Annotated in this window: 55 protein-coding genes and 1 pseudogene (1 of these 56 only partly in view); 37 read left to right on the top strand and 19 right to left on the bottom strand. The window is 52.3% G+C overall.

What is annotated here, in order from left to right:
• The 3 genes from K1Y77_RS16600 to hexR all read right to left on the bottom strand — a co-directional run.
• Positions 1-560, bottom strand: partial view of a TRAP transporter substrate-binding protein gene (locus tag K1Y77_RS16600; protein ID WP_030071499.1) — the 5' portion only. Its footprint begins 529 nt before the window's first position; only the first 560 of its 1,089 coding nucleotides appear in the window; its start codon is at positions 558-560; the stop codon falls past the left edge of the window.
• Between the two features lie 136 nt (positions 561-696).
• Entirely contained in the window at positions 697-2,895 is a 2,199-nt protein-coding gene (gene uvrD, locus K1Y77_RS16595; protein ID WP_264429629.1) for a DNA helicase II, read from the bottom strand.
• A 79-nt stretch (positions 2,896-2,974) separates the two neighbouring features.
• Positions 2,975-3,829 (bottom strand): transcriptional regulator HexR, encoded by an 855-nt coding sequence (gene hexR, locus K1Y77_RS16590; RefSeq protein ID WP_009723260.1) that lies wholly within the window; start codon positions 3,827-3,829, stop codon positions 2,975-2,977.
• 279 nt (positions 3,830-4,108) lie between these two features.
• Here hexR and K1Y77_RS16585 point away from each other — a divergent pair, with 279 nt between their 5' ends.
• The gene (locus tag K1Y77_RS16585) at positions 4,109-4,327 is read left to right on the top strand and encodes a PA3496 family putative envelope integrity protein (protein ID WP_030071494.1); all 219 of its coding nucleotides are present in this window, start codon (positions 4,109-4,111) and stop codon (positions 4,325-4,327) included.
• Between the two features lie 94 nt (positions 4,328-4,421).
• Here K1Y77_RS16585 and K1Y77_RS16580 read toward each other — a convergent pair whose 3' ends face one another.
• Together K1Y77_RS16580 and K1Y77_RS16575 are read right to left on the bottom strand one after the other, a co-directional pair.
• On the bottom strand, positions 4,422-5,765 hold the full coding sequence (locus K1Y77_RS16580) for a sodium-dependent transporter (RefSeq protein WP_030071493.1): 1,344 nt from the start codon (positions 5,763-5,765) through the stop codon (positions 4,422-4,424).
• A 153-nt stretch (positions 5,766-5,918) separates the two neighbouring features.
• Complete coding sequence (locus tag K1Y77_RS16575; protein WP_264431525.1) at positions 5,919-6,773, bottom strand: DUF72 domain-containing protein; 855 nt, start codon at positions 6,771-6,773, stop codon at positions 5,919-5,921.
• 242 nt (positions 6,774-7,015) lie between these two features.
• On the opposite strand from K1Y77_RS16575, the gene hglS reads away from it, so the two are divergent.
• Positions 7,016-8,383, top strand: a complete 1,368-nt coding sequence (hglS, locus tag K1Y77_RS16570) for a 2-oxoadipate dioxygenase/decarboxylase HglS (protein WP_264429628.1) — start codon at positions 7,016-7,018, stop codon at positions 8,381-8,383.
• A gap of 68 nt (positions 8,384-8,451) precedes the next feature.
• A complete protein-coding gene (aroQ, locus tag K1Y77_RS16565) occupies positions 8,452-8,898 on the top strand; it encodes a type II 3-dehydroquinate dehydratase (protein ID WP_264019110.1) in 447 nt (148 codons plus the stop codon).
• A gap of 110 nt (positions 8,899-9,008) precedes the next feature.
• Here the strand turns inward: aroQ and K1Y77_RS16560 are convergent, their stop codons facing one another.
• From K1Y77_RS16560 to hemC, 4 genes are read right to left on the bottom strand one after another with little or no spacing between them, the layout of a single operon-like run.
• Complete coding sequence (locus K1Y77_RS16560; RefSeq protein WP_264429627.1) at positions 9,009-10,274, bottom strand: heme biosynthesis HemY N-terminal domain-containing protein; 1,266 nt, start codon at positions 10,272-10,274, stop codon at positions 9,009-9,011.
• Positions 10,271-11,731 (bottom strand): uroporphyrinogen-III C-methyltransferase, encoded by a 1,461-nt coding sequence (locus K1Y77_RS16555; RefSeq protein WP_264429626.1) that lies wholly within the window; start codon positions 11,729-11,731, stop codon positions 10,271-10,273. The genes K1Y77_RS16560 and K1Y77_RS16555 overlap by 4 nt, the downstream gene beginning before the upstream one ends.
• Before the next feature lie 16 nt (positions 11,732-11,747).
• Positions 11,748-12,527: a uroporphyrinogen-III synthase gene (locus K1Y77_RS16550; RefSeq protein WP_264429625.1), complete on the bottom strand. Its 780-nt coding sequence runs from the start codon at positions 12,525-12,527 to the stop codon at positions 11,748-11,750.
• Positions 12,524-13,468: a hydroxymethylbilane synthase gene (gene hemC / locus K1Y77_RS16545; protein WP_030071478.1), complete on the bottom strand. Its 945-nt coding sequence runs from the start codon at positions 13,466-13,468 to the stop codon at positions 12,524-12,526. The genes K1Y77_RS16550 and hemC overlap by 4 nt, the downstream gene beginning before the upstream one ends.
• Positions 13,469-13,603: 135 nt before the next feature.
• Here hemC and K1Y77_RS16540 point away from each other — a divergent pair, with 135 nt between their 5' ends.
• The 8 genes from K1Y77_RS16540 (at position 13,604) to K1Y77_RS16505 (ending at position 22,153) form a co-directional block, all read left to right on the top strand.
• Positions 13,604-16,054 carry a sensor domain-containing protein gene (locus tag K1Y77_RS16540; RefSeq protein WP_264429624.1) on the top strand — a complete coding sequence of 817 codons (2,451 nt, stop codon included), beginning with the start codon at positions 13,604-13,606 and terminating at the stop codon, positions 16,052-16,054.
• Between the two features lie 95 nt (positions 16,055-16,149).
• Entirely contained in the window at positions 16,150-17,553 is a 1,404-nt protein-coding gene (gene argH, locus K1Y77_RS16535) for an argininosuccinate lyase (RefSeq protein WP_030071476.1), read from the top strand.
• The gene (lptM, locus tag K1Y77_RS16530; protein WP_084180399.1) at positions 17,550-17,681 is read left to right on the top strand and encodes an LPS translocon maturation chaperone LptM; all 132 of its coding nucleotides are present in this window, start codon (positions 17,550-17,552) and stop codon (positions 17,679-17,681) included. The genes argH and lptM overlap by 4 nt, the downstream gene beginning before the upstream one ends.
• On the top strand, positions 17,681-18,952 hold the full coding sequence (gene lysA / locus K1Y77_RS16525) for a diaminopimelate decarboxylase (RefSeq protein WP_030071475.1): 1,272 nt from the start codon (positions 17,681-17,683) through the stop codon (positions 18,950-18,952). The genes lptM and lysA overlap by 1 nt, the downstream gene beginning before the upstream one ends.
• Entirely contained in the window at positions 18,952-19,785 is an 834-nt protein-coding gene (gene dapF / locus K1Y77_RS16520; protein ID WP_030071474.1) for a diaminopimelate epimerase, read from the top strand. The genes lysA and dapF overlap by 1 nt, the downstream gene beginning before the upstream one ends.
• A gap of 16 nt (positions 19,786-19,801) precedes the next feature.
• Positions 19,802-20,512 (top strand): DUF484 family protein, encoded by a 711-nt coding sequence (locus K1Y77_RS16515; protein ID WP_264429622.1) that lies wholly within the window; start codon positions 19,802-19,804, stop codon positions 20,510-20,512.
• Complete coding sequence (locus K1Y77_RS16510) at positions 20,505-21,413, top strand: tyrosine recombinase XerC (protein WP_264019114.1); 909 nt, start codon at positions 20,505-20,507, stop codon at positions 21,411-21,413. Before K1Y77_RS16515 ends, K1Y77_RS16510 begins: the two co-directional genes overlap by 8 nt.
• A gap of 2 nt (positions 21,414-21,415) precedes the next feature.
• Positions 21,416-22,153: an HAD family hydrolase gene (locus tag K1Y77_RS16505; protein WP_030071467.1), complete on the top strand. Its 738-nt coding sequence runs from the start codon at positions 21,416-21,418 to the stop codon at positions 22,151-22,153.
• A gap of 110 nt (positions 22,154-22,263) precedes the next feature.
• On the opposite strand, the gene yihA is transcribed toward K1Y77_RS16505, so the two are convergent.
• On the bottom strand, positions 22,264-22,899 hold the full coding sequence (gene yihA, locus K1Y77_RS16500; RefSeq protein ID WP_030071466.1) for a ribosome biogenesis GTP-binding protein YihA/YsxC: 636 nt from the start codon (positions 22,897-22,899) through the stop codon (positions 22,264-22,266).
• A 310-nt stretch (positions 22,900-23,209) separates the two neighbouring features.
• Here yihA and K1Y77_RS16495 point away from each other — a divergent pair, with 310 nt between their 5' ends.
• The 10 genes from K1Y77_RS16495 to dtd all read left to right on the top strand — a co-directional run bounded on the left by K1Y77_RS16495 (position 23,210) and on the right by dtd (position 31,969).
• Positions 23,210-23,839 (top strand): c-type cytochrome, encoded by a 630-nt coding sequence (locus tag K1Y77_RS16495; protein ID WP_030071463.1) that lies wholly within the window; start codon positions 23,210-23,212, stop codon positions 23,837-23,839.
• A gap of 105 nt (positions 23,840-23,944) precedes the next feature.
• Positions 23,945-24,577 (top strand): thiol:disulfide interchange protein DsbA/DsbL, encoded by a 633-nt coding sequence (locus K1Y77_RS16490; protein WP_030071461.1) that lies wholly within the window; start codon positions 23,945-23,947, stop codon positions 24,575-24,577.
• Positions 24,578-24,615: 38 nt separating this feature from the next.
• Complete coding sequence (locus K1Y77_RS16485; RefSeq protein WP_232222354.1) at positions 24,616-25,410, top strand: endonuclease/exonuclease/phosphatase family protein; 795 nt, start codon at positions 24,616-24,618, stop codon at positions 25,408-25,410.
• Positions 25,411-25,509: 99 nt separating this feature from the next.
• Positions 25,510-26,070, top strand: coding sequence for a TRAP transporter small permease subunit (locus tag K1Y77_RS16480; protein ID WP_030071456.1), 561 nt, complete (start codon positions 25,510-25,512; stop codon positions 26,068-26,070).
• On the top strand, positions 26,070-27,473 hold the full coding sequence (locus K1Y77_RS16475) for a TRAP transporter large permease (RefSeq protein WP_030071455.1): 1,404 nt from the start codon (positions 26,070-26,072) through the stop codon (positions 27,471-27,473). Before K1Y77_RS16480 ends, K1Y77_RS16475 begins: the two co-directional genes overlap by 1 nt.
• Positions 27,474-27,656: 183 nt before the next feature.
• Entirely contained in the window at positions 27,657-28,766 is a 1,110-nt protein-coding gene (locus tag K1Y77_RS16470; RefSeq protein ID WP_030071453.1) for a TRAP transporter substrate-binding protein, read from the top strand.
• 199 nt (positions 28,767-28,965) lie between these two features.
• Positions 28,966-29,796, top strand: a complete 831-nt coding sequence (thiD, locus tag K1Y77_RS16465; protein ID WP_030071452.1) for a bifunctional hydroxymethylpyrimidine kinase/phosphomethylpyrimidine kinase — start codon at positions 28,966-28,968, stop codon at positions 29,794-29,796.
• A gap of 157 nt (positions 29,797-29,953) precedes the next feature.
• Positions 29,954-30,799: a universal stress protein gene (locus K1Y77_RS16460; RefSeq protein WP_030071449.1), complete on the top strand. Its 846-nt coding sequence runs from the start codon at positions 29,954-29,956 to the stop codon at positions 30,797-30,799.
• 71 nt (positions 30,800-30,870) lie between these two features.
• Entirely contained in the window at positions 30,871-31,452 is a 582-nt protein-coding gene (locus K1Y77_RS16455; RefSeq protein ID WP_264429618.1) for a chalcone isomerase family protein, read from the top strand.
• A gap of 79 nt (positions 31,453-31,531) precedes the next feature.
• Positions 31,532-31,969, top strand: a complete 438-nt coding sequence (gene dtd / locus K1Y77_RS16450) for a D-aminoacyl-tRNA deacylase (RefSeq protein ID WP_264429617.1) — start codon at positions 31,532-31,534, stop codon at positions 31,967-31,969.
• A 48-nt stretch (positions 31,970-32,017) separates the two neighbouring features.
• Here the strand turns inward: dtd and K1Y77_RS16445 are convergent, their stop codons facing one another.
• A complete protein-coding gene (locus K1Y77_RS16445) occupies positions 32,018-33,964 on the bottom strand; it encodes an ATP-binding cassette domain-containing protein (protein WP_264429615.1) in 1,947 nt (648 codons plus the stop codon).
• A gap of 29 nt (positions 33,965-33,993) precedes the next feature.
• On the opposite strand from K1Y77_RS16445, the gene K1Y77_RS16440 reads away from it, so the two are divergent.
• The 7 genes from K1Y77_RS16440 (at position 33,994) to K1Y77_RS16410 (ending at position 40,401) form a co-directional block, all read left to right on the top strand.
• Positions 33,994-34,566, top strand: a complete 573-nt coding sequence (locus K1Y77_RS16440; protein ID WP_030071444.1) for a TIGR02444 family protein — start codon at positions 33,994-33,996, stop codon at positions 34,564-34,566.
• Between the two features lie 268 nt (positions 34,567-34,834).
• Complete coding sequence (locus K1Y77_RS16435; protein WP_264429613.1) at positions 34,835-35,881, top strand: TRAP transporter substrate-binding protein; 1,047 nt, start codon at positions 34,835-34,837, stop codon at positions 35,879-35,881.
• 297 nt (positions 35,882-36,178) lie between these two features.
• Complete coding sequence (locus K1Y77_RS16430; protein WP_264429611.1) at positions 36,179-36,757, top strand: TRAP transporter small permease; 579 nt, start codon at positions 36,179-36,181, stop codon at positions 36,755-36,757.
• 28 nt (positions 36,758-36,785) lie between these two features.
• Entirely contained in the window at positions 36,786-38,069 is a 1,284-nt protein-coding gene (locus tag K1Y77_RS16425) for a TRAP transporter large permease (protein WP_030071438.1), read from the top strand.
• Between the two features lie 21 nt (positions 38,070-38,090).
• Positions 38,091-38,534: a universal stress protein gene (locus K1Y77_RS16420; protein ID WP_030071435.1), complete on the top strand. Its 444-nt coding sequence runs from the start codon at positions 38,091-38,093 to the stop codon at positions 38,532-38,534.
• Positions 38,535-38,670: 136 nt separating this feature from the next.
• Entirely contained in the window at positions 38,671-39,351 is a 681-nt protein-coding gene (locus K1Y77_RS16415) for an FKBP-type peptidyl-prolyl cis-trans isomerase (RefSeq protein WP_264019122.1), read from the top strand.
• Positions 39,352-40,401, top strand: coding sequence for a PHB depolymerase family esterase (locus K1Y77_RS16410; RefSeq protein ID WP_264429608.1), 1,050 nt, complete (start codon positions 39,352-39,354; stop codon positions 40,399-40,401).
• Between the two features lie 41 nt (positions 40,402-40,442).
• Here K1Y77_RS16410 and K1Y77_RS16405 read toward each other — a convergent pair whose 3' ends face one another.
• A complete protein-coding gene (locus K1Y77_RS16405; RefSeq protein WP_030071429.1) occupies positions 40,443-41,051 on the bottom strand; it encodes an SCO family protein in 609 nt (202 codons plus the stop codon).
• 5 nt (positions 41,052-41,056) lie between these two features.
• Positions 41,057-41,560: a hypothetical protein gene (locus K1Y77_RS16400; protein WP_030071427.1), complete on the bottom strand. Its 504-nt coding sequence runs from the start codon at positions 41,558-41,560 to the stop codon at positions 41,057-41,059.
• 106 nt (positions 41,561-41,666) lie between these two features.
• Here K1Y77_RS16400 and K1Y77_RS16395 point away from each other — a divergent pair, with 106 nt between their 5' ends.
• Entirely contained in the window at positions 41,667-42,581 is a 915-nt protein-coding gene (locus tag K1Y77_RS16395) for an AEC family transporter (protein ID WP_030071425.1), read from the top strand.
• 397 nt (positions 42,582-42,978) lie between these two features.
• Positions 42,979-43,974, top strand: coding sequence for a 2-hydroxyacid dehydrogenase (locus tag K1Y77_RS16390; protein ID WP_264429604.1), 996 nt, complete (start codon positions 42,979-42,981; stop codon positions 43,972-43,974).
• Positions 43,975-44,024: 50 nt separating this feature from the next.
• On the opposite strand, the gene trmB is transcribed toward K1Y77_RS16390, so the two are convergent.
• The 3 genes from trmB to thiS are packed head-to-tail and all read right to left on the bottom strand — an operon-like array spanning position 44,025 to position 45,854.
• Positions 44,025-44,783 (bottom strand): tRNA (guanosine(46)-N7)-methyltransferase TrmB, encoded by a 759-nt coding sequence (trmB, locus tag K1Y77_RS16385; protein ID WP_030071420.1) that lies wholly within the window; start codon positions 44,781-44,783, stop codon positions 44,025-44,027.
• 14 nt (positions 44,784-44,797) lie between these two features.
• On the bottom strand, positions 44,798-45,592 hold the full coding sequence (locus K1Y77_RS16380; RefSeq protein ID WP_030071418.1) for a thiazole synthase: 795 nt from the start codon (positions 45,590-45,592) through the stop codon (positions 44,798-44,800).
• Between the two features lie 40 nt (positions 45,593-45,632).
• Positions 45,633-45,854, bottom strand: coding sequence for a sulfur carrier protein ThiS (thiS, locus tag K1Y77_RS16375; RefSeq protein WP_264429601.1), 222 nt, complete (start codon positions 45,852-45,854; stop codon positions 45,633-45,635).
• A gap of 230 nt (positions 45,855-46,084) precedes the next feature.
• Here thiS and K1Y77_RS16370 point away from each other — a divergent pair, with 230 nt between their 5' ends.
• Positions 46,085-46,462 carry a DUF423 domain-containing protein gene (locus K1Y77_RS16370; RefSeq protein WP_030071411.1) on the top strand — a complete coding sequence of 126 codons (378 nt, stop codon included), beginning with the start codon at positions 46,085-46,087 and terminating at the stop codon, positions 46,460-46,462.
• On the opposite strand, the gene K1Y77_RS16365 is transcribed toward K1Y77_RS16370, so the two are convergent.
• On the bottom strand, positions 46,459-46,893 hold the full coding sequence (locus K1Y77_RS16365; RefSeq protein WP_264429599.1) for a PaaI family thioesterase: 435 nt from the start codon (positions 46,891-46,893) through the stop codon (positions 46,459-46,461). The genes K1Y77_RS16370 and K1Y77_RS16365 overlap by 4 nt on opposite strands.
• A gap of 68 nt (positions 46,894-46,961) precedes the next feature.
• Positions 46,962-49,136 (bottom strand): malate synthase G, encoded by a 2,175-nt coding sequence (locus tag K1Y77_RS16360; RefSeq protein WP_264429597.1) that lies wholly within the window; start codon positions 49,134-49,136, stop codon positions 46,962-46,964.
• A gap of 206 nt (positions 49,137-49,342) precedes the next feature.
• Here K1Y77_RS16360 and K1Y77_RS16355 point away from each other — a divergent pair, with 206 nt between their 5' ends.
• Positions 49,343-50,311, top strand: a complete 969-nt coding sequence (locus tag K1Y77_RS16355; RefSeq protein ID WP_030071404.1) for an alpha/beta hydrolase — start codon at positions 49,343-49,345, stop codon at positions 50,309-50,311.
• On the opposite strand, the pseudogene K1Y77_RS16350 reads toward K1Y77_RS16355, so the two are convergent.
• Positions 50,308-50,970 (bottom strand): annotated as a pseudogene (locus K1Y77_RS16350) (ATP-binding protein); the annotation flags it as partial. The gene K1Y77_RS16355 and the pseudogene K1Y77_RS16350 sit on opposite strands and share 4 nt — an antisense overlap.
• Before the next feature lie 141 nt (positions 50,971-51,111).
• On the opposite strand from K1Y77_RS16350, the gene K1Y77_RS16345 reads away from it, so the two are divergent.
• The 5 genes from K1Y77_RS16345 (at position 51,112) to K1Y77_RS16325 (ending at position 57,094) form a co-directional block, all read left to right on the top strand.
• Positions 51,112-51,789, top strand: a complete 678-nt coding sequence (locus K1Y77_RS16345) for a TnsA endonuclease N-terminal domain-containing protein (RefSeq protein ID WP_264429596.1) — start codon at positions 51,112-51,114, stop codon at positions 51,787-51,789.
• Positions 51,782-53,710 (top strand): Mu transposase C-terminal domain-containing protein, encoded by a 1,929-nt coding sequence (locus tag K1Y77_RS16340; RefSeq protein ID WP_264429594.1) that lies wholly within the window; start codon positions 51,782-51,784, stop codon positions 53,708-53,710. Before K1Y77_RS16345 ends, K1Y77_RS16340 begins: the two co-directional genes overlap by 8 nt.
• On the top strand, positions 53,707-54,591 hold the full coding sequence (locus K1Y77_RS16335) for a TniB family NTP-binding protein (protein ID WP_264429592.1): 885 nt from the start codon (positions 53,707-53,709) through the stop codon (positions 54,589-54,591). Before K1Y77_RS16340 ends, K1Y77_RS16335 begins: the two co-directional genes overlap by 4 nt.
• Complete coding sequence (locus K1Y77_RS16330) at positions 54,591-55,679, top strand: TniQ family protein (RefSeq protein WP_264429590.1); 1,089 nt, start codon at positions 54,591-54,593, stop codon at positions 55,677-55,679. Before K1Y77_RS16335 ends, K1Y77_RS16330 begins: the two co-directional genes overlap by 1 nt.
• Before the next feature lie 518 nt (positions 55,680-56,197).
• Entirely contained in the window at positions 56,198-57,094 is an 897-nt protein-coding gene (locus K1Y77_RS16325; RefSeq protein WP_264429589.1) for a hypothetical protein, read from the top strand.
• The last annotated feature ends 79 nt before the right edge of the window (positions 57,095-57,173 follow it).

Raw genomic sequence — 57,173 nt, 5'->3', positions numbered from 1 at the left:
TTCATGGCTTCGCCAGCAAGGCCCGGAAGACGCAGTTTCAGGCCCTGCATGTCATCTAGGGAGTTGATCTCTTTTTTAAACCAGCCGCCCATTTGTGTGCCGGTGTTGCCGACAGCAAAAGGCTTTAGGTTATGGTTGGCGTAAATTTCATCCCACAGTTCCTGACCGCCACCGTGATACAGCCATGCGTTCATTTCAGTGGTGTTCATACCGAACGGTACCGCGGTGAAAAACTGTGAGGCTGCGACCTTGCCGCGCCAGTAGTAGGACGCGGAATGTCCCATCTCGGCAGTACCAGCAGCGACTGCATCAAACACTTCAAGTGCAGGAACAAGTTCACCAGCGCCGTGTACGCGTATGCGCATGCGGCCATTGGAGAGTTGCTCAACTCGACGTGCGAAGTCATTGGCACCTGTACCAAGCGCGGGGAAGTTTTTCGGCCAGGAGGTGACCATGTCCCAAGTGTAGGTTTCGTTGGCGCTAGCGGTGGAAACAAAAGGCGCAGCAGCGACACCGGCGGCACCGAGGCCGGCGGTTTTGAGAAATTGACGGCGTTGCATGGCGGGCATAACTCCGAAATTATCTGATGTTTTTTTATTAACGCGCAGTGAGCGCAGTGTCCACTAGCCAGTATGCGCTAAGCAGGTTTTAATGGGCAAGTGCTCGCCTACAGCTTTACGCTTACGTTAACACCGATCAAAGTGGGGCGAGTTTGGCAAACCCTAGTACGAGCCATTTCACCCCTTCCCCTTCAAAGCTGACTTGAACCCGAGCGCGGGCTCCTTCGCCTTCTGCATTAAGAATAATGCCTTCGCCAAACACTGGGTGCATTACCCGCTGGCCAACATGCAGAGCAGGCAGATCGCCGTCGCTTTCAACACGCTGCTGCGTAAAACTTGAGCGTGAAGCGGTAACGGGACGCGAAATATGACCACGTAGGCGGACTTCTTCCAATAGATGGGGGGGAAGTTCACGTAGAAAACGCGATGGCCTGGGAAACACTTCTTTGCCGTGCAGACGGCGGGTTTCGGCATGGGTCAGGTAGAGCTTCTGCATTGCGCGGGTAACGCCGACATAGCAAAGTCGCCTTTCCTCTTCGAGTCGCCCTGGCTCTTCGATCGACATTTTATGAGGAAACAGGCCCTCTTCAACGCCGGCAATAAACACCACGGGGAACTCCAAGCCTTTGGCAGAGTGCAGTGTCATCAATTGCACACTGTCCTCAAACTCATCGGCTTCATGGTCGCCTGCATTAAGCGCCGCTTCAGAAAGAAATGCTTCCAGCGCCGCCATTCCTTCCCCCGCTTCAGGGGTTTCGAAGGCATCGCCATGGGTAAAGGCGCGAGCAGCGGTCACCAGTTCTTCCAAGTTTTCCACGCGCGCTTGCCCTTTTTCGCCGCGCTCGCTCTTGTGATGCTCGATAAGGCCAGTATGAGCGGTGACATGGTCGATAATTTCATGCAGTGGCAAGCCAGATGCATCGTTGTCTAATTGCTCAATGAGGTTGGCAAATGTCTGCACGGCGTTGGCTGCACGGCCTTTTAGCGTGCCGTCTTGGATGGCATCGTGCAGCGCCTGCCACAGTGAAACGCTTTGCTCTCGGGCGCGATGGCGCACAATTTCAACCGTGCGGGTGCCAATCCCGCGGGTGGGCACGTTAATCACGCGCTCCAGAGAGGCATCGTCATCACGATTAAGCAGTAGCCGCAGGTAGGCGAGGGCATTTTTGATCTCTAAACGTTCATAGAAGCGATGTCCTCCGTAAATACGGTAGGGCATCCCTTGGCGGATCAGCGTCTCTTCCAGTAAACGCGACTGAGCATTAGAGCGGTAAAGAATGGCAATATCGCGGCGATTAAACCCTTCATCGACCTTTTCTTTGATGGTATCGACGATATAGCGGGCTTCTTCTAAGTCGTTAAACCCGGCGTAGATAGAAATAGGGTCGCCTTCGACACCGTCAGTCCACAGGTTTTTGCCTAGCCGCTCACTGTTATGACTAATCAGCGTGTTAGCGGCCTCCAGAATCGCGCTAGTGGAGCGGTAGTTCTGCTCTAGGCGTACAGTGTGCGTATCAGGAAACTCCTCCTCAAAGCGGCGAATATTTTCCACTTTAGCACCGCGCCAACCGTAAATTGACTGGTCATCGTCACCGACAGCGGTCATCGGTGTTTGCTGCCCGGTGAGAAGCTTTAACCACGCATATTGCAGCGTATTAGTGTCCTGAAACTCGTCTACCAATACATGACCAAAGCGTTCGCGGTAATGGTTGAGAAGTGGCGGGTTGTCGCGCAACAGCTCAAGACTGCGCAGTAGTAGTTCGCCGAAGTCCACTAGGCCGCCGCGTTCGCAGGTAAATTGATAGCGCTCATATAGCTCGACCATCTGGCCAAGATAACCATCGCCGTCCACGTTTACTTGATGTGGGCGGAGCCCTTCCTCTTTGCAGCCAGAAATGAAGCCCTGCACCTGACGGGGCGGGAAGCGCTCATCATCGATGGAGTAATCTTTGAGCATTCGCTTTACCAGCCGTAACTGGTCATCGGAGTCGATGATTTGAAAGTGCTGTGGTAGCCGAGCATCCTGCCAGTGAGTGCGCAGCAAGCGGTGAGCGATAGAGTGAAAGGTGCCGACCCATACATGGCGCATGGAGATGCTCAGCAGCGCTTCCAGACGAGTGCGCATTTCCCGCGCGGCTTTGTTGGTAAACGTAACCGCCAACAAGGCATACGGTGAAAGCCCTTCAGCCTGCATTAGCCAAGCAATGCGATGAACCAGCACGCGGGTTTTACCGGACCCGGCTCCCGCCAGTACCAGTAAGTTGCCTTGGGGCGCGCTTACCGCTTCGCGCTGGGCAGGGTTAAGCTGATCAAGTATCGCCGTGACGTCGTCCATATAAGCCGCTGCCGGTTCGAAAAATGGGCGGCCAGTTTAGCACAGCCAGCGAACTGGCTGTGCATACAGTCGATAGGCACTACGACTCTTCGGGGTAACGCAGCGTATTCAGGCTCTTCTTGACGGCTTTCAGTTGTTCAGCAAGCTTTGGGCCACGCGTTTTGGCAACGCCAACGGCAAGGACGTCAATCAGTACCAAATGGGCGATTCGTGAGCTAAGCGGTGTGTAGATTTCGGTATCTTCATGCACGTCGATGTACAGCGGCAGGCTCACTTCGCTGGCCAGCGGCGAGTCACTCGGGCACAGGCCAATAACGGTGGCTCCTGCCTCACGCGCTAAGCGAACGCTAGCGACCAGCGCTTTGGTTCGGCCTGTTTGTGAGATGGCGACCACCACATCACCCTCTTTGAGCGTGACCGCCGACATGTTCTGCATATGAGGGTCGGCATAAGCTGAGGTCGATATTTGCAGGCGGAAGAACTTGTGTTGGGCATCGAAAGCCACGGCACCGGACGCCCCAAAGCCATAGAACTCGACGCGGTTTGCCATGGCAAGCGCATTGACGGCCCGTCCAAGGGCATCATTATCAAGACGGTCGCGTACCGATAAAAGCGTGCCCACCGTGGAGTCAAAAATACTGTGGGAAAACTCAGCAACCGAATCGCTATCGTTCATCGAGAACTGGGCAAACTGACTGCCACTGGCCAGCATTTGGGCAAGCTGGAGCTTAAAGTCTTGGAACCCGTTGCAGCCAAGCGCGCGACAGAAGCGCACGACGGTGGGCTCGCTGACTTTAGCCTCTGTTGCGAGGTCGACAATCCGCATGTGGATGACCTCGTCTGGGTTGCGCAGTACAAACCGCGCAACCTTTTGTTCGGAGCGACGAAAATGCTCCATGCGGCGTCTCATTTCATCGAACAGGGCGCGGCTCACGTTCAGCTCCTTAAATTCTCTTTAGTGCTTATGCAGGCATACTGATAACAGTATGCCTGAGTGTTCTCTGCAGCGTACGTTGCAGAGGGCACGATGCAGAAACAGTATAAATGCGATTTACTCATGCGTTTAAACGTCGTTAAGACATTTCAGCAGGATTCGTCATCATTTTGTCAAGTAGGTTATAGTAAGAAGTGAAGTGCCGCACTGCATCATTTGAAAAACAGTCGTCACGGATGCAGGTGGACGTAGGCATATTCACCTGGAGGAACGTCGATTATGAGAAATATCGAACGAATTACCTCGGTAAAAAGCGAACTGCTCGACATCTTTATGAGTATAGAAGTCGATGAACATGTTCAACGTCGGCGTAGTGCAGCCCAGCGCAGCCTGCGGGCGCGTCGGGGAATTGAACTGCATCGGGAGTTTCAGAAGTTATCGCGGGATATCGCTCCCTTGCCAGATGATGAAGAACAGCAAGAGAGCGAATTGCATTAATTAAAAAGCGCACTTAGGGATAAGCGGGCGGTGCATCAGATCCGCCCCGTTCACGCTTAGGGCGGTATCCTGCGTTACGGTCGTCAGCGAAGGCTTAAAGTAGCCCGGTGACAAACACAACAATAACCCCCGCGGGCGCTACGAAGCGTGCGATGACATTCCATACGCTAACGCCAGTGGATGAAAGCCCAAGCTCGGCTTCTACGCTGTCGCGCTTCAAACACCACGCAACAAACACAATGGCCCCTAAGCCGGTTAGTGGTAGTAGGATCTTGCTAGTAAACGTATCGAGTAGATCGAAAATATTGAGGCCGAAGAACAGTACCTCTGACCATACGTTAAACGACAACAATGCGGCAACGCCAAGCAGCCATACGCCAATCCCGCTCGCTAATGTGGCGGTGACACGAGACATTGGCGTACGTTCTTCGAGCATTTCTACCGTTGGCTCCAGCAATGAAATCGCTGATGTTAAGGCCGCAAAGGTCAGCAGCAAGAAGAACATCAAGCCCAAAATTGTACCACCTGCCATATTACCGAACGCCAATGGCAACGTGACAAAAATCAAGCCTGGACCTTCTCCAGCACTAAGGCCATTCGCAAACACAATGGGGAAGATTGCTAGCCCCGCCAGCAGTGCAATCACCGTGTCAAGAATGATCACCGTGCGTGCCGTGCTAATAAGGTTAACGTCTTCGCCAAGGTAAGAGCCGTAAGCCATCATGATGCCCATACCCAGCGATAGGGTGAAGAAGGCTTGGCCCATGGCAGCAAGTACGACACCACCATTCAGCGCACTCCAGTCAGGGCGGAACATAAACGCTAGCGCTTCACCAAAATAGCCGCTGGCTACGCCATAGCCCACTAGTATCAACATTAATACCACCAGGGCAGGCATTAGCAGCCGTGCTGCGCTTTCCAGGCCTTTAGTAACGCCTCGCGCCACAATCCCGATGACAAGCACCATAAAGGCGGTATGCCAAAGAAGTAGGGTAACCGGACTAGCCAGCATGCCGCCAAAAAGACCGCTAATTGCGTCAGCATCTTGGCCGTTAAACGTACCAATGACTGAACCTAGGGTGTAGTTCAGTGACCAGCCCCCAATGACACTGTAAAAAGACAAAATCAAAAAGGCTGCCAACACGCCGCTCACGCCAACTAATGCCCATGCTTTTGATTTACCGTGATCAGCAGCTAGGTCAGCCATGGTATTAATTGGGTTTTTCTGGCCACGACGGCCAATCATCCACTCAGCGACCAAAATGGGCAGGCCTACTAACGCCACGCACGCAAGGTAGACAAGCACGAAAGCTGCACCACCGCTGTCGCCCACCATATAAGAAAAGCGCCAAATGTTGCCAAGGCCAACGGCCGAACCAGCGGCCGCCAGCACAAACCCCATGCGCGATGACCACTGTGCATGTGCAAGTTTTGCCATGAAATCACCTGTTTAGTTAATTGTAATAAGGCGTTATTAGCCTAATGTGCCGATTTTCGGAAAATAGAAAGGTTCCAGCGTTATTTTCCGAAAGTACGCGCAATTTATCCGATCATGGTGGGGGTTGCCAGTCAGTTAGCCTAAAAAGACTGATCAAAACAGTTGGCTCTGCTTCTCACCAGCGAATGACGAAAGGGCGGGCAAAGTAACGCGGTGTTGCACTTCATGGTACAAACAGCGTGCTAGTTCTGGTGACGCGTGGTTATCGGCAGTATGCACAAATAAGAAAGGGGTTTTCCCCTGACTTATCCACAGGGCAAGCCGATCAATCCACGGCGTGAAATAGTCTGTATTAATTGTTTTGTCAATATGCCCAATGAAGCGAATGACTGGATAATTTGCTGTGGAAAGCACGTGTAGCGGGAGTTTCGGCTTTTCTTGCTGAGCATGCGCTAAGCCAGGATGGCCATTAGCAGGGGTTGAAAACACCGGACGAACATCAAGCATCACGCGGTTAGCTGAATAAGTTATTAACAAGCGGTTAAGGGCTTTTTCAGCATCGCCTTTGAGGAAAAAAGCGGGGTGGCGTACCTCCACTGCACACGGTAAGTGGGTCGGCCATTGTGCAAGGAGTGTTTCTAGCTGGGGCAGCTCCGAAGGGCTGAAATCGCGCGGTAGCTGAATCATGGTGGGGCCAAGACGATCATGCAGTGGCGCGAGTGCCTCTATAAACGCCCAGGCATTTTCGGGTTGGGTTAAACGCTGGTCATGGGTGATCGTGGCAGGCAGTTTAAAGCAGAAACGAAAATGGGGTGGAGTTTGCCGCGCCCACGCGGCCACTGTTTCTGGCTTTGGTGCGCCGCTATAAAACGTTGTGTTGCCCTCAACGCTTGAAAAAACCGCCGCATAGTCACTCAGCAGATCCGTTTTAGCGTGGCGTGGGTACAGGCTGCCCAACCAGTCTTGATTGGCCCACATGGGGAGACCAAGGTATAGCGGTGGCGTCATGACGGGGTTTTTCATGGGCGTTTAAGCTTCTTTTTTATCTTCATTTTGATCGTTAGTGTAACTCTATTTGGCAACTACCTGACGGAACGAGGGTGGCATAGCGCGTCATGAAAGGCGTTTAAATGAAGGTAAACGCGAAAATTATGAAATTTTTCTGATGCTGGCAGCGCTACTATGCCAACTAGCTCCTCGACAGTCATGTTCGCCATGTCTAAATGTGTTGCCAATCAATAGGACTGCCCATGTGTTCCGATTACGTTAGCTCTGATGATATTCGTGACCAGTTTTCGAAAGCGATGTCAGCGATGTATCAACAGGAAGTACCCCAATACGGCACGCTGCTTTCGCTGGTTGAAGTGGTGAATGATGACGCGCTCAGTCAGGATCCTGCGCTAGCGGATGCGTTAGCGGCCACAGGGGAGCTTTCACGTATTAACGTTGAACGTCATGGGGCGATTCGTGTGGGGCTACCGGAAGAACTTTCGTTGTTGCGACGGATGTTTGCGGTTATGGGCATGGTGCCAGTAGGCTACTACGATTTAGCCGCTGCGGGGGTGCCGGTTCACTCTACGGCCTTTCGGCCCGTCGATGATGAAGCACTGAAGCGTAACCCATTTCGGGTATTTACATCGTTACTGCGCCTTGAATTAATTGAAAACGCGGCGCTGCGAGAGCAGGCACGGGAAATTTTGCAGCGCCGTGAGATCGTTACGCCCCAAGCAGTCGCGCTAATAGAGCGCTGTGAACAGCAGGGCGGTTTAAGCACGAATGATGCTGACGCCTTTGTAGAGGCCGCCCTTACGACGTTTCGCTGGCATCACGATGCAACGGTGGATGTCGAGACCTACCACCGATTGCACAAAGAACACCGCCTGATCGCTGATGTGGTGTGCTTTCATGGGCCGCATATCAATCATTTAACGCCACGGACTCTGGATATTGATGAGGTACAACGTCGCATGCCGGACGTTGGAATTAATCCAAAAGCGGTGATTGAAGGCCCACCGCGTCGGGTGTGTCCTATTTTGCTACGCCAAACCAGTTTTAAAGCGCTCGAAGAAACCATCACCTTTGCTGATAATGCCCAAGGCCACCACACTGCCCGCTTTGGTGAAATTGAACAGCGTGGCGTTGCCTTGACCCATAAAGGCCGCGAGCTTTACGACCATTTACTGGCAGAATCACGGTCATTACCCGTGGCACCGGACAACGCGACTCATCAAGCGCAGCTGGCGGAGGTGTTTCAGGCATTTCCCGATGACGCCACCACGCTGCGGCGGGAGGCATTAGCGTTCTTTCATTACTACGCAGTGCCAGGTAAGCAGGTGGCTTTGCCAGATAACGTGGATGCCGCTGGGGTTGAGGTGTTAATTGAGCAGGGCGCACTGGTCTGTCAGCCGATGATCTATGAAGATTTTTTGCCTGTGAGTGCTGCTGGTATCTTCCAATCAAACCTGGGCGAACATCAGCGTGATGAGTACTCAAGCCATGCGAATCAGGCTCAGTTTGAGCAACACCTGGGGGCTGCGGTAATTGATGAGATTGCGCTCTATGCTCAGCGCCAGCAGGCATCTCTTGAGCAGGCGCTGGCAGTGTTACGAGGAAGGTGATAGAACGGGGCTTTAGCGTTATTTTTGCCGATGAATGTTAGGCCCAATACACCGTTCAGGAGAATGTCATGCGTCAGGGAAAAGTCTTGGTGCTTCATGGACCGAATCTCAATTTGCTGGGGAGTCGCCAGCCAGAGATCTATGGCTACGACACCTTAGAAGACGTAAATAATCTTCTGCGTGAAAAAGCAGTGATGGCAGGTTGTGATATTACATGCCTGCAAAGCAACCACGAAGGCGAGCTGATCGATGCTATCCATGCCGCGCGTCTTGATAGTACCCAGGCGATTATTATTAATCCGGCGGCTTATACCCATACCTCTGTCGCGATTCTTGACGCGCTGAATGCGTTTGATGGCAAAGTAATTGAAGTCCATTTATCCAATGTACATAAACGTGAAGCGTTTCGGCATCACTCCTATGTCTCTTTACGGGCTGATGGTGTGATTGCAGGCTTAGGGGTTCAAGGGTATTGCGCAGCACTGGAGGCAGTGCTGTTATCGTTGGCTAAATAGCCAGGAATGCTGGCGTACAATGCTATGCATATGAATGGACAGGTATCAACGCGTAAATATACAAAAGGGTGCTCAATGAGCACCCTTTTTGATTGTTGCTGTTTAGATTGTTACGCGCTTTTCTTAACGGACGTTTGGGGTTCGCTTTGCTTGCTGTCATTAGCATCGCTTGGCTGTGGGAGCGAAGGCAGTGACTTAGCGAGCATATCGACGCTGTGGCGGTAATAGAGCTGACTTTTGTTGTGCTCGCCAAGACTTGCATAGAGGCGTGCAAGTTCTGCACAAACTTCACCACTAGGACGTTGGCGCTGGCTAGCTTCAAAGTACTCCAGCGCTTTCTCCCATTTGCCAGTCCGCAGCGACAGCCGACCACAGGCCAGCAGGAGTTCGGGGTCGTTAGGACGCTCTTGCAACCACTTTTCCGCTTTTGCTAATTGGCGGGCGGCATCAACGTTGATTAAGCCATAACGTTTAACCAAGCGCGCATCCCAGTGGTTATCCAACGAATGGTTGAGCAAGCGCTCGGCAATCGGCTCTTCGTTGGCTTGTAAAAGCGCTTCGGTGTAAAGCACGATGAGTTCGGTATTGCCCCGTAGATAGTCCGGCATATCGGCCCAGAGGCCTCGCACGCGCTCAATGTTAGTGGGGTTTTTAGCCTCAAAAACAATCAGCTCGCGGTACGCTTTAAACTCCAGTTGTTCACGCTCTTGCTGGGTGATCAGTTTTTGTGCAGCTAGACGCGGTATTAAACGGCGTAGGCCTTCCCAGTCGTTAACGCTTAGGTGGACTTGCTTAAGAAGCTTGAGCACTTGAGGGTGGTTGGGCAGTTTCTTATCCAGCCGGCTCAGAATGGCCAGTGCCTCTTCAGGCTGCTGACGGTCAATCATCAGTTGAGCCTGCATTAGGCCGATGGCCGTGTCGGCTCCGTCAGTGGTGAGCTGTGCTTGATTCAAATGCTCCTGGGATTTTTCATGATGGCCTTGGTAATGCGCTGCCAGTGCCGCAGAAAGATAATTCACAAGAGGTGTGCTGGAATCGTCAGCCGCGCGTACCAACGTTTTCTCAGCTTTTTTCCAGCGGCCTTCAGTTAAAGCAACCAAACCGCGCACGGTGCGTTTCATCGCGCGACGGTTGCGGGCTCGGCTGTTCCAAGTGCGAAAGCGTCCGACTGGGCGAATAATGCCGGAGAGCAAACGTAGCGCAAAATGCAAAACAATAAACGCGCCTAGCAGCAGCACCAAGCCAAACCAGAATGACGTTTGTAGCGAGGTGTCACCAACGCGTATTAGCCAATAACCAGGCACTGACATCATCAGGTGCCCAAACAGTGCGCCGACCGCGAGACCGGCAACAATTAAGAGAATTAATTTTCTCATGCATCACCTCCACCTTGGCGACGCGACTCAAAACGGTTCTCAATGAAGCTTGCTAGCGCCTGTTGAGAAGCGCTGATATCCGGTAGCTCAGGTTGTACCTGGGTTTGCTTCAATTCTTGCAGGCGAGCAATAACGCTTTGCGTCTCTTCGCGTTCGGTGTCGTAGTAGCCGTTGAGCAGTTCCAGCGCCTTATCAATACTTGCTTCGTACAGTTCTTGCTCTTCTTTGAGCAGCGCCAGCTGGGACTGTTCAAGGATCAAGCGTAGGCTTTGACGCAGGTAGGACTCTTGCTCTGGAGTAATCAATGTTTCTAATGCCTCGTCATGCTGACGGATCACTACAAGATCTTTTAACTCTTCACCAAAGCGGGCCAACTGACGTTGGAAGGTGCCCGTGGGTGGCTGCTCAATACCAGAGGTAACGGCACGCTCCTCAATTTCTTGCGATAGGCGTAGGCCAGCGATACGCTCTTGTTGAGCGTTCAGCGCAAGATAGATGCCAGTGCGGTCAACTTGCGGCACGGCGTCAAGAGCAGCCAGTTCATTAGCAATTTCACGGCGTACTGGTGTTAACGCTGGATTGTCGGCATCGACTAAGCGCGCATCAGCAGTGCGCAGCAATGCAGCAGCGCCTTCAACATCACCTTCCAGCTGCAAGCGCTGGTTAGCTAGACGCAGCAGATAAGCGGCTTCGGCGTGTAACCAGTCGCGCTCGTCGGTCTCCTGCTCTTGAGAAAGCTGCGCCAGCACGTTGTCTAGTGTGTTGTTGACCTCACCACGATAACTATCCAGCTCGCTACGTAGTTCGCTCATCGTGTTTTCTAGCGCCTGGCTGCGTTCAGCTTCACTGCTTTCAATACGCGATGTTAGATCGTTCACTTCCTGCTGTGAGGCATTGTTTTGCGTTTGCTGGGCGAGCTCGTCAATACGCTGCTGCTGGTTATCCAAGCGCTGCCATCCTTGCCAAGCGACAAAACCAATGGCCAGAGCCAGGATAATCACCAGCACAATGGCGATACCACTGCCTTTGTTACCACCACCACTGTTGTTGCTAGCGTTGTTGGCAGTAGGTGGGACGTGCGCAGCATTTCCAGACGCATGACTGCCACTGTTTGTTGGCTTAGCGCCTGCCGTTTTGGCGCCTGCTGACGGTTTATCGTCTGCTGCTGGCTTTGTATCGGCCGCTTGTTTGGTATCAGCACTTGATTGGGTCGAAGCTTCACCATGGCTGGCATTCGTTGACACTGTGCTGGCGTGGGGAGTGCTGTTGCCTCCCTTGTTACGGCGACGCGAGCGGCTGTTTTTAGCAGCGTAAGAAGATGCTGCCGCATTGCCTGGCGTTGACGTCTCATTGCTTGGCGAAGCTGACGCGGAAGTGTCGCTCGGTTTAGCGTCGCTTTGAGATGCCTCGGCAGACGTGTTCTGTACGCCTTCCTGATCGTTTGGTTGTTTGCTCATCTGTCGCTAGCCCTTATTAAGTTCCTTGATCGACATCGGCACCCTTTGGGTTGCAGAACCGACTTAACGCCGCTGCCAATGCAGCGGGCGTTGCTCCCGACGCCACCTTGAGGTCACGAAAACCCAGTTTACCGGCCAGTTTAGCTAAACGGTGACTGGAAACGATTAGCGGTTGGTTCAACGCTGCGTGTTCACACCATTTTGCCAGATGTTCAAGCAGTTCGCTGCTCGTCACGATTAACGCTCGATAATCGCCGGTTAATAGACGTTGTTGCATGGCTGGTAGGGGCGCTTGATATACGCGCCGGTACACAGCAACACGGGTAACGTTGGCCCCCCGCGCACTCAGCGTCTCGGCTAATAATGTGCGGCCACCTTCTCCAGCTACCAGAAGTACACGCTGATGCGTGAGCGTTTGGAGTGAGGCAAGAGACAGCAGTGCCTCACTCGTGTCTTCTCCATGGCTAGGCGAAGGCATATGAACACGTACGCCTAGCTGTTCAAATAATACATTTGCCGTAGCTCGGCCTACGCTGTAGTAGTCGATGCCCACAGGAAGCTGTGGCCAATAGCGATCAAACGCTTCGCTTAAACAGTAAGCGGCGAAAGGACTGACCACCACTATTTTGTGGTACTGATCAATGTTTAACCATGTGCTTCGCAGGGCGGGATCTTCAGGCAGTGTTTCCAAACGCATGACATCAAGGTGCTCCACAAGAGCACCTTGAGCATGCAGCGTGGCTGTTAACGCCTCTCCGCGGTCACCAGGGCGACAGATCAGTACCGGTAGACTCATACGTTGCGGCCATACACCTCGGCTAAAATATCGCCGGCCCCTTGATCCAGCAGCTCTTCGGCGATACGGATGCCCAAGGCTTCAGGTTCATGGATAGAGCCACTGCCCTCAGCGCGTAGTACCTCGGTGCCTTCAGGGTTGCCGACTAGGCCACGTAGCCAAATAGTGTCGTTTGTCTTATCAAGTATGGCATGTCCTGCGATAGGTACTTGGCAGCCGCCTTCCAGGCGGGTGTTCATTGCACGTTCGGCACGCACACGAGTCGCTGTATCGGGATCATCCAGTGGGGCTAATAAGCCAATTAACTCTGGGTCATGCAGACGGCACTCGATGCCTAGCGCCCCTTGACCACAGGCGGGAAGGCAGATTTCAGGTGGAAGTGCCTGAGCAATGCGCGCATCAAGTCCCAGGCGCTTTAAGCCAGAGGTGGCGAGAATAATGGCATCGAAGTCGCCCGCATCTAATTTTGCCAAACGGGTCTGTACGTTACCGCGTAGGTTGAGGATTTGCAGATCAGGGCGTGCTTCTCGCATCTGCAAACCACGGCGCAAACTAGCAGTACCGATTCGAGCTCCCTCAGGTAGCTCGTCAATGCTGTTATAATGATTGGATACAAATGCATCGGTTGGGTCGGCACCTTCCAAAATAACGGAAAGTCCTAGCCCTTCAGGAAAATGCATAGGCACATCTTTCATTGAATGTACGGCAATATCGGCACGTCCATCGAGCATGGCATCTTCCAGCTCTTTGACAAAAAGACCTTTACCGCCAATTTTTGAAAGCGGTGTATCGAGAATCTTATCGCCTTTTGTGGAAAGTGCGATGAGTTCGACTTCCAAGCCGCTGTGTGCCGCCATTAAACGGTCGCGGACGTGTTCGGCCTGCCACATGGCTAACTGACTTTTACGCGTAGCGATGCGCAATTTAGTAATGGATGACACGTTATTCTCCCTTTGCCGCTGACACTGCGCGACGAACTATGATAAGTCTCATCATAAAGCACCCAGCCACACAGTAAAAATAACCGGTCAAATTTATGACGGCACTGTTTGGCCATTCACCCGTTAGGTGGCGCCATGCCCTTTGTTAATCCTCAAGGCAAGCTAGACCAATTCTTCCTGTTGTCACAAGACTTATTCATCTGTATTGATTTCGCAGGTATCTTACTCAACATCAACCCGATGTTTGAAAACTTGCTGGGTTATTCCGCCAGCGAATGGGTTGGTAAGCCATGTAGCAAGCTAGTAGACCATCGAGATATCCCGGTTATTGAAGAGGCGTTGTCGCGTCTCCAGTCCCACAAGAAAGTAGCTCCGTTTGACGTTCGAGCACTGACGGCAGAAGGAAAAGTGGTGTGGTTAGAAGTGACCGCCGCAGCGGGTGATCGTGTTATCTACGTGATCGCCCGCGATATTTCCCGCCGAAAAGCCGTTGAGAAACAGCTCATTCGTAATCAACGGCTGTTTCAAATTGCTGGCGAAACGGCGCTGATAGGGGGTTGGTACGTGGATATGGCCGAAGGGTTGCCCATTTGGTCGAATGAAGTGTGCCGTCTACATGGCGTCCCCGATGGTTTTAAGCCGACCATTGAAGAAGCGATGACCTTTTACGCGCCTAGCTCTCGGCCACGTATCCGTGAAGTGTTTAGTGCCTGTTGCGAGAGCGGAACCAGCTTTGATGAGGAACTAGAAATCGTTACTCGGCAAGCGGTAAGGCTGTGGGTGAGAGTGATTGGCAAAGCCGTACGTGATGAGTTGGGGCAGATTATTCAGGTTCAGGGATCAACCCAAAACATTACTGAGCGCAAGGCGACTGAACGACAGCTCACACTGCTGGAGCGTAGCGTTGAAGCAAGCACAAACGGCGTAATTATCGTTGATGCCCAGCGTCAAGATTTACCGATGGTTTATGTGAACGCAGCCTTCGAGCGGATTACGGGCTACTCCCGCACTAAGGCGTTAGGGCAAAATTGCCGGTTTCTTCAGGGTGAAGAAACGGATCCAGCTACCTTGGCTAAGCTGCGCAAAGGCATTTATGCCCAGCAAGACGTACATGTCGTTATACGTAACTACCGATGTAATGGAGTGCCGTTTTGGAATGACCTATATGTGTCTCCTGTACGAGATGCCGCTGGCCTTGTGACGCACTTTGTAGGCGTACAAAATGACATTACCGCGCAGCGTGAATATCAAGCTCAGCTTCGCCATAACGCCAGTCATGATGCATTAACCGGCCTACCTAACCGATTAATGCTTGATCAGCGGCTGTCGCAAGGTTGCCTGTTAGCCAAGCGTTATCGCCGATACATTGCCGTGCTATTTGTCGACCTGGATGATTTCAAGCCGATCAACGATACGCTAGGGCACGATGTAGGCGATCACATTTTAATTGAGGTCGCCAAGCGCCTGGAAGAAGAGCTGCGTCCCTGGGATACCGTGGCGCGTTTTGGTGGTGATGAATTTATCGTTTTGCTACCTGATTTGGCTCACGAACAAGATGTGTTGCAGGTAGTGGAACGACTGCTTGCGCGTCTTTCTGCGCCCTACTGGTATCGTGACAGCGAGTTGCGTATTACGGCGAGTATGGGCATTGCCACTGATGATGGAACGATTAGCGAGCCGCGCCAGCTAATACAGCAGGCTGATTTAGCGATGTATAAAGCCAAACGGCAAGGGCGCAATACTTATCAGTGGTACACCGATGAGTTAAATCGAAAAGTGACTAAGCGGGTTAATTTACGACACGCGTTACAACAGGCCATCGAACAGTCGCAGTTTGAGCTGCATTATCAGCCGCAAATACAGGGTGCTACTGGCCGGGTGACGGGGGTAGAGGCACTGATTCGCTGGTATCACCCCGAGCGTGGTTATATTTCCCCCGCCCAGTTTATTAGTCTGGCAGAAGACACTGGGCAGATCATGCCGATTAGTGAGTGGGTGCTGGAGAGGGCATGCCGTGATGCGGTCGAGCTGAATGCGCGCACAACGATGCCCGTTACAATGGCGGTTAATATTTCGCCGATGCAGTTTCAGCGTGCTGGCTTTTTGCTATCTATTCAGCGTGTGCTTGAGCAGACAGGCCTAGCGCCTGATTTATTAGAGTTAGAGCTTACCGAAGGCGTGCTAATGGACAGTACTGAGCACGCCATACAAACATTGCAGGATCTGCGCGCATTAGGTGTGCATATTGCTCTGGATGATTTCGGAACCGGTTTTTCAAGCCTTAGCTACCTAAAACGTTTACCGATCAACAAGCTTAAAATCGATCGTTCCTTTATTCGTGATGTCGTTAACGACACTCGGGACGCTGCCATTGTTGATGGTGTGGTGACCATGGCTGTTAAGCTGGGCCTGGAAGTTTTAATTGAAGGTGTGGAGACAGCTGCACAATATGCGTATCTCAATGCCCGTTATTGCGCGCATTTTCAAGGCTTCTACTTTGCCCGCCCGATGCCCATGTTAGCGATCAGTAGCTACTTAAATGAATCTCACCACCCCCGCAATGATGCTGAGCCGCACCCCATGTGAAAAACGACTAAAAAACGGCATGCCGCTGAGTGCGGCGACTCTGGTACACTTTCTTATAACGATTCCTTTAGTTTTGTCAGCAGGATATGCCTCCGATGAGCCAAGCTACGAACCAGTCTTGGGGCGGTCGCTTTAGCGAGCCCACCGATGCCTTTGTTGCACGCTTCACTGCGTCTGTGACTTTCGATCAGCGCCTAGCGCGTCAGGATATTCAGGGCTCGATTGCCCACGCCACTATGCTAGCGCGAGTCGGTGTACTAACCGATGATGAGCGCGACACCATTATCAATGGGCTCACCGAGATTCAGGGCGAAATTGAGCGTGGCGAGTTTAACTGGTCAATCCCGCTTGAAGACGTGCACATGAATATTGAAGCACGGTTGACGGATAAAATTGGTATTACCGGTAAAAAGCTACACACAGGCCGTTCACGTAACGACCAGGTGGCGACGGATATTCGCCTGTTTATGCGCGATGAGATCGATGTGATCGAAGCGGAGTTGGTTCGCCTGCGCGAAGGCATGATTGAGCTTGCCGATCGTGAAGCCGATACCATCATGCCCGGTTTCACCCACTTACAAACGGCGCAGCCGGTGACCTTTGGCCACCACCTATTGGCATGGCAAGAGATGTTAACCCGTGACCACGAGCGCCTGTTGGACTGCCGCAAGCGCGTCAATGTCATGCCCTTGGGCGCAGCGGCGCTGGCCGGCACCACGTATCCCATTGACCGCCATGTCACCGCCGAATTGCTAGGCTTTGATCGCCCCGCAGAAAACTCGCTGGACGCCGTGTCCGACCGAGACTTTGCGATCGAATTCACCAGCTTCGCCAGCATTTTGTTAATGCACCTGTCGCGGATGAGTGAAGAGCTGGTGCTGTGGACCAGCGCCCAGTTTGACTTTATCGACCTGCCTGACCGCTTCTGTACTGGCTCTTCTATTATGCCGCAGAAGAAAAACCCGGATGTGCCCGAACTGGTGCGTGGCAAAACCGGTCGAGTCTATGGCCACCTAATGGCGCTGCTTACGCTAATGAAGTCTCAGCCCCTGGCCTACAACAAAGACAATCAGGAAGATAAAGAGCCGCTGTTTGACGCCGTTGATACCGTGCGCGACTGCTTAAAAGCCTTTGCCGACATGGTGCCTGCTATTGAACCGAAAAAAGACAGCATGTATGAAGCAGCGCGTCGCGGATTCTCTACCGCCACGGACCTTGCTGATTACTTGGTTCGCAAAGGCGTCGCCTTCCGCGATGCCCATGAAATTGTCGGTCAATCGGTGGCTTACGGCTTGAAGACTAAGAAAGATCTGTCTGAAATGACCCTTGAAGAGTTGCAGCAGTTCTCTGCCACGATTGGGCAGGATGTGTTTGAGGTGCTCACATTAGAGGGTTCTGTTGCCGCCCGTAACCATATCGGTGGCACCGCGCCTGACCAGGTTCGCGCCGCTGCCAGCCGTGCTAGCGAGGCGTTAGCTGCGCTGAAAGGTGATGCATGAAGCGTGTGACTACCATCTTTAGTACGGTGCTGCTGGTCACGCTGTTATTAGTGGGCTGCGGCCAGAAAGGGCCGCTTTATATGCCTGACGAAGACACTCAGGGTTCGGCTGCCGAGCAGGAGGGGTAATGGATCACTTTAACTATCGTGATGGCGTGCTTTATGCCGAAGATGTCCCGCTTACTCAGGTCGCTGCTGATCTTGGTACGCCCTGTTATGTCTACTCAAAAGCAACGTTAGAGCGCCATTTTCGAGCCTATACCGAAGCCCTGGGTGGCCATCCTCATCTGATTTGTTATGCAGTGAAAGCCAATTCCAACTTGGCGGTGCTGGGTTTGCTCGCACGGTTAGGGGCTGGGTTTGATATTGTTTCGATCGGCGAGCTTGAGCGCGTACTGAAAGCGGGCGGCAACCCATCAAAAGTGGTGTTTTCAGGCGTGGCCAAGCAGCCGCATGAAATGGCCCGCGCGCTTGAGGTTGGCATTAAATGCTTTAACGTTGAATCCCGTCCCGAGCTTGAGCGGCTAAATGCTGTCGCAGCAGAGCTTGGCAAGGTGGCGCCGGTATCACTGCGGGTAAACCCGGATGTGGACGCTGGCACCCACCCGTACATTTCTACTGGGCTGAAAGATAACAAGTTTGGTATTCCAGTGGATGAGGCGCTAGATGTTTACAGCCTCGCCGCCAGTTTGCCTAATTTGCGCGTCACCGGGCTAGACTGCCATATCGGTTCTCAACTTACCGAAACTGCACCATTTCTAGATGCGCTAGAGCGGCTCTTGATGTTAATGGAGCGGCTGCGTGAGCGTGGTATTGAAATTGATCACTTGGATCTGGGTGGTGGGCTAGGTGTTCCCTATCGTGATGAAAAGCCACCCCAACCGTTTGATTATGCAAGCCAGCTGCTGGCGCGCCTGTCTCGCTGGGAGGGTGGTGAAGCGCTTACGTTGCTTTTTGAGCCAGGTCGCTCTATTGCGGCTAACGCGGGCTTAATGTTGACCCGTGTAGAGTTTTTAAAGCCCGGTGAAACCAAAAATTTCGCGATTGTTGATGCCGCTATGAATGACCTGATCCGTCCCGCGTTGTATCAGGCATGGCAAGCTATTGTGCCGGTGGATACCCGCCAGCAGCGCGAACGTGCGGTCTATGATGTTGTTGGTCCTGTCTGTGAAACTGGTGATTTTCTCGGTAAAGAGCGCGATCTAGCAATTGCTGAGGGCGATTTACTGGCCGTTCGATCAGCAGGCGCTTACGGCTTTGTGATGGCGTCGAATTACAATAGCCGTCCGCGCCCTCCTGAAGTGATGGTCGATGGCAGCAGCTACCATGTGGTGCGCGCACGGGAAAGCCTGGAAAGCCTGTGGGCCGGCGAAACACTTCTGCCGGAAGGGGGGCGCTGATGCTGTTGCACTTCACCAAAATGCATGGTCTGGGTAATGATTTTATGGTGGTGGACCTAGTTACTCAGCGGGCTCGCCTGCGTGATGAACAGATTCGCCAGCTGGCAGATCGGCGCTTTGGTATTGGTTTTGACCAATTACTGGTGGTTGAGCCACCCCGAGATCCGGAAATGGATTTTCGCTACCGCATTTTTAATGCCGATGGCAGTGAAGTTGAAAATTGCGGCAATGGGGCACGCTGTTTTGCTCGTTTTGTCCGTGATCAGCGCCTGACCCATAAGCATGAAATTCATGTGGAAACTGCCGGTGGGCCCTTGGTACTTAATGTTCAGCACGACGGTATGGTGCGTGTTGACATGGGCCGACCGCGCTTTAACCCCGCCACACTGCCGTTTGAAGCACCGGGTGATCAGCCGCTACACGCTGTCGATGTCGATGGTGACACGCTGGAACTAGGGGTTGTCTCAATGGGCAATCCCCATGCCGTGTTACAGGTGGAAAGTGTTGATAGTGCGCCCGTTGAGCATCTTGGGCCGCTGCTTGAGTCCCACCCTCGCTTTCCTAAGCGGGTTAACGTGGGCTTTATGCAGGTGGTGTCACCCAGCGAAATTCGTTTGCGAGTATATGAGCGCGGCAGTGGTGAGACGCTTGCCTGCGGTACCGGTGCCTGTGCTGCGGTGGCTAGCGGTATTCGGCAGGGGCTGTTGAAAAGTCCGGTGAATGTTCATTTGCCAGGAGGGCAGCTCAGTATTGAGTGGCCAGACCCTGAATCATCGCTGGTAATGGTGGGCCCTGCCACACGTGTTTTTGACGGGCGTGTCACGCTCAACTAATTCGAGGAGTACGGCGATGTCTCAAGCTCTTGAGCCGCGCAAAACGCTCGACCCTGATCAAGTGGCGTTTTGGCTGGCTCGCCATCCCGATTTTTTTGTTGGCCGTGAAGGCTTGCTGCAGCAGCTCAAGGTGCCGCATCCCCACATCGATGGGGCGGTATCGCTGCTAGAGCGTCTGGTGATTGACTTACGTCAACGTGCTGAAACAGCAGAGGGGCGGCTTGAGCATCTTCTGGAAACCGCGCGGCATAATGAAGCACAGTACCGTCGTCTGCGTGAGACGCTGCTCAGCTTGGTTGAAGCTGAAGATCGCGATACGTTGGCCCAAGCGCTGGCCATCCAATTAAGCGAGCACTTTCAAACCCCCGCTATGGCGCTATGGTGCCCATCTTCATTAAGTGACGATGAACCCACACCGCCCCAACCACCGCGGCATGTGTTAGATCAGCATGCCAGCGCACGTCTCGCCGCGCTGCTTGATGGGCGCACCAGTCGTTGTGTCAAGCTCAGCGTTAGCGATTGGAAATGCCTGTTGCCGCATACCAAAACACCCCGGCGGGCGGGTTCCTGCGCCATTTCGCGGCTTTCCGCAGGCGAGCAGCTGGGCTATTTACTTCTCGCAAGCCCCGACCCGGACTGTTACCGCGCCAGTATGGATACGTTATTTACCGAGTACTTGAGCGATATCGTGGCACGGCTACTGCTTCGCCTAGATCATCATGGGTAGCCCAGGCTCCTTAACGACGCAGGTCGACGTGTATTTACGTAAACTTGCTGCCCATGCAAGCCCTGCCACGGTGGCGGCGTATCGTCAGGATTTAAACGCTCTGCTGCGTTTTTCTGAGCAACGCGGTGTAACCGATGCAGAGACGTTAGACACTGCATTTCTGCGCGCCTTTTTAGGGGCCGAGCGAAGCCGCGGTCTTGCGCCGAGAAGCTTGGCCCGCCGCCGCGCTGCGCTATCACGTTTTGCTGACTATCTTGTGCAGCAGCACGTACTTGCCGACAACCCTGTGGGATTACTGCGTACGCCAAAGCAGCCAAGCCATTTACCAAGGCCGCTTGATGTTGATGCGCTATCACGTTTTTTAGATACGCCACACGATGGCACGCCGCTGGCAATACGTGACCAAGCAATGCTTGAGTTGTTTTACTCTAGCGGCCTACGGTTAGCGGAACTTGCTGCGCTGGATGTGAGTCACTTAAATGCCCATCATGTGAGAGTGGTGGGTAAGGGCAGTAAGCCTCGGCAAGTGCCCGTTGGTAAGCGAGCAGATCAAGCGATTACGGCGTGGTTGCTGTGTCGCTCTGAAATGGCGGCAACGGGTGAAATGGCGCTATTTGTCGGCCAGCGTGGGCAGCGCTTAGGGCATCGTGGTATTCAAAAACGGTTGGCGCAACTTTCTATTGTGCGGGGTTTGCCCGAACACCTTCATCCCCATCGATTGCGGCACTCGTTCGCAAGTCATTTATTGGAGTCCAGCCAAGACCTGCGGGCGGTTCAGGAGTTGCTGGGGCATGCTAATTTATCGACGACTCAAGTCTACACCCGCCTCGATTGGCAGCATTTAGCCGAAAGTTATGATGCGGCTCACCCCCGCGCTAAACGCCGCCCTACACGGAGTTAACCATGGCTTCGCTACAAGCGATTACGTTTGATCTTGATGATACGCTGTGGGACAACCAAGGCGTGATGTTAAAAACGGAAGAGGGCCACTATCGTTGGCTAATTGAAGCGCTGGCGGTGTGGCGCAAAACTCGCCATGAAGCGCCATTAGCGCTGAGTTACCAGCAGGGGCTGGCCGATTACCTAGAGCGCCGCCAAGAGTGGGCCAAGCGAGTGCCAGAACGGCGCGGTGATTTTACCTGGCTGCGATTGCGGGCGTTAGAAGCACAGTTGGAAGCCCAAGGCTTAACACGCAGTAGTGCATTGCTGTGGGCTGCCGCTGCTATGAATGAGTTTCATCGCCTGCGGGTTCAAGTAACGCCGCACGCTGAAGCCGCTGGGCTGTTATCCGCGTTGAGCGAGCGATACCAACTAGCGGCTATTACCAATGGCAATATTCATCTTAAACGTCAGCCGTTAGCAGCGTACTTCCCAGTCGCTATTGCAGCCGGGGAGTTATTGGCACCAAAACCAGATCCTAAGCCGTTTCTCACTGCCCTGGAGCGTCTTAACGTAGCGCCCCATCGCGCGATGCATGTAGGTGACTCCTGGCAAGAAGACGTAGTGCCTGCCCAGCAGCTGGGCATGCATGCCGCATGGATTGCCGCGCAAGGCGATCAAGCCTTGCCCGCACGTATTCACCGCATTGCCCACGTGAAAGAGCTGCCCGAACTAATCGAGTGGTTAGAACGACGCCCCTAATATAGCGGTTGCGGCGGATTTTAAGTAGCCAGGCTTGGTTGGCAAGATAATGTATCGTTAGCAAGGTTCAGCTTGTTTGGGAAAACTTGGCTTGTTCGGCAAACCTTGGTTTACTCAGGGGTATGCAGCCACTGGTCAAGTTTTTGTGAAAGTGTATCCACACCATCGCGTTTGAGCGACGAGAAAAGCTGAACTGAGACTAGGTCTTCCCACTCTTTAAGGCGAGAGCGGACTTTTTGCAGCGTGGCACTAGCAGGACCTTTTTTTAATTTATCGGACTTGGTGAGCAGAATATGCACGGGCATTTCGCGCTTGTCGGCATAGTTGAGCATCATTTGATCAAATTCGGTTAGCGGATGGCGCACGTCCATTAGCAGTACAAGACCGCGTAGGCTGAAGCGACCGCGTAGATAATCAGACAGGTGCTGCTGCCACTCAAGCTTCACGGCTTCCGGTACTTTGGCGTAGCCGTAGCCGGGTAAGTCGACTAAGCGGCGTGACTCGTCGTTCATGATGCTGAAAAAGTTGATTAGCTGAGTACGGCCCGGTGTACGTGAGGTACGGGCTAAGGCATTTTGTTGGGTAAGTGCATTAATCGCACTTGATTTACCCGCATTGGAGCGCCCGGCAAACGCTACTTCTGCGCCAGTATCATCTGGGCACAGGGCAAGTGTTGGTGCACTGATCATAAAGCGGGCAGTGGGGTAGTTCAGCCGGGCGATTGGGTTATCATTAGCAGTAGACATGGTGTTAATCCTGAAAAACAGACGTATAAGACGGCCCGTTTCACCACGTTAACGTGAGTAAATGACGGTACCGCGACGAATTACCCCAAAAGCAGACCTGGACTTGCATTCCCGCCGCTAGGGTGATTCGTTATAATGCAAGCGGTTTATAACTGCGACCTGGGGCGCTAGTGTACCATCGCGCTCTAGCCAGCAGCGACCAACACGACATGTTGTTCGTTTTGGCGGAGCTGACCCTGGTAAAGTGCTGAACCTGGGCAGCGCCCAGGGTGCGTACCAGTCAATAATCAAACGGCATAGTGGAATAGCAATGAGAAAGTTACTGGCAAGCCTGGCAATTACCATGGGTGCCGTTGGCACCGTACATGCTCAAACCGACCACCAAGCGGACGCGGATGCGGCGGCTGGTCGTGAAATGGCTCAAACCTGCGCGGCCTGCCATGGTCAGCAGGGTATTAGTCCATCGGGCGCTTTTCCCAACCTAGCAGGACAGCAAATGTCCTACCTAGCTAAGCAGATCATGGATATTCGCGACGGTAACCGCGTTGTCGCGCAAATGGCGGGGCTGGTTGACGATTACTCTGATCAAGACGCTTGGGACGTTGCTGCTCATTTCGCAGGACAAGATGCGAACCTTGGTCAGACCAGCGACGAAGATGCTGAGCTTTTAGCCCGAGGTGAAGAGTTGTACCGGGCAGGTGATATGACCAAAGGTATTCCTGCGTGCAGCGCTTGTCATACCCCCACGGGGGCTGGCATCGGTAGTGCGGTATATCCGGCACTTTCAGGCCAGCACGCAGAGTACACGGTGTCTACGTTGCAAGACTTTGCTTCCGGTGAGCGTGCCAACAGCCCGAATAACATCATGGGCGATATCGCTTCCAAAATGAGCGATAACGACATGGAGGCTGTAGCGAATTATCTATTAGGCTTGAACTAGTCGCTGCTAATCAAGGTGCCCTATCTCACTGGTAATTAAAGAGATGGGGAACCTCTGTATATGCTTAGCGGTCATAGTCTCGCTTATTCTTGGAGAATTTTTGCTATGTTGAAAACGTTAATGGTCGCGGTAGCTGGTTTAGGCCTTTCTGCCTCAGTGAGTGCCCAGGAGCTGGTGGAAGGACAGCACTACACGCTGCTTGAGTCGCCGGTAGCAACCCAGGTAGATGAGGGACAGATTGAAGTGACCGAAGCGTTTTGGTTTGGCTGCCCGCATTGTTATCGGCTGCAAGAACCAGTAAGCGAGTGGTACGCAACCCTTGAAGATGACGTTAGCGTTGTTCATATGCCTGCAACGATGGGTGGTGATTGGAATACCCACGCGACAGCGTTTTATGCGGCGGAATCACTGGGCATTGAAGAGCAACTGCACGCTGATTTCTTTGAAGCGATTCATGAAGATGGTCGCTCGCTGACTGACCCAGATGAAATCGCTGAATTTTTCTCTAATTACGGTGTAAGTGAAAAAGAAGCCAAGCAAGCATTGACGGCATTCGACGTTCGCAGTGAGGTCAATAAAGCAAATGGCCGCATGCGTGAAATGCGCCTGATGGGCGTGCCTGCCTTAGTTATTGATGGCCGCTACCTTGTGTCTCCCAGCACCGCCGGTAGCTTGGAGAATATGCCGCAAATTGCGGATGCGCTCGTTGAGCGTGTGCGTAATGAGCGCACACAATAACCGTGTTAGAGCAGGGGCACGCAGGGGGGCAAATAGGCTTGCCTGCGTCATCTCTGGCTGAACGTGGTCACCTTCGTCTGCTGACGTTTAATTTACAGGTGGGTATTCAAACGTCAGCGTATCACCATTATCTTACCCGTAGCTGGCAGCATGTACTGCCCCACCCACAACGTCTTAAGCGCTTAGCGCAAATGGGAAATGTGTTAGCGCCATTTGATGTGGTTGGGTTACAAGAGGTCGATGGTGGCAGCTTCCGTTCTGGCCGTGTTAACCAAGTTGAATACCTTGCTTCCCAGGCGCGATTTCCCCACTACTTTCAACAATTAAATCGTAATTTGGGGCAGTTTGCCCAGCATAGTAATGGGCTATTGTCGCGCATTGTGCCTAGCCATATCGAAGAGCATCGCTTGCCTGGGATGTTGCCAGGTCGTGGTGCTATTCATGCGCGCTATGGAGAAGGGCCAGATGCACTGCATATCTTTGTAGCTCATTTGGCGCTGAGTCACCGCGGACGGGTTCGTCAGCTTAATTATCTGAGTAACATTATCGAGCCGTTGCGTCATGTGGTGGTGATGGGGGATCTTAATTGTACGCCTGAGCAGCTTCATGCCCATGAACGTTTTAGTACGTCGTTGCCGCTTCACCCGGTTAAGCCACTGCTTAGCTACCCCTCCTGGCAACCTCGTCGTGCTCTAGATCATATTCTGCTGTCTCAAACCCTCGAAGCCGCCGATGTGCGCGTATTGGATCATTTGTTTTCAGACCATCTGCCGATTGCTGTGGATTTACCGCTACCTGCAGCTTGCCTGGCGGCAATTCGTCAAAGCGTTTAACGTTAGTTTACTTGGTGGTGTACAGGCGCTGCATTGTCTGCGTATATGCGCTATTGTCTGCCCCCTGACTCCACTAGCCGTTTTACGCGAGACACTTCCATGTCGGACACAACACAACTACCTGCGTTTATCGCTGCGCTGGACCGCATTTCGGAGTGGTTTGGACGTAGCCTTGCGTGGCTGATCATCATTATGATGTTGATTCAGTTCGCGATTGTACTGCTTCGTTATGTTTTCAGCGTTAACAGCATTTTTATGCAAGAACTGGTGATGTATATGCATGCCAGTGTCTTTATGCTCGCTGCGGCCTATACCTTTCGCCACGATGGTCATGTACGGGTTGATATTTTTTATCGTGGAATGACGCCCCGCCGCCAGGCGGTGGTTAATATTGTGGGCATTATCACTTTGTTAATGCCCGTGATGATTTTTATCATCGCTTCCAGCTTTGGTTACGTTGCTAACTCTTGGCGTATTATGGAGACCTCCTCAGACTACGGTGGCATTCCAGCTGTCTTTGCACTGAAAACGTTAATACCGCTCTTTGCTGCGCTGATGATCCTGCAAGGTGTCATTGAAGTGGTGCGCAATGGCTACGTATTTACTGGCCGGATATCCCCGTCTATTGGTGATGACAACCATCTTGAGGAGCGCGTTTGATGCTGGAATTTATGCCAATTATTTTATTTGCCTCCATCTGCATTGTGTTGATGTTTGGCTTTCCGGTGGCGCTTTCGTTAGCAGGTACCGCGCTGCTATTTGCAGGCATGGGATTAGGTTTAGAAGCCATAGGTATCGACGCTAACTTTGATAGTGGTTATCTCGCTGCGTTGCCCAATCGGCTTTACGGCATTATGACCAACCAAACGCTGCTGGCAGTGCCACTGTTTGTTTTAATGGGCGTCTTGCTTGAAAAGTCTAAAGTAGCTGAAACACTACTTGATGCCATGGCGCTGCTGTTTGGTGCTATGCGTGGCGGCTTGGGTATTTCGGTGACGTTGGTAGGAATGCTGATGGCGGCCTCCACCGGTATTGTAGGTGCGACGGTGGTTACCATGGGGCTTATGTCGCTACCCACTATGTTAAAGCGTGGTTATAGCACCTCACTGGCAACCGGTACTATTTGTGCAACTGGCACGTTAGGCCAGATTATTCCGCCTTCTATTGCGCTAGTCCTTTTGGGTGATGTGCTGTCCTCGGCTTATCAGCAGGCGCAGCTCTCTATGGGCATTTTTAGTCCTAAAACAGTCTCTGTAGGCGACTTATTTATGGGTGCCCTGGTGCCAGGGCTGATCCTGGTGGTGATGTATATGATTTATGTTGCCCTGGTGGCGCTATTTCGGCCGCACATGGCACCAGCCGCTAATCGTGAAGAGCTGATGGCAGAGCTTGGGCATACCTCAGGCCTGGGAATGCTACTGTTGAAAGGCTTAGTACCTCCCGTAGTGCTTATTGTGGCGGTACTTGGCTCGATTTTAAGTGGTTTTGCAACGCCTACTGAAGCATCGGCCGTTGGCGCCTTTGGTGCTTTGGTGTTAGCCCTTGCTTATCGTCAGTTGGATTGGGCAACGCTGAAAGACGTGCTGCGTTCAACTACCCATGTGACGACCATGGTGTTCATGATTTTGATCGGTGCTGCCCTGTTTTCGTTGGTCTTCCGGGCTTATGGTGGCGAGCATATGGTCACTGAACTGTTTGAAGGTATGCCCGGTGGGGTAGTGGGCGCGACCATTATTGTCATGCTAGTCATCTTCCTACTTGGCTTTATTCTCGACTTTATCGAAATCACCTTTGTGGTGGTGCCTATCGTTGGGCCGATTCTTCTGGCCATGGGGCTTGACCCGATTTGGTTGGGCATCATGATCGCTATTAATCTGCAAACATCGTTCTTAACCCCGCCATTTGGTTTTGCGCTGTTCTATTTACGTGGCGTGGCACCACCCTCGGTGCCTACTTCGGCGATTTACCGTGGGGTAATCCCGTTTATCTTGATGCAGCTTGCCATGTTACTGATGCTAACGTTTTTCCCGCAGCTCGCCACATGGCTGCCAGGGCTACTCTGACATACGCTGTTTTGATGAGTGCCGAGTTGAAAAATATCGTTACTATCAACGGCACAGAGTGGCAATCTTAAGTAAAGCCGCAAAGCTATAAATAGTCACGGCTTGTAACAGACCGCCTGGCCAATAGTGCTAGGCGGTAATCTCTCTACCCATAACAGTAAAAATAGAAATAAGAGGGTTCGTATGAAAGCCAAAGCTCTACCTGTCGCTATTGCGATGACAACTGCGCTATCCGCTAGCTTGCTGGTGGTTTCAAGTTTTGATAATCAGGCCCAGGCGCAAGAAAACTTTCGCTGGAAAATGGTCACCTCTTGGCCGAAAAACTTCCCAGGTGTAGGGCAGGGGCCTGAGCGGCTCTCGCAGTTGGTGGAAGAGATGTCCGATGGTCGCCTGACCATTGAAGTCTTTGGCGCTGGTCAGTTGGTGCCGGGGTTTGAAGTATTTGATGCTGTATCCGATGGTACCGCTGAACTTGGCCACTCGGCTTCTTATTACTGGAAAGGCAAAGCGCCCGCTGCGCAGTTCTTTGCTGCCGTACCGTTTGGCATGAACGCACAGGAAATGAATGCTTGGCTGCATTTTGGCGGCGGTATGGAGCTTTGGAACGAGTTGTATGATGACTTCGGTGTCGATGTGCTGGTGGCCGGTGCTTCTGGTGTACAAATGGGCGGTTGGTACAACAAGGAAATCAACTCGGTTGATGACCTTGATGGTTTGAAAATGCGTATGCCAGGGCTTGGTGGTGAAGTAATGAGCCGTATGGGCGTAGCGATAGTTAACATGCCGGGCGGTGAAATTTTCACCTCGCTACAGTCTGGCGCCATTGATGCAACCGAATGGATTGGCCCATATAACGACTTAGCCTTTGGCCTGCACCAAGCCGCTGATTATTACTATTACCCAGGTTGGCACGAGCCGACCGTAATGTTTGAAGCTATTGTGAACGAAGAAGCGATGGCTGAACTACCGGCAGATTTACAGGCCATTCTTACCACGGCCGTGCGCGATGTTAATGCTAATGTGCTAGACGAATACACCGCGCGTAATAACGATGCGCTAGTGACGTTGGTCAACGAGCATGACGTTGAGTTGCGCCGTATCCCTGATGATGTTCTTGCTCAAGCCCGTGAGCACTCTGCCGATGTCGTGGCAGAGCTGGCGGAGTCTAGCGAGCTGGCAACGCGTATCTATGAGTCGTACCAAGCGTTTCAGAATAAGGTAGAAGACTACCATGCGATTTCTGAACAGGCGTATTACAACGCGCGTAATCCCGAGGGGGATGCGAGGCAGTAAAGGCCTAGCAGTAAAGGCCTAATAGTGACATAAATATGCTATTGGCATTTTACGCTTGTTGAACATGCAATGGCCGCCTAAGGGCGGCCATTGTTTTATTTAAGCAGCCCTGTCTAAAAAGTCCTTGCTTAAGCAGTTCTTGTTTAGCTGCGCATTTGGGTATGCTAGAGAACTACTGAACCGTTAAGTAAGGAACCCCATGTCTATCGACTCCCGCCTTCGCAATGTACTCACCATCGCGGGTTCTGACCCTTCTGGTGGCGCAGGTATTCAAGCAGACCTAAAGACGTTTTCCGCTTTAGGTACTTATGGCACCAGTGTGGTGACAGCACTGACGGTGCAAAACACGTGTGGCGTGGCAGCGGTGTACCCTGTGTCGGCTCAGGTCATTCGTGAGCAGTTAGCGCACCTGTTAAATGACGTCGAATTAGAGGCGGTTAAAATTGGCATGGTCGCTAGCCGTGAAGTTGCTGAGGTCATTGCTGATGTGTTGCGCCAAAACCGTCCCCGTTGGGTCGTCTTGGACCCGGTTATGGTGGCAAAAAGTGGTGATATTTTGGTTGGCGATGCTGGCATACGCGCAGTGCGCGACATACTGGTACCTTTAGCGGACGTCATTACGCCTAATTTGCCCGAAGCGGCGGTGCTCTTAAATACCGAACCGCCTACTTCACTAGACGATATGGAAGCGATGCTGCCAGCGCTGGTGGAGTTGGGAGCGCCTTACGTGGTGCTGAAAGGAGGTCATCTGCGTGGGGATACTTGTCCAGATTTACTGGCAACCCCAAATGGACACACATGGCTTCCTGCCTCGCGTATTGCCACTGACAACCTGCACGGCACAGGCTGCGCACTCTCCTCTGCAATTGCGGCGTGCTTGGCGAAACTGCCTGCTGATGCAGAGGCCAGCGCGCCTAAGCAGGCAATTGGTGAAGCAAAACAGTGGTTGCATGCTGCATTAGAAGCGAGCGCTCGCCTCAATGTCGGTCGTGGGCGAGGACCTGTACATCATTTTCACGCGTGGTGGTAAGAGAAATGATCTAGCGCAATAAGCATGTAGAGCAGCGGTGGAAAAGGTAAGAGACACCTTGCGGTATGTACAAACGAACACCATGCTGAACAGTGCCTGTATGGCTATCTAACGTGCCTACTGACGGTGCCGACTTGATCGGCCAAGGAGTTGTGCCATGTCTCGCACGCTGCTATTTGCTACGGATCTTTCTCAGGATAACCGAGCTGCTTTTGCCCGAGCTTTACGGCTAGCCTATGCCCAAGGAGCGCAGCTCGACATTCTTCATGTCCTTGACCCCTATCTGCCCCGTCGTGTTCTTCACGACGTTGAAAGCGCGGTGAATGAAGACATCAGCGCCACCCTGACCGATCTGCGCGAAGATTACGCGCTGGAAGCGCCTTCGTTACTCATTCAGACCGTTGTGGGTGCGCCGCATGTTGAAATCGTTCGAGAAGCTCACGAACGCAATGCCTCGTTAATTATTATGGGTATGCACCGTAAACGCGGGCAAAAAGACCTTCTTTTAGGCACTACCGTTATGCGTGTGTTGAGAAGTGCGCCCTGCCCAGTGGTGGTCGCCTCTTATCTACCAACCCAGCCCTGGCAACATATCCTGGTGCCAATCGATTTTTCGCTTACCGCTCGTCAAACACTCAGGGAGGCACTCATTCGCTTCCCTGAAGCGAAGCTGACACTCCTGCATGCCTGGAGCTTGCCTGGAGAGCGCGAGCTGGGCTCTCAGGCTAATTTTGCCCAGTGGCGAGATCATGAAGTAGAGCGCTTACGTAGGACGCTGGATAACGAAATTGAGAGTTTAATGCGCGATCTTGATGGCGTGCCTGATGTCGAGCTAGTGCTTGAGCCAGGGCAGCCCTGCGATGTGCTCCACGATTATATGAAGCGCCACTCACCCGATTTAGTGATTATTGGTAGCCGTGGCCAGCCCCAGCACACTAGCCAAGTGACCGAAATGCTGCTGGGCGAACCTCATTGTGATCTCATGTTGTGTCGCTCTTGGTAATTGTTGTACGGAACCTTTATTTTTATTTTGTGTATGTATAGCTAATATTCCGAGTGAAAGAGGTTTTCGCTATGCTATCTGTACACAAATATCCTTTAGCGCTAGGCGCGCTGTTAACAGTAGGTATTTGCCTATTGGCGCCTAATGTATTGGCCGATAGCGTCACCGAGCGAGGGGAGCGCTTTGAGCGCATCGTGGACAGTGATGGGCAACGTTATGCGTTAATAGGGAGTGGGGTGTTTCGCTACATGATTTGGACGGCGTATGCAGGGGCCTACTATCAGCTTGAAGGGGAAACTGAACCACAGCCGTTGAGTAATGTGCCTCGGCGTCTTGAGCTAGCTTATTTTCATGATATTGAGGCAGCCGACTTTGCTGAAGCGACTGAGAAAACGCTAAAAGCGTCGCTGACACTCTACGAGTTTAATCAGATCGAAGAGGACCTAGAGCGGCTGAACCAAGGCTATCGTGATGTCACACCTGGTGATCGCTATCTGCTTAGTTGGGATGGGGAGGCGCTGCAGCTCGCCCTTAATGGTGATGTGGTGTTTGAAGACGAGAGCGTAGAGTTCGCCAGTGCTCTGTTTGGTATTTGGTTGGGCGAGCGCCCACTAAGCGATGACTTTCGTAATGCACTGTTAGGCCAGCGTTAAGACGGTAAAAGGCTTTTGGCTGACGCCTAGGCAAGCGATTACACTATCTCTTCTTGGGATAATATCGTAAGGGGAAAGTGTGAAGGCACTGATTCAGCGGGTGAAAAATGCCAGTGTGACGGTCGAGGGTGAAACAGTGGGAGCCATTGACCATGGTTTGCTGGCATTAGTGGGTGTTGAAAAAGGCGATAGCGAGGCTGATGCTGAAAAACTATTGCATAAGCTGCTGCACTATCGTGTCTTCAGCGACCACGACGATAAGATGAATCTTAACGTACAGCAGGCAAACGGAGGCCTATTGCTAGTGTCTCAGTTCACCCTGGCCGCTGATACGCGCAAAGGACTGCGTCCCAGCTTCTCTAGTGCAGCTCCGCCTGAGGAAGGGCATCGGTTGTTTGATTACTTGGTGTCCAGCGCCCGCTCTGCTTGGCCCACTGTGGCTACCGGCCAGTTCGGTGCGAATATGCAAGTGGCGCTGGTTAACGATGGGCCGGTAACGTTCTTGCTTGAAAGCTAACTTTTTAGCGCTGGAGCGAGAGTGGCGCAACTTTGTAGTGGTGCGGTCTTAGGTGTCTTCGCTGGCCAACAGCTCCGCTTCCATGGTTTCTAACGCCTCCTCTGCTGCTAGCCACTGCTGTTCAGCGTTGTCCAGGCGGCTTTTGATTTTCGCCTGTTGGGCAAGTGCATCGGTAAGCTCTACTTTACGAGCACTGTCGGTATAAAGCATTGGGTCAGCCAGAATAGCTTCTACTTCTTCAAGCTCGCGCTGAGCTTTCTCCATGGTTTTTTCAGCTTGATCGCGCTCTTTTTTCAGCGGCCGTAGTTTCTCGCGCAGTTCCGCCGCTGCCTTACGGGCTGCTTTGCGGTCACCGCTGGGCTGTTGGCTTTGGCGGTCGCTTTTCTCACTGCGCGAATCCCGGCGGCTCTCTTCCAATCGTGCCTTCAACCATACCCGGTAGTCGTCGAGGTCGCCATCAAAGGGTTCTACCCGGTGGTCTGCCACCCGCCAGAACTCATCGACTGTGGCACGCAATAGGTGGCGATCGTGGGATACCAGAATGACGGTGCCTTCAAAGCTTGCCAGCGCCTCGGTCAACGCCTCGCGCATTTCCAGATCTAGATGGTTGGTTGGCTCATCGAGTAGCAGGAGGTTAGGTTTTTGCCAAGCAACCAGCGCGAGTGCCAAGCGCGCTTTTTCACCGCCTGAGTAGGTGCCAACTTCGCCAAAGGCGTCATCGCCCTTAAAGCCAAAGCCACCTAGGAAGTTGCGAATTTCCTGGTCGCTCGCGGTAGGAGAGAGCCGCTGCACATGGACAAACGGTGTCGTGGTCACGTCCAGGCTCTCCAGCTGGTGCTGGGCAAAGTAGCCAATGGCCAAATGCTCGCCAGGCACCCGCTTACCCTCTAGCAGCGCTAGCTCGCCGGTCAGTGACTTAATCAGCGTTGATTTACCCGCGCCGTTGGGGCCTAACAGGCCAATGCGGCTGCCGGGTAATAGCGTAATGTTGACTTTCTTTAATTGGGCGACATCCCCCGTATCGCCGCGATAGCCCAAGGTGGCTTGATCCAGCACTAGCAGCGGGTGTGAGGTCTTATCTGCTGCAGGTAGGGTGAAGTGAAAAGGTGAATCTGTATGAGCAACGGCGATATCGCCCATGCGTTCCAGCATCTTCACACGGCTTTGTGCCTGCTTTGCTTTTGTTGCCTGGGCGCGAAAGCGTGCAATAAAGCGCTCAATCTCTTCACGGCGAGCCTGCTGTTTGGCCGCTTCAGCCTGCTGCAAAGCAAGCTTTTCAGCTCGGGTGCGCTCAAAGCGGGAATAGTTGCCGCGGTAGAGCTCTAGCGTCTGGTGGTGCATGTGCACGATGTGATCACATACGGCATCTAGGAAGTCACGATCGTGCGAAATGAGCAGCAACGTGCCTGGATAGCGGGTTAGCCATTGTTCAAGCCAAAGCAGGGCGTCGAGATCAAGGTGGTTGGTCGGCTCATCAAGTAGCAATAAATCAGATGGCATAAATAGCGTGCGGGCTAGATTCACCCGCATACGCCAGCCACCGGAAAAGTCCGACAAGGGCCGCTGCAGATCCGCTTGCACAAAACCGAGCCCCACCAATAGCTGCGATGCTCGCGACTCTGCCGTGTAGCCATCCAGCGTTTCTATTAAGCCATGCAACTCGGCCTCGCGATGCGCATCGTCTGCTTTGCGTGCAGCCAGCAGATCAGTCTCAGCTTGACGCAGCGCGTGATCCCCATCAAGTACGTACTCCACAATGGGTCGATCCAGTGCTTCCACTTCCTGGGCCATGTGGGCTATCCGCTGGCCACCGCTCATCTCAACGTCGCCTTGGTCAGGGCCAAGCTCGCCTAGCAGAAGTTTGAATAAGCTCGACTTACCGGCGCCGTTTGCCCCGATAATGCCAGCTTTTACGCCGCTGTGGAGCGTAAGATCAGCGTTATCGAGTAGTGTTTGTGTGCCCCGTTGCAGGGCGACTTGGCGCAGTGCGATCATGCATTCTCCCGATAAAAGTGGGTAAATCAATGTTCGATTCTAACCGATTACAGCGCTTACAGCAGGCTTCGCTATGGGATTTTGCACTGGCATTTTATGCTCAGCCAGGGGTTGAGCAAGCATGCCTTGTGCTACAGGACAGGGCCGGGGTTGATGTGTGTGAGCTTCTAGTCCATGGCTGGCTCTACCAATACGGCCTTCAGATAATGCCAGATGCGTTGGCGGTGGAGCGCAAAGCGAGCAATCACTGGCAGCAGTCAGTGACGGCCGTTTTACGCCAGCTACGTCGTGAACTTAAGCCACAAGCAGTAAACAATGGGGCCGTTGCGCAGTTGCGAAAGACGCTTCAACAGGCTGAGTTGCAGGCTGAGCGTGAGAATCTTCAACGCTGGCAGCAATGGATATTGCAAGCGTCTACCCATAAACAGCGTTTAACAAACTGCGCTATAAGCCAGCATGATGTTGCACAATGGCTGCAAGATAGGCTGTTTTTTGATGCGCTTGCACTTGAGCAAGTGGTTGTGCAACCTGAACGCGAGAAGGTTAGGGAGGCACTTAATAGGCTTGCGACACAGCTTGACCGCTACGAGCGACCGCGCTAGCCTGAAATTAAGCTATTTTTGAATAACGCGTGTTTATAAGAGTGTCATGACTCTTTTTAACTGTTTTAAAAGCTATTTTTGAAGGCTGTTCTAAACGAATCAAAAAAGACATGCTTTTATGAATAATGCTGATAAAGACAGTTGTTTCAAGAGACCTGTGGCAACGAACGTGGCAAAGAGTAGAGTGTTTTAGAGCAGCACGCATTATACAAAAATTGAATACTGGCGCACTCGTACAGCGCGCTTACCACTGCTAGGGGAACTTCGCATGAAGGCAAGCAAGTTAATTTCGACTCGTTCAGTAACGACCAAGTTAATGACGACTGCGAGCATCGGTGCACTTTTATTTGGCCTCAGCGCTGCCGCTCAAGCAGACAACTGGCGTTATGCCCACGAAGAGTACGAAGGCGACGTTCAGGATGTGTTCGCTTACGCCTTCAAAGAATATATTGAAGAGAATTCTGATCACAGCGTTCAGGTTTATCGTTTTGGTGAGCTAGGTGAGTCTGACGACATCATGGAGCAGACACAAAACGGTATTCTTCAGTTCGTTAACCAGTCACCTGGGTTTACTGGTTCGCTTATTCCAGAAGCGCAAATTTTCTTCATTCCTTACTTATTACCTACCGATGAAGAAACTGTCCTCACTTTCTTTGATGAGAGTAAGGCTATTAACGAGATGTTCCCGGAGCTTTATGCCGAGCAAGGTCTTGAGCTGCTGAAGATGTACCCTGAAGGTGAAATGGTCGTCACTACCGATGAGCCGATTAGCTCGCCGGATGATATGAATAACAAAAAAATTCGTACCATGACGAACCCTTTGCTTTCAGAAACTTATGATGCCTTTGGTGCAACACCGACTCCGCTGCCGTGGGGCGAAGTATATGGTGGCCTGCAAACCGGTATTATCGATGGTCAAGAAAATCCGATCTTCTGGATCGAGTCTGGCGGTTTATATGAAGTGTCACCGCACCTTACCTTTACAGGCCATGGTTGGTTCACTACCGCTATGATGGCGAATCAGGACTTCTATGATGGCTTGTCTGATGAAGATAAGGAGCTAGTACGGGAAGCGTCTGATGCTGCCTATGATCACACAATCGAGCACATTAAAGGGCTAGCTGACGAAGCGTTAGCTAAAATTCAGGAAGCTTCCGACGAAGTGACTGTGACACGTTTGGATGAAGATCAAATTCAGGCTTTCCGTGACCGTGCTCCTCAGGTCGAAGAAGCCTTCTTAGAAATGACGGGTGATAAAGGCGCTGAGCTACTGGAACAGTTTAAAGCTGATCTCGAAGCCGTAACTAACGAGTGATTGACTGTTTAGTACACTCGCTTTAACGGAAAACCACCCAGGGGGCAGCCAGCGCTGCCCCTTTTTTATTCTTATACGCTTAACCGGAGCTGACGACCACCTAACAAAAAAAGCGCGCTACCTTACGTAAAAGACAGAAAAATTTACGTACATCCAGCGTTGAAGCGGAAAGAGTTATTAACCGTTACGCTACAAAATGAGTAAGGCCGGACACGCTCCGTTCGGTGGTCAGTGAAGGAAGAGGCGCTACGTTGTCCTAGATAGTTAGCTGCCACGCTGCATAAGAGGAGATCGGCGATGACCGAAGAAGAATCTGAAATGAATTACAGTTCTGGTTTGCCCGGCATACTAGGTGTGATCGACACCGTAATTAGCAAAATCGAGTCAGTCATACTGGCGATGGGGGTTTTGCTAATGGCGTTGAATACGGTCACCAATGTTATTGCCCGCTTTGTATTTGGTAATAGCATTATGTTTTCAGGTGAATTAAACCGTATTTTAATCATTATGATTACCTTTGCGGGTATCGGTTACGCTGCTCGCCACGGCCGTCACATTCGCATGTCGGCAATCTACGATGCGTTACCGGTTGGTGGACGAAAGGTATTGATGATAGTTATTTCGTTATTTACCTCTCTCGTTATGTTCTTTCTGCTTTATTACTCCGTGGTGTACATACTCGACCTGCAAAGCAAGGGTCGCGTATTGCCGTCTCTTGGGATTCCCATTTGGATTATTTATATCTGGGTACCTATGGGTTTTCTGATTACAGGCATTCAATACCTGTTGACGGCGATTAAAAACCTGACCTCTCGAGATGTATATCTCTCTACTGGGGTAGTCGACGGTTACAAAGATACCGAAACTGAAGTGTAAAGCAGGGCTTATACCCTAGGGGAACGCTATGACGACGATAATGGTAGTCACCATGATTGCCCTGCTGCTGCTGGGCTTTCCTATGATGATTCCGCTGATTACGGCAGCGGTAATCGGCTTTTATATGATGTTTAATGGCTTTGGCCAAATGGATACGCTGATTCAGCAGATGATGGCGGGTATCAGGCCAGCCTCGCTGATTGCAGTACCAATGTTTATTCTGGCGGCTGATATTATGACGCGCGGCCAATCGGCTAATCGGCTGATCGATATGGTGATGTCCTTTATAGGCCATATTAAAGGGGGGCTTGCGGTCAGTACAGCAACGTCTTGTACGCTGTTTGGTGCGGTTTCGGGGTCTACTCAGGCAACCGTAGTGGCAGTTGGGTCACCACTGCGGCCTAAAATGCTGAAAGCGGGCTACTCTGACCCCTTCACACTGGCTCTGATTATTAATGCTAGTGACATTGCCTTCCTGATTCCTCCTAGCATTGGCATGATTATCTACGGGGTTATTTCGGGCACCTCGATTGGCGAGCTGTTTATTGCAGGCATTGGGCCAGGGTTATTAATTCTGCTGATGTTCTCTATTTATTGCGTTATTTATGCTGTAGTAAAAGATGTACCTACTGAGCCGCGAGCTAGCTGGAAAGAGCGCGCAGTCGCCGTACAAAAAGCGCTTTGGCCGCTGGGTTTTCCTGTCATTATTGTGGGTGGTATCTACGGCGGTATTTTTAGCCCGACGGAAGCAGCGGCGGCATGCGTGCTCTATGCTGTGCTGCTTGAGTTTGTGGTGTTCCGTTCGCTGAAGATGAAAGATATTTATGCGATTGCTAAATCCACTGGCTTAATTACTGCGGTGGTCTTTATTTTGGTCGCTGTGGGTAATGGATTTTCCTGGATAATTTCATTCGCGCAGATTCCACAAATGATTCTGGAAGCGGTCGGCGTTAATGAGGCTGGGCCTACCGGCGTGCTGATTGCGATCTGTATCTCTTTCTTTGTTGCTTGCATGTTTGTTGACCCAATTGTGGTCATTCTGGTGCTTACGCCCATTTTTGCTCCTGCGATTGCAGCCACCGGCCTTGACCCTGTTCTGGTGGGTATATTGATCACGTTACAGGTAGCAATAGGTTCGGCAACACCGCCCTTTGGCTGCGATATATTTACCGCGATTGCGATTTTTAAGCGGCCTTACTGGGAAGTCATCAAAGGTACACCGCCCTTCATCTTTATGCTGATTTTAGCGGCAGCGCTGCTGATCATGTTCCCGCAAATTGCGCTGTTCCTGCGTGATGTTGCCTTCCGCTAAGCAGTCACAAGGAGATCGCGGATGTTTAATCGCATATTAATTCCCGTAGATGGTTCAAAAGGGGCGATTAAGGCACTGGAAAAAGCAGTTGGCCTGCATATGCTTACTGGTGCAGAGCTTTACCTGCTGTGCGTGTTCAAACATCACAGTTTATTAGAGGCATCGCTTTCTATGGTGCGGCCGAACAAACTGGACCTGCCTGATGATGCCCTTAAAGAGTACGCTACTGAAATAGCGGTACACGCTAAAGCCTACGCTATAGAAATGGGAGCAGATAGCGCACGAGTCAGAGCATTTGTGAAAGGTGGACGTCCCTCTCGCACTATTGTGCGTTTTGCCCGTAAGCGGGAGTGCGACTTAATTGTGATTGGCGCTCAGGGAACCAACGGCGAGAAAAATCTGCTGCTGGGTAGTGTATCCCAGCGTGTGGCAGGTGCGGCACACTGTCCCACGCTGGTCGTTTAAGCGACTAAACTACGGCATGTAATAGTGGTCTGAGTAACACCCGCCTTCTCAGGTAATGCAGCCTGAGGTGGCGGGTGTTAGTCTTTGAGGCACTCAAACATTTGGCGCGTTGCGCCGTTGGATAAGGTTCTTTTTCATGAAAGCATTGTTTTCTTCAACCGCCCTGGCAAGTTTGTTACTGGTCGCTCCCTTTGCAGCCGCAGCCCCGGAAACTGACGAACAGCGCCTTGCTTATAGCTTAGGCGTCACCCTTGGCGAGAGCATGCAGGCAGATATTGAAGACCTCGACCTTGATGCGTTTACTGACGGTATGCGTGATGTTTTTGATGGCAATGAATTAGCGTTAAGTGAGGAAGAGATGATGGAAGCGCTGGTCGCTTTCCAAGAGCGCTCTATGGAAGAGCGTGAGCAAGAAGCTGCAGAAATTGCTCAGCTTAATTTAGAGGAAGGCCAAGCTTATCTGGCTGAAAACGCTGAGCGTGAAGAAGTTGAAGTAACGGAATCTGGTTTGCAGTATGAAGTGCTTGAGTCTGGCGATGGCGCAACGCCTGGTGCTGAAGACACCGTTGAAGTGAACTATGAAGGTATGCTGCTGGATGGCACCGTTTTTGATAGCTCTTTCGAACGTGGTCAGCCGGTGAGTTTCCAAGTCAATCAAGTTATTGAAGGTTGGCAAGAAGCCCTACAGCTGATGAGCGTTGGCGATAGCTGGATGTTATATATTCCCGCCGAGTTGGCTTACGGTGAAGCTGGTCAAGGCCCTATTGGCCCGAATGAAATGCTGACGTTCCGCGTTGAACTGTTAGGCGTCGAGTAAATGATACGTTCCGCCGCTTCTACCTCTTGCCTGTTTAGCGCGCTCTTACTGTTAGCCAGCACGGCTGTTCATGCTGAAGCAGAAGACATGCCACAGGAGTTACCTGCACTGAGCGCAGCGAGTGACCATGCTAGCGTGGTCGGTGTCTCATCAGGTGGTTACATGGCTGCGCAGTTGGCGGTTGCTTGGCCGGAACGCTTTAGTGGCGTAGGCGTATTAGCGGCGGGTCCGTGGAGCTGCGCCCAAGGCGCACTTAGCTTAGCTCTTAACCAGTGCATGAACACTCGCCGTGGGCTGCCTTCCCTGGATGAACTAGATCGACGTCGCGAGCGATATGAGTCCCTCGAGCAGGTGGGTGAGCGTGATGCGCTAAGCCAGCTGCATGCCTATGTATGGCATGGTGATGAAGATGACACGGTCTCCCCAGAGTTGGGACGTTTGTTGGCAGAGCAATGGCAGCGCTGGCTGGCATCGCCAGAACAGCTGCGTTTCGTAAGCAGTGAAAACACGGGCCACGGTTGGCCCATAAAACTGCCAAAGCAGGCTGGTGCTAGCCCCCAGGCGCTTGGCGGTTGTCGACAGGGTGGGGGAAGCCATGTGCTTGCCTGTGATGAAGACGTTGCCGGAGACATGCTTTCATGGCTATATCCTGAGCGTGATGCTGCTGCTAGCGAGGGCGAAGTGATCGCCTTTGATCAGTCAGAGTTTGCTGTTAAAGGCTTGGCTGACGTGGGTTATCTGTTTATTCCTGAAACATGTGAGGCGGGCGGCTGCCCTGTCACTATAGCGCTGCATGGCTGTCAGATGAGCACGGACGCGATAGGCGATACGTTTATACGCCATAGCGGCTTAAATCGCTGGGCAGCAGACCATGGTCAAGTAGTGCTCTACCCGCAGGCTGAAAGCAGTATGGCCAACCCGCAGGGGTGCTGGGATTGGTGGGGCTTTGCCGAGAGCACTTGGCAGCTCAATCCGCTGCATGACACACGGAGTGGCACTCAGGCTAGCGCATTAATGGCAATGCTTGAGCAGCTACAAAGCGCGCCTTAAACTCAGGCGCGTTGTTGGTATGGCGTTTGTTATATTGCTTACTAGCGGGCTAGCTCATTCTCTAGCGCTGACACTAATCCGTGTGGCGCTGGAGAGTAGAGTACTCTCTGTAAAATATCGCCGTCTCTGTTAACCAAAAAAAGCGATGCGCTGTGGTCAATGGTGTAGGCCATGGCGGAATCGGGTGCTTCCACACGCCGCCAAATAACGCCATAGCGCGCCGCGACGTCGTTAAGCTGCTCTTGACTACCTACTAAGCCGATAAATTGCTCGCCAAAGAACTGCATATACTCTTCCATGCGTGGCAGCGTATCGCGTTCAGGATCTACCGTTACCATGATTGGCACGACGCGCTCACGCTGAGTATCGCTTAGTTGGGCTAGCGCTTGGCGCTTAACAGCCTGATTCATCGGGCAAACGTCAGGGCAGTAAGTGTAGCCAAAGGAAACAATCGCAATATCACCTTCCTCTAGCTGAGACAGTGAAAAATCCCCCTGAGTAGACGGCATTTCTATGGGCCCTCCCGACACATCTCCCTCGTCAGGCTGGAAGGCAAACTGGTAAAGGCCGATAGCGGAAACGGTTAGCAGGGCAAATATAAGTAGTAGCCCTAGCCATAGTGATTTACGGTTAATGGGTTTAGCTGCCATGCGCATTAGCTCCTAATCACGTCGAAGTCGAACCAACTGCCCAGCTTGCCTTCTGGCGTCTCCAGGATAACCCGCGCCCGCCACGGCATCACGTCTTGCGTACAAATACCGACCTGCCCTTGGCCATGAAAGTGTCCTGGCGCTGTGGCGGTTAACGCAAAGCGGTGTAAGCCCATATCCATATCGCGACCAATAAAGTCGACTGTTACATGGCTGGGGTTGAGGCCCTCAACTTCGACATCCAGGGGCAGGATATCCAGTGCGTCGATTCGGCCATCGGCATCAACGGTCAGGGTTAAGCGGCCTTTATCTCCTAGAATCGCTGAGCAGGTGCTGGTGTGTAGATTGCAGTTGGCGTTTGGTGTAAACCAGGTGATATCACCATCATCGCGTAGCCAATTGGCGAACACGTACCACGTACAGGCAGCCAGTGCGATGCCAGTAATGAGGATAAGCACTTTAAGCGCAGGAAACCCCGTAAAGTAGGCAGGTTTAGGCAAATTCTTCATGGCAAAATGGTCACTACGCAGGCCGTAAGGTGGAAGTTGGTTTCATGGTAACAGTAATCGGACGGATGTCGCTGTGCTGGGATGTCGCAGTTAATAAGGAATCATAATGGAGAGCATTACTGGCGCACTTGGGCCACTGTTTTTATTGATTTTACTCGGTGCCGCTATTGGCTACTGCCGTTGGCCAAGTGCTGGTTTTTGGCCGCAGATGGAACGTCTGATCTACTTTGTGCTGTTTCCTGCGATGCTGATAAGTACGCTGGCGACTGCCGATGTCAGCCAAGTGCCGGTTGCTCGCTTAGCACTGGTACTGCTCGGCACAATGGGGATTTTTGGCCTAGTACTATGGCGCTTCCGTGGCTATTTGGGACTAACGCCTGCGGCTTTCACCTCGGTGTTTCAAGGTGCTGTGCGTTTTAATACCTATGTAGGCGTCGCAGGGGCCGCGGCACTGCATGGCAGTACAGGAGCTACTGTCGCGGCTGTAGCGGTAGCGCTTATGGTACCGGTAGTGAACGTGATGTGTGTCGCAAGCTTTGTGGCAGCAGGTACGCTGGGTAGTGCAAGCCTTGGACAAAGTGCTCTTGCGTTGGCTAAAAACCCGCTGATTTTAGCCTGCCTGGCGGGAGTAGGGCTTAATCTTTCAGGGGTTGGCTTGCCTGGTTGGAGCCAGGATACGGTAGGGCTGCTGGGTGCTGCAGCGCTGCCGCTAGGGCTAATTGCCGTGGGTGTGGCGCTGCGCCCTGCGGCATTGTTGCGCCTTGACCGTGGCGTGATAGCGACGAATAGCATCAAGCTGCTGCTGATGCCTGCGTTAGTACTGCTATTGGCTAACTTGGTGGGCCTGGAGCCTATCAGCCGTGACGTGGCGCTACTTTTTGCAGCGCTGCCTACCGCCACATCAGCTTATATTCTTGCTCGCCAACTAGGTGGTGATGCAGAGCTGATGGCGGCCATTATTACCGGTCAAACACTGCTTGCAATGCTAACACTACCGTTATGGTTGCAGCTGGTGGGGTAGTGTAAAAACACGAGTTTAAAAATAAATAAAAAGTATTCGCATTTGGGTTGACGGGGTAAATGAGAATGATTATATTGTGATGGTCAGCGTTTGATGAGACGCTGGCAACCAAGACAGCTACTTGGCAAAAATTAGCGCCAGTTTTCTGTCATGGTTTCTCCCTCTCATTGCTAGTCACGGTCTTTTGCCGCTCCCTTTGGAGCGGCTTTCTTTTTTCTAGCAATACTTTTTCCTAGCAGTACCTTTTTCTAGCAGTACCTTTCTTGTTTTTAGTGGCTGCTTTCTTTGACCCCGATGTCTATCTTCTTTGACCTCGATGTCTATCTCCTGCTCTGTTTCAGTAGATAATAGCCAAATTGCCTATGCTGAACTTCCTTCAAGAGCCAGGACTACTGCTATGCGCGTTGCTGTTTTTAGTGCTAAACCTTATGACCAAACCTTCCTTACCCGTGCCAATGCTGCGAATTGTCATGAACTCAGCTTTTTTGATGCGCGCTTGGTCATCGATACGGCGCCGCTTGCGAAAGGGTTTGAGGGCGTCTGCGCCTTTGTAAATGACCACTTACATGCCGATGTGTTAGAGCAATTACACAACGGCGGTACACGCTTAGTGGCCCTGCGTTCAGCAGGGTTTAACCATGTTGACTTAGCCGCAGCCGAACGGTTGGGTATTACCGTGGTGCGGGTGCCCGCTTATTCTCCTCACGCGGTGGCTGAGCACGCGGTAGCGCTGGTGATGAGTCTTAATCGCATGACGTTTCGTGCCTACAACCGCGTGCGCGAGGGTAATTTCGCTCTGGATGGTCTGCTGGGGTTCGATTTGCACGGTAAAACCGTGGGCATCATTGGTACCGGACAGATTGGGTTGATCTTCGCTGATATCATGCATGGCTTTGGCTGCCGAGTAGTTGCCAACGATCCCTTTCCAAACCCAAATGCCAAGTCGTTTGTAGAGTATATGCCGTTGGCGTCGCTCTATGCCCAGGCGGATATTATCTCGCTGCACTGCCCGTTGACGCCTGAAACTGATCACCTGATTAATGCTGATGCCATCGCTCAGATGAAGCAAGGCGTGATGCTGATTAATACCGGGCGTGGGCGAGTGGTGGACACACAAGCGGTCATTGCGGGCTTAAAAAGCGGCCATATTGGTCGTCTGGGGTTAGATGTCTACGAAGAAGAAGAGCAACTGTTTTTCGAAGATCTCTCGGACAAGATGATTGATGACGATCAGTTTATGCGCCTAACAACCTTCCATAACGTGCTGATTACAGGGCATCAGGCATTTTTTACCGGTGAAGCGTTGACCAACATTGCCGAGACCACACTGGCAAATATTGATGCCTTTGAACGCGGTAGCGGTACGCTGCATCGCGTCGTTTACGATAAGTGAACATAAACGACGCTTAGCTTGCCGTTAATCGCTGCCTTTAATGGCTACTTTTAAACCTCACGGCGGTAGATTAAGTCCCATACGCCGTGGCCAAGCTTTTCGCCGCGGGCTTCAAATTTGGTGAGTGGGCGGAACTCAGGCCGTGGCACGTAGGGCGCTGTTTCTGAGCTAGCAGTATTGGCATAGCCGTGTGCAGCGTCCATCACCTCGGCCATCCACTCGGCGTAGGCTTCCCAGTCGGTTGCCATATGGAAAGTACCGCCGGGCTTTAAGCGCGTGCGAATCAGCTCAACAAACGCAGGCTGCACAATACGCCGCTTGTGGTGCTTCTTTTTTGGCCACGGGTCAGGGAAAAACAGCTGCAGGGTGGTCAATGAACCTTCCGGTAAGCACTGCTCAAGTACTGCTAGGGCATCTTCGCGATAAACGCGCAGGTTGGTTAGGCCGCGTTTATCTACCTCATCTAGCAGCTTGCCCACCCCTGGTGCGTGAACCTCAATGCCAATAAAGTCAGTATCCGGGTGGCGCTCGGCTTGCTCAATAAGTGAGTTGCCCATACCAAAGCCGATTTCGACCACCCGTGGTGCTTGGCGGCCAAACAGGGCGTCCAAGTCCTGGCGCCCATCGGCAATCGTCAGTCCTAAGCGTGGCCAAACGTCTTCCAAGCCACGGCTTTGCGCTGGCGTCATGCGTCCCGCGCGAATCACGTAGCTCTTAATTCCCCGCCGGTGTAATGGGGCATCAGCGTTTTCAGGGCCGGTGGTGGCGGTGTTAGCGCTGTTGGGCACGGTGTCGTTGGTATCGGTCATGGTATCTCTGTGTATCAGCCGTTAATCCGGCCTGCAAAAGGCGAAGAGGGGTCGGCGCTCTGGCGGCGTTGCATGCGGCCCGCTAAGAAGGCATCGCGGCCAGCTTCTACAGCCAGTTTCATCGCGCGGGCCATACGCAGCGGGTCACGGGCGTGAGCAATCGCCGTGTTGAGCAGCACACCGTCACAACCTAGCTCCATTGCCATGGCGGCGTCAGATGCGGTGCCAATGCCCGCATCGACCAGCACAGGCACACTGCTTTGCTCAACAATCAGGCGTACATTATGCGGGTTTTGAATGCCGTGCCCTGAGCCAATCAGCGAGCCCAGCGGCATGATGGCGCAGCAGCCCATGGCTTCTAATTCACGTGCCACAATGGGGTCGTCGCTGGTGTACACCATGACATCAAAGCCGTCAGCCAGTAGCGTCTCAGCGGCTTTTAATGTCTCGACCACATTAGGGTAGAGCGTGTGATCGTCGCCGAGTACTTCTAGTTTGACCAGGTTATGACCGTCGAGTAGTTCACGCGCTAAGCGGCAGGTGCGTACAGCGTCTTTGGCGTTGTAGCAGCCTGCGGTGTTTGGCAGCAGCGTGTAGCGCTGAGGGGAAACGACATCGAGTAGATTAGGCGCGTCAGCATCCTGGCCTAAGTTGGTGCGCCGCACGGCAAAGGTGACAATTTCCGCGCCACTTTGGGCAATGGCTGCGCCGGTCTCGGTAAAGTCTTTGTACTTGCCAGTACCCACCAGCAGGCGGGAGCTGAACTCGCGTCCAGCAACGGTAAATGGTGTATCAGTTAGTGGCGTCATAGCGGTTCCTTGTGAAAGCAAAAACGGGTGACGGGCTGCGCTAGCCGCCGCCGATGGCGTGAACGACTTCAATCTGGTCGCCATTGGCTAAATGCGTTTGGGCAAGCTGGCTTTTGGGTACGATTTGTTCGTTAATTTCCACCGCAATGCGGCGCCCAGTCAGGCCTAATTGCTCGATCAGATCGGCGGCGCTAAGGCCGGCTGCCAGCGTATGTGGTTCGCCATTGAGTGTCAGTTTTATCGACTCATGAGGAGTGGACATAACGGTAAGTATTCCCAGTCGGTGAAGCAAATTATTGTCTATTGTAGCGGTTTCGTACCGCTCAAGGTACGTGACCGTGTTAATCAGCTTAGTGGCGTATCGATCGCGTATTTTGGGTACTTGTAATGCGTATTCATAGCAAATACTTATAGTAAGTACTTATAGTCAATAGTTATAAAAGGTAGTTATAAACAGTAGCTATAAACAGTGGCTATAAACAGGAGTAATGCATGCAGCGAGCAGACAAGCCCTGGTGGTGTTTAGTGGCACTCTCAGGCGCATTAATGGTGATATTAGGGGCTTATGCGGCTCACGGCTTAGCATCGCGTACCAGTGCTGCTATGGTCGACATCGTTGAAACCGGCGTGCGTTACCAAGCGTGGCATACGTTGGCCATGCTTGCGGTGCTGGTTTGGCGCAGCCAGGGTCCTCAGCCAGGGCAACAAATAGTGCTGGGGCTATGGGCAGTGGGTATCACAGCATTTTCAGGCTCGCTTTACCTAATGGCCCTCGTAGGGCTTAGCGTTGGTATTGTAACGCCCATCGGTGGTTTGCTGCTGATGGCAGGCTGGTTAGGCTTAGCCGTCACCGCATTGCTCAGTCGTTAGCGCGGTGGTTGGCCCGTTGGGCTGTCTGGCAGCGCATAGCTCGCGGTAATATGCGCAACCGGCTTAGTGTCATCGCTGACAGAAAAAATCTGCACTTCGCCTACCGCTAAACGGCGGCCTAGCTTGATAAGTTTGGCGTGAGCAACAATATCGTGTTCGCCAGAGGCCGCGCGCAAGAAATGGCAATTTAAGTCGCTGGTGACTGCCATGGCTTCCGGGCCAATTTGCGCCAAAATGGCCACATACAGCGCTACATCAGCAAAGCCCATCATGGTCGGGCCAGACACGCGTGGGCCGGGGCGAAGGTGCTCATTGCCGATGGTGAGGCGCAGGGTGGCTGTCATCTCACCGACGCGTTCAATACGCCCCATTCGCTGGGGAAACACGTCATCAAGAAAGTGCTCAATTTGTTCGGCGGTCATGACTGTCATTGTTGTTTTCCTTATATAAAAAAGCCCCGGGGTATGCGCCCCGAGGCTGATGACACCGTTAAGCGAGTTTACTTCGCTTTATGCACCTGGCGCCATGCGTGGAGTAGCGGTTCGGTGTAGCCAGAAGGCTGTACGCGGCCCTTGAAGATCAGGTCAGAGGCTGCTTTAAAGGCAGTCGAGCCTTCGAAGTCGGCGCTCATGGCTGTGTAGGTGGGGTCGTCAGCGTTCTGCTTATCAACCACTTTAGCCATCCGCTTAAGCGTTTCTTCTACTCGTGGTGCATCGACAATGCCGTGGTGCAGCCAGTTGGCGATATGCTGGCTGGAAATGCGCAGGGTAGCGCGGTCTTCCATTAGGCCGACGTTATGAATGTCCGGTACTTTCGAGCAGCCTACGCCGTGTTCTACCCAGCGAACTACGTAACCAAGGATGCCCTGGCAGTTGTTATCCAGCTCTTGCTGAATCTCTTCATCCGACCAGTTGGCATTTTCGGCGACTGGCACGGTGAGCAGGTCATCTAAGAAGTCAGGCTCGCCCTGGGCTTCCAGCTCGCGCTGAACGTCCGTGACGTTGACTTGGTGGTAGTGAAGCGCATGCAGCGTCGCCGCCGTTGGTGAAGGTACCCATGCCGTGTTGGCACCCGCCTTGGGATGGCCAATCTTCTGCTCTAGCATATTGTGCATCAGATCCGGCATCGCCCACATGCCTTTACCAATTTGAGCACGGCCACGCAGGCCACAGGCTAAGCCTATCTGCACGTTGTTCTTCTCATAGGCGGTGATCCACGCAGCGCTCTTCATATCGCCTTTGCGAACCATCGGGCCTGCTTCCATGGCGGTATGCATTTCATCACCGGTGCGGTCAAGGAAGCCGGTGTTGATGAACACCACGCGAGACGCTGCTTCAGCAATACACGCCTTCAAGTTGACGGTGGTGCGACGCTCTTCATCCATGATGCCCATTTTCAGGGTGTCGCGGCTCATGCCCAGGATATCTTCAACGCGACCAAACAACTCGTTGGCAAACGCCACTTCTTTTGGCCCGTGCATTTTCGGCTTAACAATGTAAACAGAGCCGGTGCGAGAGTTGCGCGGCTGATCGGCGTCTTTCTTCAGGTCGTGTAGCGCCAGCAGCGAGGTCACTACCGCGTCTAAAATGCCTTCCGGCAGTTCGTTGCCGTTTTCGTCTAGAATGGCGGGTGTGGTCATTAGGTGACCCACGTTGCGCACGAACATCAGCGAACGACCCGGCAGTTTAACGGTGCTGCCATCAGTGGTTTGCCAAGTACGATCAGCGTGCAGCGTCCGCTTGAAGGTTTTGCCACCTTTGTCGATGTTCTCTTCCAGGTCGCCCTTCATCAGGCCAAGCCAGTTGCTATAAACACCGACTTTATCTTCAGAGTCGACGGCAGCAACGGAGTCTTCGCAATCCATAATGGCAGTCAGTGCTGCTTCCACTACCACGTCTTTCACGTGAGCGGGGTCGGTTTTACCGATTGGGTGGCTGTCGTCGATCTGGATTTCCAGGTGCAGGCCGTTGTTGGCTAGCAGAATGGCGTCTGGCGCCGATGCGTCGCCGTTAAAGCCGATCAGCTTGCCAGAATCTTTCAGGCCGGTTTCACGACCACCTTCCAGGCTAACCACCAAGTGGCCGTCACGAATAGTGTATTTCACCGCATCACGGTGAGAGCCTGTAGCCAGTGGGGCAGCACGATCAAGTACGCCACGGGCATAGGCGATAACTTTTTGACCACGTTTTGGGTTGAAGCTGGTGCCTTTTTCAGCGCCATCTTCTTCTGAAATCGCATCAGTGCCGTACAGGGCATCGTACAAGCTGCCCCAGCGAGCGTTAGCGGCGTTCAGTGCATAACGGGCATTGCTGACAGGTACCACCAGCTGTGGGCCTGCTTGGACAGCCACTTCGCGGTCTACGTTGGCAGTAGTGGTTTTAACGCTGTTCGGCGCATCCACTAGGTAACCGGCTTCTTTTAAGAAGCTGCGGTAAGCCGGCATATCGCTCACCGGGCCAGGGTTTTCACGGTGCCAAACATCCAGCTTCTCTTGAAGTGCGTCGCGCTCTTCAAGCAGTTGGCGGTTTTTCGGTGTCAGCTCATGGAACAGCGCGTCAACGCCGGCCCAGAAAGCGTTTTCGTCGACGCCAGTGCCCGGTAATGCCTGTTCATTGATGAAACGGTCCAGGTCTGCTGACACCTGTAAACGGTGACGCGTGATACGCTCGCTCATGGGGTTCTCCTGTGAAGGTGCCCGTGGGATATTATCGTGCCACGGTCAGGGTAAAGGTATATTTGTGGAAAATACTTCCACAACTGCGTGGGCATGTAAACAGCCTATACCCTAAAGCAGCAAAATGCTCGACCAAATGATGAGAGCGGCAATGGTCTCCGCTGTCATTTAGCCAATGGATAGGTGGCGTTCATGGAGAGACGTTGATGCATAATTTCCAACACCTGGAAGGCTTGTTTCGGCAAGCGGCAGGCGAATCATCGCTCTCTCGGCTTAGACCGGGTGACGCGCTAACAGACGCTGTGCACGACTATTTTCGCCACTACGGCTTAGAAACGCTCTTAAACGACACCAGCGAAGTGCACGCAGGTTTTATTGATACTGGACGATTTGCTCTTTGGTGCCAAGTCTGGAGCCCACCTGTTCCCACTGGCACCGCGTTTGTCATTCACGGCTACTTTGATCACTTAGGCCTTTATCGCCATTTGCTAGGTTGTCTGCTAGCCAAAGGTTGGCGGGTAGTATTGTGGGATCTTCCCGGTCATGGCCTTTCCAGCGGCCCACGGGCTGAAATTGAAGATTTTGACGACTATCAGCACTGTCTTGTGCATTTACAGTCGACCTTGCGAACCCTGGGAATGGCACCTATGCCGTGGTTAGGAGTGGGGCAGAGTACCGGGGCGGCGATATTAGCGACTGACGCGCTTACTCGCCGAGAGGCAGCAGGCTGGGCAGGTATTGTGCTGCTAGCACCCTTAGTGCGCCCTTGGCGTTGGAGCCAGGCAAGCTGGCTTCATCTAATTGCCAGCCCCTTTCTAAAAGAGCTGCCGCGTAAGTATCGGCCTAATTCAACGGATGAACAGTTCACCGCGTTTCTGCGTGATCAAGACCCACTGCAACCCGAGCGGTTGAGTGTTATGTGGATCACCGCAATGCGACGCTGGATGCCGCGTTTGCTAGCGTTGGAACCTAATCCGTTGCCCACACTGATTTTGCAGGGTGAGCAAGACCTAACCGTAGACTGGGAGTGGAACCTAGCGGTATTGGAAGAGAAATTTCCTAATGCCGAAATCCACCGCCATCCAGAAGCCCGACACCACTTAGTCAATGAAGCCGAGCCAATTCGACAAGTTTTGTTCGATGCTTTGGATAACTTTGTCGAGAATGTTCACTAGGCTCCCCTTAACAGCCTGTCTAGCTGCCGATAGCCGATAGCTTCGATAAAGTGCGGCTGGCTGGGCTTGGGTTCGCCTTGTAGGTCAGCCAGGGTGAGCGCGACCCGCAGCACGCGATGGTAAGCTCGGGCAGAGAGCTTAAGTTTTTCCAGTACCTCCGCTAACCACATGCGCTCTTCATCGCTTAGCGCGCAGGCGGCTTCTAGGGCTTTGCCACTTAGTTGGCTGTTGAGTGCGCCTCGCGCCATCTGCCGCTCACGGGCGGCCATCACCCGATCGCGCACCGCACTGGAAGGTTCACCCTGAGTTTGGGCAGTAAGCTGTTCGGGTGGTAGAGCGGGCACTTCTACTTGCAGGTCAATGCGGTCTAATAGCGGGCCAGAAAGCCGTGCCTGGTAGCGTTGAATCTGGCTGGCGCTGCACTGACAGCGCTGGCGTGGGTCACCCAAATGGCCGCATGGGCAGGGGTTCATGGCGGCAACAAGCTGAAACCGTGCTGGGTAACGACGCTCGTGACTGGCGCGAGATAAATGTATTTCACCCGTTTCCAGTGGCTGCCGTAAAACTTCTAATACGTTGCGGGAAAATTCCGGCAGCTCGTCTAAAAACAGCACGCCGTGGTGAGCAAGGGAGATTTCCCCAGGTTTGGGCTTTGAGCCTCTGTCATTTTCGGCAATTAATGCGACGCTCAAAGCGTAATATCAGTCTATTATGGTAATCTATATAGAATTGAATGCGACGAAAAATAGGCGAATAGCTGCGACAAACCATGAATTTTTCAATATTTGGTGCGACAGCCCATGACACTTCCAACATTTGTTCGTAAAATTGGCCCTACTCGCCGGAGTGTGTCTGGCTTCTATGCGTTTCGAGGGGAAGAATCTATCGCTTTCGAGTCGACGCTTGAGCGTGACTTTCTTGTGAAGGCGGACTTTGACCTGAACGTACTGGGAGTGATTTCTCAGCCATGTGAGATTCCGTTCCACCATCCAGTTACTGCAAGACGCTACACCTATACCCCCGATTATTTGGTTTATTACCGCCTCGGTAGTCGCCATTACGATGACTACCCGAAGCCATTGCTGGTTGAGGTCAAGCCACAGGCAAAGTGGCAAGAGCATTGGCGTGATTGGTCACCGAAATGGAAGGCTGCTCTGCGGCATGCCCAAAACGAAGGCTGGTCTTTTCGCATTCATGATGAAAGTCGCATCAGAGACAAGACTTTTGAAAACATCACTTTCCTAACGCGATACAAGCGAATGGTCTTTCCTCATGAAGAGAGCCATGAAGTGTTGAAAACTGTTAGAGAAATGGGAGCGGCGTCATTAGATTATTTGCTTGCCCGGCACTTTATGGGCATTTACCGCGCAGAAGGCATCTCTCATTTATGGCACCTGTTGGCCACGAGGCAGCTAGATTGCGATATAGCTCAACCATTTAGCCCCTTTTCGGAGGTATGGATACCAGATTATGAGTGACCATCGTTCCAATACCCCTAAACATGAATCTGTCGTCACGCTAACACGCCAACAAGTGCAAATCGTGGTTGGTGAGCATGTCCAAAAGGGAGACATAATCTATAGAATCACGCAGGTGCTCGATTTTGAAACTGTCATGGGCATTGCAGTTGAGTCTGGGCGTAGTAGTCCACTGCGAATAAAAGAGTTGATGCCCATTGATAGTGTACCTACCAGACCCGCACCTGATTTGTCTGATGTAGGTGATTCGGACTGGCGTGAGGCTGAGCATCGTTTCTCGATCATTAAGCCATTAATTGATCGGCATACTATTGGTCGTGACGCGGCTGAAGAACGTGCCCAAGAGACAGGGATCGATACGGCCACTTTATATAGATGGTTGAAACGATATCGGGCTACTGGATCTGTACTTGCGCTGATACCTCAGAAGCGAGGTTGGAAAAAAGGCAATTCGCGTATACCCGCTCATGCAGAGGCAGTCATTCAGGAGGTTATCAGAGAGGTTTATTTGACGTTACAGCGCCCTTCAGCCCAAAAGGCTGTTCAGGAAGTAATGCGACGTTGTCATGAACGGCGTATCGACCCTCCTAGCCCTGGCACTGTGCGAGCTCGCATTCGTTCCATACCTGAGCGTGATAGGTTGCGTGGACATGGCTTTAGAGAAAAAGCCATCAACAGGTTTCAGCCGGCCGCTGGAAAATTTCCGAATGCTGATTATCCATTAGCCGTCATGCAAATTGACCACACACCCGCCGATATTATTTTGGTCGATGATGTTTATCGCAAGCCCATTGGGCGACCATGGATAACGCTCGCTATGGACGTTTGTAGCCGAGTTGTCACTGGTTACTATCTTTCATTTGATCCTCCCTCTGAGACTTCGGTAGGCATGTGTGTGGCCCATTCCATGCTCCCCAAGGATGAATGGCTGCTGTTGCATAATGTTGAGACTGAATGGCCGGTATGGGGTACGCCAAACACGATTCATGTCGATAACGGTCCTGATTTCCGTTCAGAGACCTTTCGGCGTTCATGTTTAGCCTATGGGATTAACCTCGAATTTCGGCCCGTAAAACAACCTCGCTACGGTGGTCACATCGAGCGGGTGTTAGGTTCGCTTCTTAAGGAGATTCATAATCTTCCAGGCACTACCTTCTCTTCAATCAAGGACAAAGAGGGGTACGACTCGGAGAAGCACGCCTCTATGACTAAGAGCGAGTTTGAAGAGTGGCTTGTGGCGTTGATCTGTAAGGTTTATCACCAGCGCTTACATACCGGAATCGGTATGTCGCCTATGAAAAAATGGGAAATCGGTGTGTTTGGCAATGCGGACGTGCAGGGGGTTGGCTTAGCTCCGAGGCCAGCTGATAGGCTCTCTGTGTTGCTCGATTTTTTGCCAAGCTTTCAACGCACGATTCAGACCTTTGGTGTGACCATCGATGGCATCAACTATTACGATGAGGCGATAAGGTCTTGGATCAATTCAAAAGATCCAGACACCCCAAGCAAGAAACGAACCTTCGTGTTTAGGCGTGACCCACGCGACATTAGCTCAGTTTGGTTCAAAGACCCGGAACTGGGCCAATATTTCCGAATTCCTTTTGCGAATCTAGCGCTTCCATCGATGAGTGTATGGGAATATGCCCAGGCCAAGGCGCGTCTTCGCCAGGAAGGAAGGAACTCTGTTAACGAGACAGAAATCCTACGCGCTATTAGTGAGTTACGAACCCATGTTGAGGAGTCCCAGGCGCGGACTAAAAGAAGCCGGCGGCAAGCTCAACGGCGAAAAGAGCATGAGAAAAAAGTGACACCCGCTGCTCCTCTTTCGAATTCACCGGAAACTACTGCACCTCAAGAAGCACTATCCAATAGTGATGGGCTGTTAACAGGTGATATCGATGTGAACTGGGATATATCATGAGCACACACCTCCATCCTGACCTTCGCCATATTTTGGGGCTCTCAGCGAAAGAGCGAATTGATTTTATGGATCAGCCAAGATGGTTGGGCTATCCGTTGGCAAATCGGATTATTGAAGCCATGCGAGGTTTGATGGAGAAACCAAGTCGGCCTCGAATGCCGAATCTACTTATCGTTGGAGATTCTAATAACGGTAAGACAACCATCGTCCAGCGTTTTCACAAACAGTACGGAGAAGGTTACGTCAATGAAGACGCTGAGCCGGTGAAGCCCGTTATTGTGACTCAGGCCCCACCGAGTGCTGATGAGAAAAGCCTTTATATCGCGGTGTTGGAGAGCTTTTGGGCTCCCTACCGTCCCACAGATCCTGTTCCCAAGCTGCGCTACCAGGTAATCCATCAACTTCGAGCCTGCCATACTCGTTTACTGATCATCGATGAATTTCACTCGCTTTTAACCGGCGGGGCCGTTAAACAGCGTGAAACGATGAATGCCATCAAACTCCTGTGTAATGAGTTAATGATACCGATCGTTGGCGTTGGGACGCAGGATGCGGTTCGTGTACTTCATTCAGACCCGCAGCATGCAAGCCGCTTTGACGTCGTCGCTTTACCTAAGTGGGAGCTCAATCAAGAGTTTCAGAAGCTGCTTGCTGGATTTGAGAAAATCTTGCCGCTCAAAGAACCCTCCCATTTGCATGAACCACAACTTGCCACACAACTCCACGCGATATCCGGGGGTAACTTTGGAGACCTGCACCGGCTGCTTATCGAATGTGCTAACGCCGCTATTCTTTCCGGGACTGAGCGCATTGATGAGAAAGTCATTAAGAGCAAGTCCTGGGTGCGGCCAACGCGCGGTATTAGGGAAATTACGCTCTAATGCCTTGGGCGCTCAATGTGCCATTGCTGCCTGATGAGTCACTTTCTTCATGGTTAGTCAGGACGGCGTTGAGGCAGGGTTGTGATCCTTTGGCGCTTACGGGGGCTATCTGGCCAAAATGGCGCATTTGGACGCGGGACATCGATAGAGAAATTCCTGATGTGCGAATGAGTCCATTAGTAAACGCTTCAGGCATCCCATCCTCTGAGTTTCAGAAATCTGCATTACGCTATGATTGCGAAAGAATTGCTGGTTACTCTTTACCGGAAACCCGCACCTGGCCCTGGTTGCTAGCACTGGGCACAAGAAATCGGACACACCATGGTGGTCAGCAATTTTGTCCTTTGTGCTTTATGGAAGATTCAGCCCCCTATCTTCGCCGACAATGGCGATTTGCTTGGCATACAGGTTGTAGCGTGCATGGTGTACAACTGGTAGATGACTGCCCTGCATGCACAGCCCCTATCGAGCCCCATCGGCTGATAGCCGAGGATGTGCATATAGCTCAGTGTGGCCGGTGCAAATACGATTTGCGTAAGACCATATGCACAGCACTTTCGCTTGAAGAGTTAGCCTTTCAGAAGATGGCGGATAGTATTTTAAAGCAAGATATAGCCACGGTTGGTGAAAACTCTGTCGCCGTTGCAGAATGGTTTTCAATCGCTGTCTTTTTCCTCGGTGTGGTACGGCGCGCAAGTCGACGTCCTGAGTCAGCATTTGCTGATGCTCTAGGATCTTTAGGTATACCGATTACTGCTAGCATGATGCCCTTGTCAGGATTGGCGTTTGAGCTGCTGCCTGCTTCCGAGCGTAGAGAATTACTCGTTGCGGTTAAACATTTGCTGAGTATTGATCTAGAGGAAACTGTTGAAACTTTTATTAATGCCGATGTAAAGGCTACAGCGCTTCATGATCAACGAAAACCCCCACCGATAGCTCTTTTGCCGATGATAGCCCTCTTATCCGATAGCCCGAGCGTAACTCATTGCCATCGCACACCACCAAGCCATCATCCTAAAACGGAGCGTGCTGTCAGAGCATCATGGGCGCGATTAAAGCGCAGAATGAAAGCGGAGCCACCCTCATGAAGGAAAACCAAGCTATAGGTTGCGATGAGTGTGGTCGAGAAGTCCCCAAGCTGAAGCGACGGCACAAGGGGCACGGTTACTGTGCCACCTGTTACGCCCGCGTTTTCAAGCGACGACTGTGCTCACGGTGTGGTGAGTTAGCCCGGCTGCCGCATGATGACCCTGATGCAGTCTGCCGCAAGTGTGAAGTTGACAAACCGTGCACGCGATGTGGTAAAGCGAGCACAAGCTATAAGATAGGTAAGATCACTCCCTATGGTCCGGTCTGCAACGCCTGTGCCCCTCATTTCCGAGAACCAGAACCCTGCGAAAGTTGTGGGAAGTCCTCAAAACGTCTTACCAGAGTGAAGCGATTGGGCCATGATCATCGGCTGTGTCCAAGCTGTGCTACGGAGGATCACGGTACCTGCTCCGCATGTCGCCGTCATCGGTTTTTGGTCACTGCTCCAAATGGCGAAAAATTGTGTAAAGCCTGTCGTGATCAAGGTGAGATTACCTGTCCTTCATGTGGTAACCAGATGCCAGCGGGAAGAGGTGATGTCTGTGAACCTTGCTACTGGAGCAAAACGTGCCGGAAGCGAATAGCAATAGGCCAAGCTGCTTTCACCTCAAGAGAGCTAAGTATTGAGTTCGGAGAGTTTGGTGAATGGTTGATAAGTGCCACTGGGCCTCATAAAGCGGCGCTCAAAATTAATCGATTCCTGTCATTTTTCCTTAAAATCGATCAACAATGGCAGCGTATCCCAAGCTATCCACAATTGCTCAATTACTTTGATGCTGAGGGCTTACGCCGAGTGAGGCTTCCCATGCGATGGCTGCATGAGGAAAAAGGGATTGAACCTGATCACCAGGCAAAACGGATCAACTCGGAGAAAAGGCGTATCCATGAATGCCTCTCCTCCATACCCCCAGCATCTTTGTTAGGAGGGGCTCTGCAAGCCTACTGGCGGCAGTTAGAAGCCCGTATTGAGTCTGGAAGAACTTCGTATACGTCAGCGAGACTTGCAGTAAGAGCTGCTGCAACCCTGTTACTCAAAACTGACCAAGTCGGACAAAGACTTCCAGACCAAACTGATGTTGATCGTTATCTGAACACTGCTCCCGGCCAAGCTTCGACATTAACCGGTTTCACCAACTTCCTGAATCGTGATTACGGAACCACATTGAAGCCTGTAATCGACACAAGACGTGCAAAAAAACGACGGAAGGAGAAGCTAGCTCGGTCAATCATGCAAATGACCAAAAGTGTCGAAAAGGACGATGCTTGGATGTCTCAGTGGGTGGTGTTAGCTATGGAGTATTTTCATGACAGAAAAATTTCAATAAAAACAATTGGTCAGCGTAATATGGAAGCCTCAGTTGATGGTGTATGGATAACCCTAGATGGTGAGCGATACTGGCTGCCAACTGCATGAGCTGCTTTAAAACACCAGCGAGGACCCTGCAATGGAGCCCATGGCTTTTATATTCATGCACGCTCCACTTGAGAACCTC

Origin of the sequence: Halomonas qaidamensis, from assembly GCF_025917315.1 — a bacterium.
GTDB lineage: Bacteria > Pseudomonadota > Gammaproteobacteria > Pseudomonadales > Halomonadaceae > Vreelandella > Vreelandella qaidamensis.
Note: the sequence above shows the minus strand (reverse complement) of the source record. Positions and strands in the feature narration are given on the sequence as shown.

Coding starts and splice junctions, on each gene's coding strand:
- uvrD (WP_264429629.1), bottom strand. CDS start 2,895: ATGGACGACGTCACGGCGATACTTGATCAGCTTAACCCTGCCCAGCGC.
- K1Y77_RS16585 (WP_030071494.1), top strand. CDS start 4,109: ATGAGAAATATCGAACGAATTACCTCGGTAAAAAGCGAACTGCTCGAC.
- K1Y77_RS16580 (WP_030071493.1), bottom strand. CDS start 5,765: ATGGCAAAACTTGCACATGCACAGTGGTCATCGCGCATGGGGTTTGTG.
- K1Y77_RS16575 (WP_264431525.1), bottom strand. CDS start 6,773: ATGACGCCACCGCTATACCTTGGTCTCCCCATGTGGGCCAATCAAGAC.
- hglS (WP_264429628.1), top strand. CDS start 7,016: ATGTGTTCCGATTACGTTAGCTCTGATGATATTCGTGACCAGTTTTCG.
- aroQ (WP_264019110.1), top strand. CDS start 8,452: ATGCGTCAGGGAAAAGTCTTGGTGCTTCATGGACCGAATCTCAATTTG.
- K1Y77_RS16560 (WP_264429627.1), bottom strand. CDS start 10,274: ATGAGAAAATTAATTCTCTTAATTGTTGCCGGTCTCGCGGTCGGCGCA.
- K1Y77_RS16555 (WP_264429626.1), bottom strand. CDS start 11,731: ATGAGCAAACAACCAAACGATCAGGAAGGCGTACAGAACACGTCTGCC.
- K1Y77_RS16550 (WP_264429625.1), bottom strand. CDS start 12,527: ATGAGTCTACCGGTACTGATCTGTCGCCCTGGTGACCGCGGAGAGGCG.
- K1Y77_RS16540 (WP_264429624.1), top strand. CDS start 13,604: ATGCCCTTTGTTAATCCTCAAGGCAAGCTAGACCAATTCTTCCTGTTG.
- argH (WP_030071476.1), top strand. CDS start 16,150: ATGAGCCAAGCTACGAACCAGTCTTGGGGCGGTCGCTTTAGCGAGCCC.
- lptM (WP_084180399.1), top strand. CDS start 17,550: ATGAAGCGTGTGACTACCATCTTTAGTACGGTGCTGCTGGTCACGCTG.
- lysA (WP_030071475.1), top strand. CDS start 17,681: ATGGATCACTTTAACTATCGTGATGGCGTGCTTTATGCCGAAGATGTC.
- dapF (WP_030071474.1), top strand. CDS start 18,952: ATGCTGTTGCACTTCACCAAAATGCATGGTCTGGGTAATGATTTTATG.
- K1Y77_RS16515 (WP_264429622.1), top strand. CDS start 19,802: ATGTCTCAAGCTCTTGAGCCGCGCAAAACGCTCGACCCTGATCAAGTG.
- K1Y77_RS16510 (WP_264019114.1), top strand. CDS start 20,505: ATGGGTAGCCCAGGCTCCTTAACGACGCAGGTCGACGTGTATTTACGT.
- K1Y77_RS16505 (WP_030071467.1), top strand. CDS start 21,416: ATGGCTTCGCTACAAGCGATTACGTTTGATCTTGATGATACGCTGTGG.
- yihA (WP_030071466.1), bottom strand. CDS start 22,899: ATGTCTACTGCTAATGATAACCCAATCGCCCGGCTGAACTACCCCACT.
- K1Y77_RS16495 (WP_030071463.1), top strand. CDS start 23,210: ATGAGAAAGTTACTGGCAAGCCTGGCAATTACCATGGGTGCCGTTGGC.
- K1Y77_RS16490 (WP_030071461.1), top strand. CDS start 23,945: ATGTTGAAAACGTTAATGGTCGCGGTAGCTGGTTTAGGCCTTTCTGCC.
- K1Y77_RS16480 (WP_030071456.1), top strand. CDS start 25,510: ATGTCGGACACAACACAACTACCTGCGTTTATCGCTGCGCTGGACCGC.
- K1Y77_RS16475 (WP_030071455.1), top strand. CDS start 26,070: ATGCTGGAATTTATGCCAATTATTTTATTTGCCTCCATCTGCATTGTG.
- K1Y77_RS16470 (WP_030071453.1), top strand. CDS start 27,657: ATGAAAGCCAAAGCTCTACCTGTCGCTATTGCGATGACAACTGCGCTA.
- thiD (WP_030071452.1), top strand. CDS start 28,966: ATGTCTATCGACTCCCGCCTTCGCAATGTACTCACCATCGCGGGTTCT.
- K1Y77_RS16460 (WP_030071449.1), top strand. CDS start 29,954: ATGTCTCGCACGCTGCTATTTGCTACGGATCTTTCTCAGGATAACCGA.
- K1Y77_RS16455 (WP_264429618.1), top strand. CDS start 30,871: ATGCTATCTGTACACAAATATCCTTTAGCGCTAGGCGCGCTGTTAACA.
- K1Y77_RS16445 (WP_264429615.1), bottom strand. CDS start 33,964: ATGATCGCACTGCGCCAAGTCGCCCTGCAACGGGGCACACAAACACTA.
- K1Y77_RS16440 (WP_030071444.1), top strand. CDS start 33,994: ATGTTCGATTCTAACCGATTACAGCGCTTACAGCAGGCTTCGCTATGG.
- K1Y77_RS16435 (WP_264429613.1), top strand. CDS start 34,835: ATGAAGGCAAGCAAGTTAATTTCGACTCGTTCAGTAACGACCAAGTTA.
- K1Y77_RS16430 (WP_264429611.1), top strand. CDS start 36,179: ATGACCGAAGAAGAATCTGAAATGAATTACAGTTCTGGTTTGCCCGGC.
- K1Y77_RS16425 (WP_030071438.1), top strand. CDS start 36,786: ATGACGACGATAATGGTAGTCACCATGATTGCCCTGCTGCTGCTGGGC.
- K1Y77_RS16420 (WP_030071435.1), top strand. CDS start 38,091: ATGTTTAATCGCATATTAATTCCCGTAGATGGTTCAAAAGGGGCGATT.
- K1Y77_RS16415 (WP_264019122.1), top strand. CDS start 38,671: ATGAAAGCATTGTTTTCTTCAACCGCCCTGGCAAGTTTGTTACTGGTC.
- K1Y77_RS16410 (WP_264429608.1), top strand. CDS start 39,352: ATGATACGTTCCGCCGCTTCTACCTCTTGCCTGTTTAGCGCGCTCTTA.
- K1Y77_RS16405 (WP_030071429.1), bottom strand. CDS start 41,051: ATGGCAGCTAAACCCATTAACCGTAAATCACTATGGCTAGGGCTACTA.
- K1Y77_RS16400 (WP_030071427.1), bottom strand. CDS start 41,560: ATGAAGAATTTGCCTAAACCTGCCTACTTTACGGGGTTTCCTGCGCTT.
- K1Y77_RS16395 (WP_030071425.1), top strand. CDS start 41,667: ATGGAGAGCATTACTGGCGCACTTGGGCCACTGTTTTTATTGATTTTA.
- K1Y77_RS16390 (WP_264429604.1), top strand. CDS start 42,979: ATGCGCGTTGCTGTTTTTAGTGCTAAACCTTATGACCAAACCTTCCTT.
- trmB (WP_030071420.1), bottom strand. CDS start 44,783: ATGACCGATACCAACGACACCGTGCCCAACAGCGCTAACACCGCCACC.
- K1Y77_RS16380 (WP_030071418.1), bottom strand. CDS start 45,592: ATGACGCCACTAACTGATACACCATTTACCGTTGCTGGACGCGAGTTC.
- thiS (WP_264429601.1), bottom strand. CDS start 45,854: ATGTCCACTCCTCATGAGTCGATAAAACTGACACTCAATGGCGAACCA.
- K1Y77_RS16370 (WP_030071411.1), top strand. CDS start 46,085: ATGCAGCGAGCAGACAAGCCCTGGTGGTGTTTAGTGGCACTCTCAGGC.
- K1Y77_RS16365 (WP_264429599.1), bottom strand. CDS start 46,893: ATGACAGTCATGACCGCCGAACAAATTGAGCACTTTCTTGATGACGTG.
- K1Y77_RS16360 (WP_264429597.1), bottom strand. CDS start 49,136: ATGAGCGAGCGTATCACGCGTCACCGTTTACAGGTGTCAGCAGACCTG.
- K1Y77_RS16355 (WP_030071404.1), top strand. CDS start 49,343: ATGCATAATTTCCAACACCTGGAAGGCTTGTTTCGGCAAGCGGCAGGC.
- K1Y77_RS16345 (WP_264429596.1), top strand. CDS start 51,112: ATGACACTTCCAACATTTGTTCGTAAAATTGGCCCTACTCGCCGGAGT.
- K1Y77_RS16340 (WP_264429594.1), top strand. CDS start 51,782: ATGAGTGACCATCGTTCCAATACCCCTAAACATGAATCTGTCGTCACG.
- K1Y77_RS16335 (WP_264429592.1), top strand. CDS start 53,707: ATGAGCACACACCTCCATCCTGACCTTCGCCATATTTTGGGGCTCTCA.
- K1Y77_RS16330 (WP_264429590.1), top strand. CDS start 54,591: ATGCCTTGGGCGCTCAATGTGCCATTGCTGCCTGATGAGTCACTTTCT.
- K1Y77_RS16325 (WP_264429589.1), top strand. CDS start 56,198: ATGCCAGCGGGAAGAGGTGATGTCTGTGAACCTTGCTACTGGAGCAAA.